At 57.7% G+C, this 56,679-nt stretch carries 55 protein-coding genes, 1 tRNA gene, 1 pseudogene and 1 riboswitch (1 of these 58 only partly in view); of the genes and pseudogenes, 38 read left to right on the top strand and 19 right to left on the bottom strand.

The window, feature by feature from the left end; all coding sequences use genetic code 11:
* The 12 genes from dnaJ to radC form a co-directional block, all read left to right on the top strand.
* On the top strand, positions 1-789 hold the 3' portion of the coding sequence (gene dnaJ, locus ACR0C6_RS17200; RefSeq protein ID WP_152459574.1) for a molecular chaperone DnaJ. It extends 360 nt beyond the left edge of the window; only the last 789 of its 1,149 coding nucleotides appear in the window; the start codon falls outside the window, past its left edge; its stop codon occupies positions 787-789.
* Positions 790-1,027: 238 nt separating this feature from the next.
* Positions 1,028-1,133: riboswitch (TPP riboswitch) on the top strand.
* A gap of 44 nt (positions 1,134-1,177) precedes the next feature.
* The gene (thiD, locus tag ACR0C6_RS17195; protein ID WP_480446526.1) at positions 1,178-1,981 is read left to right on the top strand and encodes a bifunctional hydroxymethylpyrimidine kinase/phosphomethylpyrimidine kinase; all 804 of its coding nucleotides are present in this window, start codon (positions 1,178-1,180) and stop codon (positions 1,979-1,981) included.
* Positions 1,978-2,955 carry an FAD-dependent oxidoreductase gene (locus ACR0C6_RS17190; RefSeq protein ID WP_480446527.1) on the top strand — a complete coding sequence of 326 codons (978 nt, stop codon included), beginning with the start codon at positions 1,978-1,980 and terminating at the stop codon, positions 2,953-2,955. The genes thiD and ACR0C6_RS17190 overlap by 4 nt, the downstream gene beginning before the upstream one ends.
* A complete protein-coding gene (thiS, locus tag ACR0C6_RS17185) occupies positions 2,939-3,133 on the top strand; it encodes a sulfur carrier protein ThiS (protein ID WP_152459571.1) in 195 nt (64 codons plus the stop codon). Before ACR0C6_RS17190 ends, thiS begins: the two co-directional genes overlap by 17 nt.
* A 2-nt stretch (positions 3,134-3,135) precedes the next feature.
* Positions 3,136-3,900, top strand: coding sequence for a thiazole synthase (locus tag ACR0C6_RS17180; RefSeq protein ID WP_480446528.1), 765 nt, complete (start codon positions 3,136-3,138; stop codon positions 3,898-3,900).
* On the top strand, positions 3,897-4,493 hold the full coding sequence (locus tag ACR0C6_RS17175; protein WP_480620394.1) for a thiamine phosphate synthase: 597 nt from the start codon (positions 3,897-3,899) through the stop codon (positions 4,491-4,493). Before ACR0C6_RS17180 ends, ACR0C6_RS17175 begins: the two co-directional genes overlap by 4 nt.
* Positions 4,490-5,455, top strand: a complete 966-nt coding sequence (locus ACR0C6_RS17170) for a HesA/MoeB/ThiF family protein (protein WP_480620392.1) — start codon at positions 4,490-4,492, stop codon at positions 5,453-5,455. The genes ACR0C6_RS17175 and ACR0C6_RS17170 overlap by 4 nt, the downstream gene beginning before the upstream one ends.
* Before the next feature lie 20 nt (positions 5,456-5,475).
* Positions 5,476-6,411, top strand: a complete 936-nt coding sequence (locus tag ACR0C6_RS17165; protein WP_171116773.1) for an ABC transporter substrate-binding protein — start codon at positions 5,476-5,478, stop codon at positions 6,409-6,411.
* Positions 6,408-7,082, top strand: coding sequence for a thiaminase II (tenA, locus tag ACR0C6_RS17160; protein WP_480620389.1), 675 nt, complete (start codon positions 6,408-6,410; stop codon positions 7,080-7,082). The genes ACR0C6_RS17165 and tenA overlap by 4 nt, the downstream gene beginning before the upstream one ends.
* Entirely contained in the window at positions 7,079-7,807 is a 729-nt protein-coding gene (locus tag ACR0C6_RS17155) for an ABC transporter ATP-binding protein (RefSeq protein ID WP_480620388.1), read from the top strand. The genes tenA and ACR0C6_RS17155 overlap by 4 nt, the downstream gene beginning before the upstream one ends.
* Positions 7,804-8,538: an ABC transporter permease gene (locus ACR0C6_RS17150; RefSeq protein WP_480620386.1), complete on the top strand. Its 735-nt coding sequence runs from the start codon at positions 7,804-7,806 to the stop codon at positions 8,536-8,538. The genes ACR0C6_RS17155 and ACR0C6_RS17150 overlap by 4 nt, the downstream gene beginning before the upstream one ends.
* Positions 8,539-8,573: 35 nt before the next feature.
* Entirely contained in the window at positions 8,574-9,329 is a 756-nt protein-coding gene (radC, locus tag ACR0C6_RS17145) for a RadC family protein (RefSeq protein ID WP_152459563.1), read from the top strand.
* 3 nt (positions 9,330-9,332) lie between these two features.
* Here radC and ACR0C6_RS17140 read toward each other — a convergent pair whose 3' ends face one another.
* From ACR0C6_RS17140 to secA, 3 genes are all read right to left on the bottom strand, one after another.
* Entirely contained in the window at positions 9,333-10,889 is a 1,557-nt protein-coding gene (locus tag ACR0C6_RS17140) for a phosphate ABC transporter substrate-binding/OmpA family protein (RefSeq protein ID WP_480620384.1), read from the bottom strand.
* A 24-nt stretch (positions 10,890-10,913) separates the two neighbouring features.
* Positions 10,914-11,831, bottom strand: coding sequence for a hypothetical protein (locus tag ACR0C6_RS17135; protein ID WP_480446535.1), 918 nt, complete (start codon positions 11,829-11,831; stop codon positions 10,914-10,916).
* 99 nt (positions 11,832-11,930) lie between these two features.
* Positions 11,931-14,648 carry a preprotein translocase subunit SecA gene (secA, locus tag ACR0C6_RS17130; RefSeq protein ID WP_480446536.1) on the bottom strand — a complete coding sequence of 906 codons (2,718 nt, stop codon included), beginning with the start codon at positions 14,646-14,648 and terminating at the stop codon, positions 11,931-11,933.
* A gap of 176 nt (positions 14,649-14,824) precedes the next feature.
* Here secA and ACR0C6_RS17125 point away from each other — a divergent pair, with 176 nt between their 5' ends.
* The 3 genes from ACR0C6_RS17125 to ACR0C6_RS17115 are packed head-to-tail and all read left to right on the top strand — an operon-like array spanning position 14,825 to position 17,301.
* On the top strand, positions 14,825-15,673 hold the full coding sequence (locus tag ACR0C6_RS17125) for a peptidylprolyl isomerase (RefSeq protein ID WP_480620382.1): 849 nt from the start codon (positions 14,825-14,827) through the stop codon (positions 15,671-15,673).
* 6 nt (positions 15,674-15,679) lie between these two features.
* On the top strand, positions 15,680-16,906 hold the full coding sequence (gene argJ / locus ACR0C6_RS17120) for a bifunctional glutamate N-acetyltransferase/amino-acid acetyltransferase ArgJ (RefSeq protein WP_480620380.1): 1,227 nt from the start codon (positions 15,680-15,682) through the stop codon (positions 16,904-16,906).
* Positions 16,903-17,301 carry a (deoxy)nucleoside triphosphate pyrophosphohydrolase gene (locus ACR0C6_RS17115; RefSeq protein ID WP_480620378.1) on the top strand — a complete coding sequence of 133 codons (399 nt, stop codon included), beginning with the start codon at positions 16,903-16,905 and terminating at the stop codon, positions 17,299-17,301. Before argJ ends, ACR0C6_RS17115 begins: the two co-directional genes overlap by 4 nt.
* 24 nt (positions 17,302-17,325) lie before the next feature.
* Here the strand turns inward: ACR0C6_RS17115 and ACR0C6_RS17110 are convergent, their stop codons facing one another.
* A complete protein-coding gene (locus ACR0C6_RS17110; RefSeq protein ID WP_480620376.1) occupies positions 17,326-17,754 on the bottom strand; it encodes a GFA family protein in 429 nt (142 codons plus the stop codon).
* Between the two features lie 314 nt (positions 17,755-18,068).
* On the opposite strand from ACR0C6_RS17110, the gene ACR0C6_RS17105 reads away from it, so the two are divergent.
* The 10 genes from ACR0C6_RS17105 (at position 18,069) to ACR0C6_RS17060 (ending at position 29,015) form a co-directional block, all read left to right on the top strand.
* Positions 18,069-20,012 (top strand): AMP-binding protein, encoded by a 1,944-nt coding sequence (locus ACR0C6_RS17105; RefSeq protein ID WP_480620458.1) that lies wholly within the window; start codon positions 18,069-18,071, stop codon positions 20,010-20,012.
* A 78-nt stretch (positions 20,013-20,090) separates the two neighbouring features.
* A complete protein-coding gene (locus tag ACR0C6_RS17100; RefSeq protein WP_171116793.1) occupies positions 20,091-20,909 on the top strand; it encodes an ABC transporter ATP-binding protein in 819 nt (272 codons plus the stop codon).
* Between the two features lie 29 nt (positions 20,910-20,938).
* On the top strand, positions 20,939-21,925 hold the full coding sequence (locus ACR0C6_RS17095) for a branched-chain amino acid ABC transporter permease (RefSeq protein ID WP_152459553.1): 987 nt from the start codon (positions 20,939-20,941) through the stop codon (positions 21,923-21,925).
* 3 nt (positions 21,926-21,928) lie between these two features.
* Entirely contained in the window at positions 21,929-22,186 is a 258-nt protein-coding gene (locus ACR0C6_RS17090; protein WP_171230095.1) for a hypothetical protein, read from the top strand.
* Positions 22,187-22,189: 3 nt separating this feature from the next.
* Complete coding sequence (locus tag ACR0C6_RS17085; RefSeq protein WP_171230094.1) at positions 22,190-23,266, top strand: branched-chain amino acid ABC transporter permease; 1,077 nt, start codon at positions 22,190-22,192, stop codon at positions 23,264-23,266.
* Between the two features lie 74 nt (positions 23,267-23,340).
* Positions 23,341-24,624, top strand: a complete 1,284-nt coding sequence (locus ACR0C6_RS17080) for an ABC transporter substrate-binding protein (protein ID WP_480620374.1) — start codon at positions 23,341-23,343, stop codon at positions 24,622-24,624.
* A gap of 109 nt (positions 24,625-24,733) precedes the next feature.
* On the top strand, positions 24,734-25,567 hold the full coding sequence (locus ACR0C6_RS17075) for an ABC transporter ATP-binding protein (protein WP_171171432.1): 834 nt from the start codon (positions 24,734-24,736) through the stop codon (positions 25,565-25,567).
* A 19-nt stretch (positions 25,568-25,586) separates the two neighbouring features.
* A complete protein-coding gene (locus ACR0C6_RS17070; RefSeq protein ID WP_152459548.1) occupies positions 25,587-26,804 on the top strand; it encodes a phenylacetate--CoA ligase family protein in 1,218 nt (405 codons plus the stop codon).
* 122 nt (positions 26,805-26,926) lie between these two features.
* Entirely contained in the window at positions 26,927-28,591 is a 1,665-nt protein-coding gene (locus ACR0C6_RS17065) for an ABC transporter permease (RefSeq protein ID WP_152459938.1), read from the top strand.
* 73 nt (positions 28,592-28,664) lie between these two features.
* On the top strand, positions 28,665-29,015 hold the full coding sequence (locus tag ACR0C6_RS17060) for a DUF2794 domain-containing protein (protein WP_480620372.1): 351 nt from the start codon (positions 28,665-28,667) through the stop codon (positions 29,013-29,015).
* On the opposite strand, the gene ACR0C6_RS17055 is transcribed toward ACR0C6_RS17060, so the two are convergent.
* The 3 genes from ACR0C6_RS17055 to ACR0C6_RS17045 all read right to left on the bottom strand — a co-directional run bounded on the left by ACR0C6_RS17055 (position 29,012) and on the right by ACR0C6_RS17045 (position 31,581).
* Complete coding sequence (locus ACR0C6_RS17055) at positions 29,012-29,749, bottom strand: C40 family peptidase (protein ID WP_480620371.1); 738 nt, start codon at positions 29,747-29,749, stop codon at positions 29,012-29,014. The genes ACR0C6_RS17060 and ACR0C6_RS17055 overlap by 4 nt on opposite strands.
* Positions 29,746-31,128, bottom strand: coding sequence for a leucyl aminopeptidase family protein (locus tag ACR0C6_RS17050; protein WP_480620369.1), 1,383 nt, complete (start codon positions 31,126-31,128; stop codon positions 29,746-29,748). The genes ACR0C6_RS17055 and ACR0C6_RS17050 overlap by 4 nt, the downstream gene beginning before the upstream one ends.
* 63 nt (positions 31,129-31,191) lie before the next feature.
* Positions 31,192-31,581: a hypothetical protein gene (locus ACR0C6_RS17045; RefSeq protein ID WP_171116810.1), complete on the bottom strand. Its 390-nt coding sequence runs from the start codon at positions 31,579-31,581 to the stop codon at positions 31,192-31,194.
* A 144-nt stretch (positions 31,582-31,725) separates the two neighbouring features.
* Between ACR0C6_RS17045 and ACR0C6_RS17040 the strand changes: the two genes are divergently transcribed.
* Together ACR0C6_RS17040 and ACR0C6_RS17035 are read left to right on the top strand one after the other, a co-directional pair.
* On the top strand, positions 31,726-32,376 hold the full coding sequence (locus tag ACR0C6_RS17040; RefSeq protein WP_152459543.1) for a carbonic anhydrase: 651 nt from the start codon (positions 31,726-31,728) through the stop codon (positions 32,374-32,376).
* Between the two features lie 170 nt (positions 32,377-32,546).
* Positions 32,547-33,011: an SRPBCC family protein gene (locus ACR0C6_RS17035; RefSeq protein ID WP_480620367.1), complete on the top strand. Its 465-nt coding sequence runs from the start codon at positions 32,547-32,549 to the stop codon at positions 33,009-33,011.
* Positions 33,012-33,058: 47 nt separating this feature from the next.
* On the opposite strand, the gene ACR0C6_RS17030 is transcribed toward ACR0C6_RS17035, so the two are convergent.
* The 5 genes from ACR0C6_RS17030 to ACR0C6_RS17010 form a co-directional block, all read right to left on the bottom strand.
* Positions 33,059-33,976, bottom strand: coding sequence for an endonuclease/exonuclease/phosphatase family protein (locus ACR0C6_RS17030; RefSeq protein WP_480620365.1), 918 nt, complete (start codon positions 33,974-33,976; stop codon positions 33,059-33,061).
* A gap of 266 nt (positions 33,977-34,242) precedes the next feature.
* A complete protein-coding gene (locus tag ACR0C6_RS17025) occupies positions 34,243-35,169 on the bottom strand; it encodes a DMT family transporter (RefSeq protein ID WP_480620363.1) in 927 nt (308 codons plus the stop codon).
* A gap of 150 nt (positions 35,170-35,319) precedes the next feature.
* Entirely contained in the window at positions 35,320-36,342 is a 1,023-nt protein-coding gene (locus tag ACR0C6_RS17020) for an aspartate-semialdehyde dehydrogenase (protein WP_480620361.1), read from the bottom strand.
* Between the two features lie 95 nt (positions 36,343-36,437).
* Complete coding sequence (locus ACR0C6_RS17015) at positions 36,438-37,493, bottom strand: glycosyltransferase family 4 protein (RefSeq protein WP_480620359.1); 1,056 nt, start codon at positions 37,491-37,493, stop codon at positions 36,438-36,440.
* Between the two features lie 19 nt (positions 37,494-37,512).
* A complete protein-coding gene (locus ACR0C6_RS17010; RefSeq protein WP_480620357.1) occupies positions 37,513-38,685 on the bottom strand; it encodes an MFS transporter in 1,173 nt (390 codons plus the stop codon).
* A 141-nt stretch (positions 38,686-38,826) separates the two neighbouring features.
* On the opposite strand from ACR0C6_RS17010, the gene ACR0C6_RS17005 reads away from it, so the two are divergent.
* Complete coding sequence (locus tag ACR0C6_RS17005) at positions 38,827-39,969, top strand: DUF3095 domain-containing protein (protein WP_480620355.1); 1,143 nt, start codon at positions 38,827-38,829, stop codon at positions 39,967-39,969.
* A gap of 4 nt (positions 39,970-39,973) precedes the next feature.
* Here ACR0C6_RS17005 and ACR0C6_RS17000 read toward each other — a convergent pair whose 3' ends face one another.
* Positions 39,974-40,744 (bottom strand): HpcH/HpaI aldolase family protein, encoded by a 771-nt coding sequence (locus ACR0C6_RS17000; RefSeq protein WP_480446549.1) that lies wholly within the window; start codon positions 40,742-40,744, stop codon positions 39,974-39,976.
* A 232-nt stretch (positions 40,745-40,976) separates the two neighbouring features.
* Here ACR0C6_RS17000 and hpaR point away from each other — a divergent pair, with 232 nt between their 5' ends.
* Both hpaR and ACR0C6_RS16990 read left to right on the top strand, forming a co-directional pair.
* Positions 40,977-41,411: a homoprotocatechuate degradation operon regulator HpaR gene (gene hpaR / locus ACR0C6_RS16995; RefSeq protein WP_480620353.1), complete on the top strand. Its 435-nt coding sequence runs from the start codon at positions 40,977-40,979 to the stop codon at positions 41,409-41,411.
* Between the two features lie 608 nt (positions 41,412-42,019).
* Positions 42,020-42,718: a fumarylacetoacetate hydrolase family protein gene (locus ACR0C6_RS16990; RefSeq protein ID WP_480620351.1), complete on the top strand. Its 699-nt coding sequence runs from the start codon at positions 42,020-42,022 to the stop codon at positions 42,716-42,718.
* Between the two features lie 3 nt (positions 42,719-42,721).
* On the opposite strand, the gene ACR0C6_RS16985 is transcribed toward ACR0C6_RS16990, so the two are convergent.
* A complete protein-coding gene (locus ACR0C6_RS16985; RefSeq protein WP_480620349.1) occupies positions 42,722-43,942 on the bottom strand; it encodes a winged helix-turn-helix domain-containing protein in 1,221 nt (406 codons plus the stop codon).
* Complete coding sequence (locus tag ACR0C6_RS16980; RefSeq protein ID WP_152459531.1) at positions 43,939-44,964, bottom strand: LacI family DNA-binding transcriptional regulator; 1,026 nt, start codon at positions 44,962-44,964, stop codon at positions 43,939-43,941. The genes ACR0C6_RS16985 and ACR0C6_RS16980 overlap by 4 nt, the downstream gene beginning before the upstream one ends.
* Positions 44,965-45,079: 115 nt before the next feature.
* On the opposite strand from ACR0C6_RS16980, the gene ACR0C6_RS16975 reads away from it, so the two are divergent.
* From ACR0C6_RS16975 to ACR0C6_RS16955, 5 genes are all read left to right on the top strand, one after another.
* Positions 45,080-45,156, top strand: a tRNA-Arg gene (locus tag ACR0C6_RS16975).
* A gap of 157 nt (positions 45,157-45,313) precedes the next feature.
* Positions 45,314-46,636, top strand: a complete 1,323-nt coding sequence (locus ACR0C6_RS16970) for a tyrosine-type recombinase/integrase (RefSeq protein ID WP_480620347.1) — start codon at positions 45,314-45,316, stop codon at positions 46,634-46,636.
* Between the two features lie 243 nt (positions 46,637-46,879).
* Positions 46,880-47,038, top strand: coding sequence for a hypothetical protein (locus tag ACR0C6_RS16965; protein ID WP_480446554.1), 159 nt, complete (start codon positions 46,880-46,882; stop codon positions 47,036-47,038).
* Positions 47,039-47,181: 143 nt separating this feature from the next.
* Positions 47,182-47,733, top strand: coding sequence for a recombinase family protein (locus tag ACR0C6_RS16960; protein ID WP_480446555.1), 552 nt, complete (start codon positions 47,182-47,184; stop codon positions 47,731-47,733).
* Between the two features lie 240 nt (positions 47,734-47,973).
* Complete coding sequence (locus ACR0C6_RS16955; protein WP_480446719.1) at positions 47,974-48,621, top strand: hypothetical protein; 648 nt, start codon at positions 47,974-47,976, stop codon at positions 48,619-48,621.
* On the opposite strand, the pseudogene ACR0C6_RS16950 reads toward ACR0C6_RS16955, so the two are convergent.
* Positions 48,556-49,204: pseudogene (locus ACR0C6_RS16950) on the bottom strand (IS5 family transposase); the annotation flags it as partial. The gene ACR0C6_RS16955 and the pseudogene ACR0C6_RS16950 overlap by 66 nt on opposite strands.
* A 125-nt stretch (positions 49,205-49,329) precedes the next feature.
* Positions 49,330-49,839 carry a TetR/AcrR family transcriptional regulator gene (locus ACR0C6_RS16945; RefSeq protein ID WP_171230081.1) on the bottom strand — a complete coding sequence of 170 codons (510 nt, stop codon included), beginning with the start codon at positions 49,837-49,839 and terminating at the stop codon, positions 49,330-49,332.
* Positions 49,840-50,024: 185 nt separating this feature from the next.
* Between ACR0C6_RS16945 and gntH the strand changes: the two genes are divergently transcribed.
* Both gntH and ACR0C6_RS16935 read left to right on the top strand, forming a co-directional pair.
* Positions 50,025-51,218: a guanitoxin biosynthesis MBL fold metallo-hydrolase GntH gene (gntH, locus tag ACR0C6_RS16940; RefSeq protein WP_480620345.1), complete on the top strand. Its 1,194-nt coding sequence runs from the start codon at positions 50,025-50,027 to the stop codon at positions 51,216-51,218.
* A gap of 54 nt (positions 51,219-51,272) precedes the next feature.
* Positions 51,273-53,039, top strand: coding sequence for a hypothetical protein (locus tag ACR0C6_RS16935; protein ID WP_480620343.1), 1,767 nt, complete (start codon positions 51,273-51,275; stop codon positions 53,037-53,039).
* 67 nt (positions 53,040-53,106) lie between these two features.
* Here the strand turns inward: ACR0C6_RS16935 and ACR0C6_RS16930 are convergent, their stop codons facing one another.
* The gene (locus tag ACR0C6_RS16930) at positions 53,107-53,373 is read right to left on the bottom strand and encodes a hypothetical protein (RefSeq protein WP_480620341.1); all 267 of its coding nucleotides are present in this window, start codon (positions 53,371-53,373) and stop codon (positions 53,107-53,109) included.
* A gap of 105 nt (positions 53,374-53,478) precedes the next feature.
* Here ACR0C6_RS16930 and ACR0C6_RS16925 point away from each other — a divergent pair, with 105 nt between their 5' ends.
* On the top strand, positions 53,479-54,315 hold the full coding sequence (locus ACR0C6_RS16925) for a HupE/UreJ family protein (protein WP_480620339.1): 837 nt from the start codon (positions 53,479-53,481) through the stop codon (positions 54,313-54,315).
* A 252-nt stretch (positions 54,316-54,567) separates the two neighbouring features.
* Here the strand turns inward: ACR0C6_RS16925 and ACR0C6_RS16920 are convergent, their stop codons facing one another.
* Entirely contained in the window at positions 54,568-56,241 is a 1,674-nt protein-coding gene (locus ACR0C6_RS16920) for an alkaline phosphatase family protein (RefSeq protein ID WP_480620337.1), read from the bottom strand.
* Positions 56,242-56,679: the final 438 nt, after the last annotated feature.

Here is a 56,679-nt window from a genome sequence, read left to right as displayed (position 1 = left end):
GCCGCGCGCGGCTCGGACCTGCGCTACAACCTGCGTGTGACGCTGGAAGAAGCCTACTCGGGCCTACAAAAAACCATCAATGTGCCAACGGCCGTGGCGTGTTCGTCCTGCGAAGGTACCGGGGCTGAAGGTGGCGTTGAACCCACATCCTGCCCCACCTGTTCGGGCATGGGGAAAGTGCGGGCACAACAGGGCTTCTTTACGGTGGAGCGGACTTGCCCGACCTGTTCGGGATTGGGGCAGATCATCAAGAACCCCTGTAAATCCTGTCAGGGGGCCGGCAGGGTCGAAAAGGACCGCGCTTTGTCGGTGAACATTCCTGCCGGTGTCGAAACCGGAACGCGAATTCGTCTGGCAGGCGAAGGTGAGGCCGGAATGCGCGGCGGTCCTCCGGGCGATCTGTATATTTTCGTCGAAGTGGCCGAGCACAAACTGTTCGAACGCGACAGCGTGAACCTCTACTGCCGCGTGCCGGTCAGCATGGCCAAGGCGGCGCTAGGCGGATCGATCGAGGTTCCGACCATTGATGGCGGTCGCGGCCGCGTTCAGATTCCGGCCGGAAGTCAGTCGGGTCGGCAAATGCGCCTGCGCGGCAAAGGCATGCCTGCGTTGCGCGGCGGTGGTGTGGGTGACATGTTCATTGAACTGGCCGTGGAAACCCCGGTCAACCTGACCAGCCGCCAGAAAGAACTGCTGCGCGAGTTTGATGATCTGGGTGAAGACAATCATCCGGAATCAAAAAGCTTTTTCTCGTCCGTCAAATCTTTCTGGGACGGTATGAAAGGCTGAACGACCGGGAAAGGGGGCTCTGCCCCCGCCGCCCTTCGGGCGACTCCCCCGGGATATTTGCAGCCAGATGAAGCATGGGACCCGTTCTTCATCTGGCCCAAAACATCCCGGAGCGCGAGGCAGAGCCTCGCATCCCACTGTCATACACATGCAGTTTTGGCCTTAGCAGAAAGCTGAAAGTGGCAATATATCTGGAAAATTGAGTCTTGATTCCGGCCCTCGACCCTGAGATTGTCCGCCTCAACCGTTGGGGTGCCCTTTTACAGGGCTGAGAGACGCAACCGCGTTAACCCATCGAACCTGATCCGGGCAATTCCGGCGTAGGGAACGGTCTCTTGAATACAGACGTTTTCTCTACTCCGTTGCCCATAGAAGATGGAGCAACGAGATGGCGGCAATTGCCCTGACCATAGCAGGATCCGACAGTGGCGGCGGCGCGGGCATTCAGGCTGACCTGAAGGCAATGTCGGCGCTGGGTGTTTTTGGCGCAAGTGTCATCACCGCCGTTACCGCGCAGAACACGCAAGCTGTCACCGCTGTGCATGGAATTCCGCTGGATGTGATTTCCGCCCAAATCGACGCGGTTCTGAACGATCTTGACGTCAGGGCCGTCAAAATCGGCATGCTTGGCACACCTGAGATCATTCATACGGTCGCCAGCGGGCTGGCGGCTTTCGAGGGTCCCGTGATTCTTGATCCGGTCATGATTGCAAAATCCGGCGACGCTTTGTTGGCGCAAGAAGCGGTCCGGACGCTGCGCGATGTGTTGTTGCCAACGGCGACGGTTCTTACGCCGAATCTGCCTGAGGCGGCGTGCCTGCTGAACATGCCAGCGGCAGAAACGCGTGAGCAGATGGCTGAACAGGGCCGGGCATTGTGCGCTTTGGGTGCGGGAGCAGTCGTGATGAAGGGTGGACACGGGTCAGGTGACATCTGCCACGATTTGCTGATCGATCCGTCGGGTGTCATGGCCGAGTTTCAGGCCCCGCGTCAGGATACGAAAAACACCCATGGAACAGGATGCACCCTGTCGTCATCCATCACCGCCGGTTTGGCCAAGGGGCTGACCCTGAGGGACGCGGTTGCGCAGGCGCATGACTATTTGCAAGGGGCCATCGCGCGCGCGGATGAGTTGAATGTCGGCGCTGGGCACGGGCCGGTGCATCATTTCCACCGGGTTTGGCCTTCGTGACGCTTTGGTCTGTCATAGGGGCAGGGGTTGCCGGTCTTGCCGTTGCCAGCGAACTGGTGTCGCGCGGTGCAAAAGTGCAGATATTCGACCCCGGCGGGCCACCGGGCCCGCATGGGTGTTCATGGTGGGCCGGAGGAATGCTGGCACCGTGGTGCGAATATGAAAACGCGGAAGAACCGGTGCTGCGCCTTGGGCAGTCAGCGATTGAATGGTGGGCCCAACGTACCAAAGTGACCCGTCGGGGAACGCTTGTTGTCGCAAGTGCCCGTGATGCGCCGGACCTGCGCCGATTTGCGCGTCGAACAATAGGGTTCACCAAGGTCGAACGGGCAGAAATAACGGAATTAGAGCCTGATCTGGCAGGGTTTGGTCAAGGCCTGTTCTTCGAACGCGAAGCCCATGTCGATCCGCGTCAGGCGCTGCAAGATCTGTATCGTCAACTGCAAAGCCAGGGCGTCGCGTTCCACCGGAAGCTGGCGCCCGCCCAGTTGGAGAATGCAATTGACTGCCGTGGCCTTCACGCCCGCGAATACCTGCATGATCTGCGCGGCGTGAAGGGTGAGATGCTTGTCATACGATGCCCTGACGTGGAACTGACGCGCCCGGTTCGTTTGCTGCACCCGCGGATGCCGCTTTATATCGTTCCGCGCGGAGGCGGCGTCTACATGTTGGGTGCGACCATGATCGAATCCGAGGACAGCAGCCGCATTACCGCCCGTTCGATGCTGGAATTGCTCAGCGCGGCCTATGCCGTGAACCCGGCTTTTGGCGAAGCCGAAGTGTTGGAGATAGGCGTCGATCTGCGCCCCGCCTTTCCCGACAACTTACCGCGCATCCGGCGTTTGGGCCGGACGATCTATGCCAACGGGCTTTATCGCCACGGATATCTGCTGGCACCGGCGCTGGCGCGGGGTGTTGCGGATCTGGCGCTGAACAACACACATTCGGAGATGGTCGATGAAGATCGTGCTTAACGGCGAGACGCGCGAGGTGCGCGCCGAAACCCTGTCGGAATTGTTGGATGAATGCGGTTTCTCGGGCCGTGTGGCCACCGCCGTGAACGAAGATTTCGTGCCCTCAAGCCTGCGCGTCGCTCACAAGCTGGCCGAAGGCGACCGGGTCGAGGTCGTCGCACCGATGCAGGGGGGCTGAAGATGAAGACGTTTTACGGCACTGAACTGCCCAACCCGCTGATGCTGGGCACGGCGCAATATCCAAGTCCGGCCATTCTGGAACAGGCGTTTCGCGAAAGCGGTGCAGGCGTTGCCACTGTATCCTTGCGGCGCGAAGCGGGTGCAGGCCAGACCTTTTGGAACATGATCCGCGAATTGGGAGTTCTGATCCTGCCCAATACGGCCGGTTGCCATACGGTGAAAGAGGCCGTGACGACCGCCCATATGGCACGCGAAGTGTTCGAGACCCGATGGATCAAGCTGGAACTCATCGGACATACGGACAGTCTGCAACCGGACGTTTTCCAACTGGTCGAAGCCGCCCGCATTCTGACCGAGGACGGGTTCGAGGTGTTTCCCTACACCACCGATGACCTGATCGTGGGCGAACGCCTGTTGGAAGCGGGATGCGAGGTGCTCATGCCCTGGGGCGCACCGATCGGGTCAGGACGAGGGCTGAACAACGAATACGCTCTGCGTGCGATGCGGGCCGAATTTCCTGACATTCCCCTGGTGGTGGACGCCGGTATCGGCTTGCCCAGCCACGCGGCCCGCGCGATGGAGCTGGGCTTTGACGCGGTTCTGCTCAACACCGCTGTGGCCCGTGCCGGAGATCAGGTTCTGATGGCCAAGGCGATGGCGCAGGCAACCCTTGCCGGGCAATTGGCCCATCAGGCCGACCCGATCGAGCCGCGCGATATGGCGGAACCCTCTACCCCTGTTGTTGGAAAGGCCTTCCTGTCATGACGCTGGACCGTTTCTATCCGATCTTTGATCACTCGGACTGGCTGCGGCGGATGTTGCCGCTGGGTGTCAAGCTGGTGCAGCTGCGCATCAAGGATCAGCCAGACGATGCGGTGCGCGACCAGATTGCCGTCTCACGCGAATTGTGCCGCGACCATGGGGTGGTTCTGGTGGTCAATGACTATTGGCAACACGCGATCGATCTGGGCTGCGAATGGATCCATCTGGGGCAGGAAGATCTGGACGACGCCGACCTGAAAGCCATCCGAAAAGCGGGTCTGAAACTGGGCGTTTCCACCCATGACGATGATGAGCTTGAGCGTGTGCTGGCCATGGATCCCGATTACGTGGCATTGGGCCCGGTCTACCCCACCATTCTGAAAAAGATGAAATGGCATCAGCAGGGCCTGCCCCGCGTAACGGAATGGAAGGCGCGGGTTGGTGATATTCCCTTGGTCGGTATTGGCGGCATGAGTGTCGAGCGCGCGGCCGGTGTGCTGAAGGCCGGGGCGGACATCGTCTCGGCGGTCACGGATATCACACTGAACCCCGACCCCGAAGCACGGGTACGCGCGTGGATCGAGGTCACACGATGAGCCGATATGCCCGACAGACGCTTCTGCCCGAAGTCGGGGCGCAGGGGCAGGCACGCCTGTCGGCGGCCCGTGTTCTGGTCGTCGGTGCGGGCGGTCTGGCTGCACCGGTTCTGCCGCTTTTAACAGGGGCCGGGGTGGGGCGGATTACGGTCATGGACGGTGATACGGTCGATCTGTCGAACTTGCACCGTCAAACGTTTTTCTCCGAGGCCGATTGCGGGCAATCCAAGGCGGAAACCGCCGCCGCCCGTTGCCGCGCGCTGAATGATGAAACTGATGTCATCGGTCTGAATCAGGCTCTGACCAGTGAAAATGCGCCTGGCTCGGTGTCGCAAGCCGATATCATTCTGGATTGTGCCGACAGCTACGCAGCCAGCTACATCCTGTCGGATACGTGTCTGGCGCAGGGCAAGCCTTTGATCAGCGCCTCGGTTCTGGGGCTTTCGGGTTATGTGGGCGGGTTCTGCGGCGGGGGCCCATCGCTGCGCGCTGTATTCCCCGATGCACCGGACAGTGGTGCCAGCTGCGCCACTGCGGGGGTTCTGGGCCCCGTGGTTGGCGTGATAGGGGCGATGCAGGCGCAGATGGCGCTCAGCTTGATCCTTGGACTTGATCCCTCGCCCCTTGGGCAGTTGGTTCAATATGACGCAAGAACCCTGCGCAGCACCGGGTTTCGCTTTGATGACGCACCCGAGCCCGGCAACTGCTTTCGCTTTCTGTCCGCAAGCCAGCTGAAGGACACGGATCAGATCATCGAGCTGCGCAGTTCGCAGGAAGCCCCTGTTCCCATCCATTCGAACGCGACGCGCATCTCGCCGGATAATTTGCACGAAATAGACCCTAACAAAGGGAAAAGGCTGGCTCTTTGCTGTGCCACCGGTTTGCGGGCATGGCGAGCCGCCGAACAGATTCAACCAGATTGGCCGGGCGAGATTGTCCTCGTCGCGGCCTCAACCTCGTGAAGAAAAGGGAAACGCGAGATATGAAAAAGCTGATGACAGCCATCGCCCTTCTGGCCGCCGGGCCGGCATGGGCCGAAGACAAAATGACCGTTCTGCTGGACTGGTTCATCAACCCTGACCATGGTCCCATCATCGTGGCGCAGGAAAACGGCTATTTTGCCGAACAAGGGCTTGAGGTCGAGATCGTCCCGCCCGCCGACCCGTCCGCCCCACCTCGTTTGGTGGCTGCCGGCCAAGCCGATCTGGCGGTGTCTTACCAGCCGCAACTGCACTTGCAGATTCACGAGGGCCTGCCGCTGAAGCGCGTCGGCACATTGGTTGCGACGCCGCTAAACTGTCTTTTGGTGCTGGAAGACGGGCCGATCAAGTCGCCTGCTGACCTCAAGGGTAAAAAAATCGGCTTCTCGGTCGCGGGGGTCGAAGAAGCCATCCTTGGCACCGTTCTGGGAAAATATGATGTTGCGCTGGGCGATGTCGAGCTGATCAATGTCAACTTTTCCCTCTCGCCGTCTCTGATGACCGGTCAGGTGGACGCGGTGATTGGCGCTTATCGCAACTTCGAACTGAACCAGATGGATATCGAAGGTCGTCCCGGCACCTGCTTCTATATCGAGGAAGAAGGCGTTCCGTCTTATGATGAACTGATCTATGTCGCCAATCCGGAAACGATGGACAAGGACAAGATCGCCCGGTTCCTCGCCGCGACTGAAAAAGCGACCCAATATATCGTCAACAACCCGGAAAAAAGCTGGGAAATCTTCGCGGCGACCTCGCCCGAACTTCAGGACGAGCTGAATGCCCGCGCCTGGGTCGATACACTGCCGCGCTTTGCGCTGCGCCCGGCAGGTTTTGATGCCGGTCGTTATGCCCGGTTCGAAACCTTCCTGAACGAAAGCGGGATGATCGACAGCGTCCTTCCGGTCAGTGACATCACCATCGACGTGACCGCGCAATGAGCAACTATGGCAAAGCCTTTGCGCTGATGCGCGATGCTGCGGCGGAGCCGTGGCGGGATTATACCCGCCACGCCTTCGTAGAGGGCATGAAAGACGGAACGCTGCCACGCGAGGCGTTTCTGCACTATCTGCGGCAGGATTATGTGTTTCTGATCCACTTCTCACGTGCCTGGGCGCTGGCCGTGGTGAAATCGGAAACGCATGAAGAAATGCTTGCCGCATCGCGAACCGTGAACGGTTTGATCAGCGAAGAGATGAAACTGCATATCGGTATCTGCGCGGCAGAAGGTATCTCGCAGGCAGAGTTGTTTGCCACGCCAGAGCGGCACGAGAATCTGGCCTATACCCGGTTTGTCCTGGAAGCAGGCTACAGCGGCGATCTTCTGGACCTGCTGGCGGCGCTGGTTCCTTGCGTCATGGGGTATGGTGAGATCGGTACGCGCCTGTCCGCCGAGGCAACGTCCGAGACATATCGCGGCTGGATCGACACTTATGCCGGCGAAGATTACCAAGGCGCATGTGTGGCGGTTGGCGAGTTGCTGGATCAGGCTCTAACAAGACGTATTGGGGCTGATTTTCAGGATTCGCCACGCTGGGATCGACTGTGCCAGACCTTCCGCAAGGCGACAGAGCTTGAAGTCGACTTCTGGCAGATGGGTTTGACGCCATGACACCTGCGCCCGAACTGACCATCAGCGGCACTGCCACGATCGACGGCGCGACCCTGTTTGCGCCGTTGTCCCTGACCCTTGGGGCCGGGGCGTGGACATGCCTGCTGGGCGGTTCGGGCGTGGGAAAAACCACGGTTCTGAGGTTGATTGCGGGGCTCGAGACCGGGGCTGTCTTCGCCGGGCGGATCACGGCCAGTGATGGCTTGCCTGTGGCTGAGCGTGTCGCATACATGGCGCAGGATGATCTTCTTCTGCCTTGGGCAACCGTCGCGCAGAATGTCTCGCTGGGTGCGCGTCTGCGCGGGGAAACCGTTGATCTTGATCGACGCGACCGCCTGATCAAGCGTATGCGGTTGCAGGATCACATGAACAAGAAGCCCAACGCGTTGTCCGGCGGGCAACGTCAGCGTGTCGCCCTGGCCCGGACACTGATGGAAGATCGCCCCATTGTTTTGCTGGACGAGCCCTTTTCGGCCCTTGATGCCCGCACCCGCGCTGACATGCAGGATCTGGCCGCCGAAGCATTGCAGGGCCGCACCGTCCTTCTTGTGACCCATGATCCCGCAGAGGCCGCGCGTCTGGGGCAATCCATCGTAGTGATGACCGAACACGGATTGACGCAGTGCGAACCGCCCCGGGCCCCGGCCCCGCGCCGCGTGGATGATCTGGAGACATTGGAAACCCAGGGTGCCTTGCTGCGTCTTCTCCGCGAGGGCGCGGCATGAAGTATCTTTCTGCATTGGCCGCAACTTTGTTTGCCTTGCTGATCTGGCAGGGCATCGTGACCCTGACCGGATTGCCGAAGTTCATCCTGCCCGGACCCGCCGTCGTGGCCGAGACTTGGTGGCAGAACCGCTGGGTGATCGCCGAGCATACCTGGATCACCGCGATCGAAGTGGTGATCGGTCTGGCATGCGGAACGCTGCTGGGTGTCGTTACTGCGCTGCAACTGGCGAATTCGCGGGCGGCGCGGGTGCTGGTGCAGCCGATGCTCGTGTTCACGCAGGCTCTGCCGGTATTCGCATTGGCGCCGTTGCTGACGCTTTGGCTGGGCTATGGGCTGTGGTCCAAGGTCGCCATGGCGGTGTTGATCATCTATTTCCCGATCACCTCATCCTTTTTTGACGGGCTCATGCGCACCCCGTCGGGGTATCTGGATCTGGCCCGAACGATGCAGGCCAGCAAGCGCGCCGTATTGTGGCATATCCGTATTCCGGCCGCTCTGCCGTCGCTGGCGTCGGGGATGCGGCTGGCGGCGGTCTATGCCCCGATCGGAGCGGTGATCGGCGAATGGGTCGGCTCGTCGCAGGGGCTGGGTTATCTGATGCTGCTGGCCAATGGACGTGCCAAGACCGATCTCATGTTTGCCGCGATGCTGACCCTGGGCGTATTCTCGATCCTTCTGCACATGATTGTCCGCCGGGCCACGGCACGCATGGCGGGTGAGGTGCGTTAACCAATCAGAAACCGATTCTGAGTCAGGGTGCGCTCATGACACAGGACGCCTTTGCCGAAGCCCCGATGCTGTTTGATACGGACGAAGCCCCGGCGCAGCCGCTGCCCTCTGGTCGGCTACCCTCCTACATAAAAGACCACCGCAAGCGGCTGCGCGAACGGTTCATGACCGGCGGATCGGCGGCGATGCCGGATTATGAACTGCTTGAACTGGTCCTGTTCCGGTCCATTCCCCGGCAGGATGTGAAGCCACTGGCGCGGGCGCTGATGGATACTTTTGGTGATTTCAATCGTGTCCTGACCGCGCCCGAGGAACGGCTGCGCCAGATCAAGGGCGTTGGCGATACCGTGGTTACCGACCTGAAAATTCTTGAGGCCTGCGCCCACAGGATGGCCCGCGCCCGGGTGATGCAGCGGCATGTGATCTCGGGCTGGGATGCGCTGCTGGATTATTGCCACACCACCATGGCGCATCGTGAGATCGAACAGTTTCGCGTGTTCTATCTGGATCGCAAGAACGTAATGATCGCGGATGAGGAACAGGCCAAAGGCACCGTGGATCACGTGCCGGTTTACCCGCGCGAGGTCGCCAAACGAGCGCTGGAACTGAACGCCTCGGCCCTGATTCTGGTGCACAACCACCCGTCGGGCGATCCGACGCCTTCGCAGTCGGATATCGACATGACCAACCGTATTCAGGATGCCTGTTCGGCCCTGGGCCTGACCCTGCACGACCACCTGATCATTGGAAAATCGACCGAGTTGAGCTTTCGGTCCGAAGGGTATCTGTGAGCTTCACTGCACCCAGATTTCAACCCGGCGGTTGACCTTGCGGCCCCATTCGGTGTCGTCACAGGCCATCGGCATTGCTTCGCCAAACCCTTCCGCGACCACCTCGATACTGTCTGATATCGATGTCTCGGCCGCGGCCAGAACCGCGTTTCGTACAGTCTGTGCACGTCGCAGGGCAATGCGGGCGTTGGCAGCGGCCCCGCCATCCCCGTCGCTGAAACCGGCGAACACCAGCTTGCGCGCCTTCAATGTGCCGGCGTCAAGCATATGTGCCAGTTGCTGAATATTGGAACGTGACTGCGCATCCGGGCGGGATGATCCGGGCTCGAACCGAACCGACAGGGACAGGCGCGACAGCGGGCGCAGGGTTTCGATCATGCGCTGAAGCTCGTCCAGCCCAACCTCGGGCCCTCCGGTGGCGATGGCGTTGGCAAGCCGGTCGCCCTGTACGCCAACCGGCAAGGTTTCGGGCGATTGATCCACGTAACCTGCGTCACGAATGGCCATCTGGGCTTCGGGGCTTAGGCTAAAGGCCAGAAACTGCCGTGCGATCCGCGGCAGGCGGCGTTCGGGCAGATACAGGAACATCGGCAGGTTCAGCGGATAATCTTCGGTCTTGATCGATTGACGGGAGGCGGCCAGCGGATGCCCACACCCTCCGGTCAATGGCAGGGCTCGGGCATCGCCAGCTGTCGCTTTGCTGGCGATTCCGATGGAAAACGGGTCCTTGGCGACGGCCTTGGTCAGATCGCTCGTTCGAATATGACGGATTGCGGTATCGGTCAGTTCCACACCAGCGGTCTTCAATACCTGATCCTCGACAGCCTGCGCCAGCCCCGATCCCGGATCCGGCACATGCAATGCGATCGGAGCATCCGGCCCGCCCAGGTCCACCCAGTTCTTCACTTCACCTGACAGAATGCGCGCCAAATCGGCCAGCGAAATCTGACGCATCATACTATCGGGTGCCACCACCGGGACCATGGCGTCCAATGCAACAACCCTGGATCGCCGGGCCCGTTTCAAATCACCCAGCCCCGCGGCATCGGCTGCATCCCGCTCGGCCTCGCGTACTTCGCGCAGGGCCATCACGATATCTGTCTGATCCTCGATCAGCTTGACGAAGCCGCGATCCGTGGTCCCGACGTCAAAATAGAACCGCGCCAACGGGGCGTCACGGCCTGACTGAAAAAGCTCATAGACGAAGGTGTCCGTATCGACGCGGGCAGGCGTTGCGGTCAAGCCTTCCTGCCGCGCAAACCCGATGATCAGGGCGGGCAGGACCGTTTCGGCCATGACAGACGATCCGGAAAACCGCAACTCGGCTACGAAATCCGTCAGGCTGGGGCATGCAGGTCCGTCGCAGGTGACGCCCGAGCCATCAACGGTCAACTCACCGAACTGCGTATCGACGCGGTAGAATTCGCCGTCAAAGCCCAGCAGGTTGCCTGTTACTTCGACCTTGCCGTCATGAGACGTCAGCGTGATGTCCTGCGCCACTGCACAGGTCGCACCTGCAACGGTTAACAGCGCGGTCACAGCCGCACGAAAGAAAGTCATAAGAGAGTCGAGCCTGCCTGCGGATTACTTTGCCGCAATTGTCAGGTCTGAGAGCAGATTATTCAACACCAGAAACTCACCGGCCTGTGAACAATCCGGCAGGGTCAGGGACATGTCGCGCGACCGCAGGCGGCTATCTGACAGAAGTTCCAGCGCCTGCACATTCAGCGTTTGCCCGCAGTTGGATTCGGTCACTTCGGCTTCGACCGTCAGGTCGATGCTGCCGGACCGATCCGACGCGCCCGTCGGAAAGGAATATACTTCGATATTCTTGGCACGACCCAGACCCGTCTGGCCCAGGCGCAGAACCTCTCCTGCGCCATTTGCCGAGGAATCATCCCACACGTGGCCGCTGCTGCCATAGCTTGCCCCGAATTCCAGCGCGTGAATCTGCAACTCGGTTCCACCCTGCCATTGCAGGACGACGCGGTCATATTCGGCAATGTCGGTCACGTGAGTGGTGGCGACCGTACCCGTTTCATCTTCGAACGAAATCAGGAAAATCGCGTATTCCGACAGTGCCGGGATGGTCATGTCCAAGGCACCGGAATCGTCAGTGTTCTGGCTGACCGTCAGGCCGCTGTGATGAATTTCAACGCGTTCGTTTCGGTGGCAGGGTGCCCGCAGCGACAGCTGTGCCATGGCGCCGGGGACGGCGACGGCGCGCGCGCTGATGTTGCAATCCGTCGTTTTCGGGGCTGACGGAACTGCGCGAGGTTCGGGCGCTGCCGCCCCGGAATCTGCGTCAGACGCCGGAGCCGAAGTCAGTACGATAGCATCCAACCCCGACAAAACCGAAGATTGCTGAGATGCCGAGGCAACATCAACACTATCCCCCGCGTTCGCCGGCTGCGCGGTTGGTCCGTTTTGCATCAGATAGCCTATGCCCAAAGCACAAGCGACCGTGCCGCACATGGTCACGTAGTTTCGAACTACAAACAAGACACCCTCCCCAGTTGAAGGAGCAAATCGCACATTCGCCACGAATCGCGGCCAATTTGTGGCCGCGAGACGAACACATTGTGGATTCGACGGGTGACGTTAGGTCAGTCGGCCATGGCAGTGTTTGAACTTCTTGCCCGAGCCACACGGGCACGGATCATTTCGCGACGGGTTGCCCCAGGTCGATGGGTCGCTTTCGTCGAACCCCGGAAGCGCATCACCCGAAGCCGCAGCCTCGGCCTTAACTTCGGCCTGTTTCGCGGCCTTGTCCACGGCCTCCTGCGCCTGAGCCTGCTGCCCGGCCATCTGCGCCAGCATTTCTTTCTGTTCTTCTTCGGTCAGCGGACGTACGCGTGACAATTGCTGAGTCACGGTCTCGCGCAGGGAATCCAGCATGCTTTCGAACAGCTGAAAGCTTTCGGTCTTGTATTCGTTCAGAGGATCGCGCTGGGCATAACCGCGGAACCCAACGACCGAGCGCAGATGTTCCAGGGTCAGCAGATGCTCGCGCCATTTGCTGTCGATGGTCTGAAGCAGAACCTGTTTTTCGATGTTGCGCATGTTTTCAGGGCCAAAGGCGACGGCCTTCTGGGCCATCATCTCATCCGCGGCCTTGATCAGACGTTCGCGCACCTGCTCGTCATCCACGCCTTCTTCGGCGGCCCAGTCCTGAACCGGGACGTCCATGTTCAGCTTGTCCTTTATCGCCTCGTGCAGACCCTCAGTATCCCACTGATCAGCATAGGATTTCGGCGGCATGTATTCGTCAATCAGGTCGTCAATCACCTGTTCGCGCATATCCGAGACGATCTCGGACAGGTCGTTCGCAGACATGATTTCGCGGCGCTGGCTAAAAATCACCTTCCGCTGGTCGTTCATCACGTCGTCGAACTTCAGAACGTTCTTGCGCATGTCAAAGTTGCGGCCTTCGACCTTGGACTGCGCGCGTTCCAGCGACTTGTTCACCCAAGGGTGAATGATCGCCTCGCCTTCTTTCATGCCCAGCGTGGTCAATACCTTGTCCAGCCGTTCCGAGCCGAAGATGCGCATCAGGTCATCCTCGAGGCTCAGGTAAAATACCGTTCGGCCCGGGTCGCCCTGACGGCCGGAACGACCGCGCAGCTGGTTGTCGATCCGGCGGCTTTCGTGGCGTTCCGAGGCCATGACGTAAAGGCCGCCAGCAGCCAGAACCTTTTCTTTTTCTTCGGCGTGGCGTGCTTCTTCGGCGGCCCGCAGCTCGGACGGATCCGCGTCTGGATTCTCGGCAATCGCTTTCAGCACCTTCATCTCGACATTGCCGCCAAGCTGAATGTCGGTGCCACGACCGGCCATGTTGGTGGCGATGGTTACCGCACCCAGACGACCGGCATCAGCAACGATCTGCGCCTCTTGTTCGTGCTGGCGAGCGTTCAGAACGTTGTGCTTGATACCTTCCTTCGTCAGCATCTGGCTGAGCAGTTCGGATTTTTCGATCGACGTGGTCCCCAGCAGAACCGGCTGGCCCTTTTCCTGCGCCTTTTTCGTCTCGGCGATCATCGCATTGTATTTTTCGGCGGCCGTACGATAGACCTGATCATCTTCGTCGATACGGGCAATCGGCAGGTTGGTCGGAACTTCGACCACGCCCAGACCGTAGATCTCGGCAAATTCTTCGGCCTCGGTCAACGCGGTGCCGGTCATGCCGCTCAGTTTGTCGTACAGGCGGAAATAGTTCTGGAAAGTCACGCTGGCCAATGTGACGTTTTCCGGCTGGATCTGAACCTTTTCCTTGGCTTCGATCGCCTGATGCAGACCTTCGGACAGGCGACGGCCCGGCATCATGCGGCCGGTGAATTCATCGATCAGAACGACATTGCCGTCGCGCACGATGTAATCCTTGTCGCGCTGGAACAGCTTGTGTGCACGCAGCGCCTGGTTGACGTGATGCACGACGGTGGTGCTTTCCGGGTCATACAGGGAATGGCCCTCGGGAATCAGGCCGGCCTGAAGCAGCTGCGCCTCAAGGAATTCGTTGCCTTCATCGGTAAAGGTCACATTGCGCGATTTTTCGTCCAGGGTGTAATGATCATCGCTCAGCGTCGGGATCAGGGCATCAATGGCGGTGTACAGATCCGACCGGTCCTGCGCGGGACCCGAGATGATCAGCGGCGTCCGCGCTTCATCGATCAGGATCGAGTCGACCTCGTCCACGATCGCAAAGTTGTGATGTTTCTGGTAAACCTGCTCCAGATCCGCCTTCATGTTGTCGCGCAGATAGTCGAAGCCCAGCTCATTGTTGGTGGCATACGTGATGTCACAGGAATACGCGGCCAGTTTTTCCGCGTCGGGCTGGCCGGACCAGATCACACCAGTGGTCATGCCTACGGCCGCAAACACCTTGCCCATCCATTCCGCGTCACGTTTGGCCAGATATTCGTTCACCGTGACGACATGCACGCCCTTGCCGGTCAGCGCGTTCAAATAGGCCGGGAAGGTGGCGACCAGAGTCTTGCCTTCGCCCGTCTTCATTTCCGAGATGTTGCCCTGATGCAGGAAAATGCCGCCCATCAGCTGCACGTCAAAGGCCCGCAGGCCAAGTGCGCGCTTGGCGCCTTCGCGTACGTTGGCAAAGGCCTCGGGCAGCAGGTCGTCCAGGCTTTCGCCATCCAGTGCCCGCTTGCGCAGGTCTTCGGTCTTGTCGATCAGACCTTGATCTGAAAGCTTTTCAAACTCTGGCTCCAGCGCATTGATCTTTTCGACCAGAGGGCGGGTCGCCTTGATCTTGCGGTCGTTCGGTGTTCCGAACACCTTTTTGGCGAGCGTTCCGAGTCCCAGCATGTTCACTCCAGAGGATCTGTTCTTTTCGTGGTTGCGACAGGCTTGCCCACCTTGCGCGCAACCCATAGATACGGGGGGTGAAAGGCGGCCCTGTCCAAGGCTTCAAAGCGATGTAAGCGGCAGGTTCCAGAGTGTCAACGCCGCGCCCTGTCGCGGCAAGAAAATAGGATGATTCAATGCCCAAAGGTCTCACTTTTCTGCCATCGCTGGCCCTGGCCGCCGTGATGGCCCTGCCGCTGGCCGCCGAAACCCAGCCGGATGCGTCGACCGTGGTCGCTCGGGTAAACGGGGATGAGATCACTTTGGGTCACGTGATCGCCACCGTCGCTTCTCTGCCACCGCAATATCAGCAGGCGGAAGACGACGTGCTGTTCGATTTCGTTCTGGAACAGCTGATCCAGCAGCAATTGCTGGGACAGCAACAGGATGGCCTGAACAAGCAAAACGCGCTGACACTCGACAATGAAAAGCGGTCGCTTCAGGCGGTTCAGACGGTCGCGGCCCTGACCAACGATCTCGTCACGGAGGAAGCCATTCAGGCCGCTTACGATGCGCGTTTCAACGATTTTGCGGGTGAAGACGAATTCGACGCCAGCCATATTCTGGTGGAATCGGAAGAAGAAGCCAAAGCGCTCAAGGCACAGCTTGATGATGGCGCCGACTTTGCGGAACTTGCCCGAGAGAACTCGACCGGTCCGTCCGGCCCGAATGGTGGCGCGCTGGGATGGTTCGGAAAAGGCCAGATGGTACCTGAATTCGAGGCAGCAGTGATCGCGCTGGAAAAAGGGCAGGTGTCGGATCCGGTGCAAACTCAGTTTGGCTGGCATCTGGTCAAGTTGAACGACAAGCGCAAAACCGAAGCCCCCGAACTGGACGCGGTGCGCGATGAGCTGGCCCAAACGATCCAGCAAGAGGCCATCCAGGCGCGGATCGACGAGTTGACGCAGCAGGCACAGATCGAACGCCCCGCGCTGGAAGGCGCAGGCCCCGAGATCATGCGCCAGCTGGACCTGATTCAGGAGTAAAGACCAGTGGCCACGATCACGAAGGTATCGCCGCTGGCGCCGGCGTCTTTCCCTGAACTGCCTGCGATTGACGGTGTGCGTTTTGCCACCGTCGAAGCGGGTGTGCGCTATCAGGGTCGCACGGATGTCATGCTGGCTGTTCTTGATCCGGGCACGTCGGTGGCGGGTGTCTTCACCCGCTCGGCCACCCGCGCGGCACCGGTTCTGGATTGTCAGGAGAAAATCGGCGGCCCCAGCGATGGACCTGCGGCGATCCTTGTGAACTCGGGCAACGCCAACGCCTTTACCGGGCATTATGGCCAGACATCGGTTGCCGAGGTGACGCAGGCCGTTTCCAAAGCGACCGGTGTCCCGGTCGAACGGGTCTTTACCTCGTCCACCGGTGTCATCGGTGAACCGCTGCCGCATGATCGCATCATCTCGCAGCTTGAGGCGTTGAAATCCGGCCTCAGCCGCCATGCAATCGAAGACGCCGCGCGGGCGATCATGACGACGGACACGTTCCCGAAAGGGGCGAGCGCACAGGTCGAAATCGGTGGAAAAACAGTCTCTATTGCAGGGATTGCGAAGGGTTCTGGCATGATCGCGCCAGACATGGCGACGATGCTGGTCTATATCTTCACCGACGCACGGGTTGAGCAATCGGCGTTGCAGGAAATGCTGAGCGCGCAGACAGATCGCACCTTCAACTGCATCACTGTGGACAGCGACACCTCGACCTCGGACAGTCTGCTGCTGTGTGCGACGGGGTCTTCGGGCGTTGATGCCACCGGCGATGCCGCTTTTGCACGGGCTTTGGAAACGGTGATGCTGGACCTTGCGCAACAAGTGGTGCGTGACGGGGAAGGCGCCACCAAATTCGTGGAAATCCGCGTGACTGGAGCTGCCTCGGACGCTGACGCCAAGACCCACGGTCTGGCCATCGCCAACTCCCCTCTGGTGAAAACCGCCATTGCCGGTGAGGACCCGAACTGGGGCCGTATCGTCATGGCCATCGGCAAGTCGGGCGCGGCGGCCGATCGCGACAAGCTCAGCATTTCCTTCGGTGATATTCTTGTGGCCGAGAATGGCTGGGTCAGCCCGGATTATCGCGAGGAAGACGCCGCCGCTTATATGAAAGGTCAGGACCTCTTGATTGCGGTCGATCTGGGGCTGGGCGAGGGGAAATCCACCGTCTGGACCTGTGATCTGACCCACGGCTATATCGAGATCAACGCGGATTATCGCTCGTGAGAACCGTGTTAGTCTCTGCTGTCGCCCTGATCGACATCGAGGGCCGCGTGCTGCTGGCCCAACGCCCAGAAGGCAAATCCATGGCGGGGCTCTGGGAATTCCCCGGCGGCAAGATCGAGCCGGGCGAAACCCCCGAGGCCGCCCTGATCCGCGAGTTGCACGAGGAACTGGGCATTGATACCTGGGCCTCGTGCCTTGCACCGCTGACCTTTGCCAGCCACAGCTATGATGATTTCCACCTGCTGATGCCCCTGTTTGCCTGCCGCAAATGGGACGGCATCCCGCAGTCGAAAGAGGGTCAGGCGCTGAAATGGGTTCGGGCGAATGATCTGCGGAACTACCCGATGCCGGCCGCCGATGTGCCGCTGATTCCGATTATGCGGGATTGGCTTTAGGGGTTACTTAGACCCTGAATCGGCCTATTCGTCATAAGCGCTCAAATCCTTTGGGGCGTGAAGGAGTGTGCCCTCGTACTTCTTCAGATCGTCTTCGATACGCAGCCATGGAAGTTTGCTTTGGTAGTTGACGTGGAAGGTCGGAACAAAGTCCTCTGGGTGTTCCATTGAAGCGGCATATAAATGCATCCCGCCAGGGTAATGGTCTGCTTCAAAACCAACTGGAGAACCACAATCGCGGCAGAAATGCCGAAATACACCTTTTGAGTTTTCCAGTGTTTTGGGTGCTTGGGCAGTCCATTTGAAGTTCCGAAGTGGAACACCCAGCCATGCAACTATGGGTGCGGCACAGTTTCGACGGCAATCATCGCAATGGCAATAGCACGCCCATGTCACATCCCCGACAAACTCCCATTTCGTATTTTTGCACAGGCAATTGCCTCGCGTTGTCATGTCAAGCTCCTTGTTCATTTGCCAATTTGTATTGGCACGCCCATTGGCCCAAGACTGTTTGAAAGCGGACATTTAAAGTACAAAACACGACTGGAATATGTGGCTTGAAACAGGATCAGACGATCACCCCCCCCATTGTTACAATTCGTAAGAATTGAGAAAACATCACGAAAAAGTTGACGCTGATCGTCCTCCTTGTCCTTAATCGGGGCAGCAGCGTTCCGGTCTGACCCGGCGACGCCGTTCCGGCCCGACCCGGGGCCGGATGGGGAGGAGAGAAAGAATTGGCTCAGACGCAGTCGGGCGCCGAAGGGATGCACTCCCTTCCGGCGCTGCTACATCGCAATGCGACGCAGTTCGGGGATGCCCCGGCTTACCGCGAAAAGGAATTCGGGATCTGGCAATGCTGGACCTGGGCGGAAACGGCCGCCGAGATCCGCGCGCTGGCGCTTGGATTTCTTGAACTTGGCGTTGAAAAGGGTGACCACATCGCCGTAATCGGGCGCAACCGTCCGGCACATTACTGGTCAATGGTTGCGGCGCAGATGGTCGGTGCCATTCCGGTCCCTCTCTATCAAGACGCGGTTGCCGAAGAGATGGCCTATGTGCTGGAGCATTGCGGAGCGAAATATGTCGTCTGCGGCGATCAGGAGCAGGTCGACAAGGTCATCGAGATTCAGGAAAACCTGCATCAGGTCAAACACATCCTCTATACCGACAAGCGCGGTATGCGGAAATACGACCACAGCCAGATGAATGCCCTTGACGACATCAAGGCCGAGGGCAGCGCCGGTCATGCGCGTTTCGACGCCGAACTGGACAGGCGCATCGGCGACATCACCTATGATGACACCTGCGTGATGCTTTATACTTCGGGCACCACAGGCAAGCCCAAGGGCGTGGTGCTGTCAAACCGCAACGTGATCGAAAGTGCAAAGAACTCGGCCGAATTCGACCACCTGACCCGCAACGAAGACATCCTGTCCTATCTGCCGATGGCCTGGGTGGGGGATTTCATCTTTTCCATCGGTCAGGCCTACTGGTGCGGCTTCTGCGTGAACTGCCCTGAAAGCGCCGACACGATGATGACTGACCTGCGCGAGATCGGGCCGACCTATTTCTTCGCGCCGCCGCGGGTCTTCGAGACCCAGCTGACCAATGTGATGATCCGAATGGAGGATGCCAGTAAGCTCAAGCAGCGCATGTTCCACTACTTCATGGCGCATGCCAAGAAGGTCGGCGGCCGGTTGCTGGATGGCAAGCCGGTGAGCTTGGGTGACAGGTTGAAATATGCGTTGGGCAATCTGTTGGTTTACGGGCCGCTCAAAGACACGCTGGGATATGGGCGCTTTCGGGTGGGCTATACGGCGGGTGAGGCGATCGGGCCGGAGATCTTTGATTTCTATCGCTCTTTAGGCATCAACCTGAAACAGTTGTACGGCCAGACCGAGGCGACCGTGTTCATCACCGTCCAGCCCGACGGCGAGGTGCGCGCCGACACCGTTGGCGTCCCGGCCCCCGATGTCGAGATCAGGATCGACGACAAGGGCGAAATCCACTACCGCTCGCCCGGCGTGTTCGTCGAATATTTCAAGAACCCGGACTCGACCGCATCGACCAAGGACCCCGAAGGCTGGGTGGCCACGGGCGACGCGGGGTTCATCGAGGAAAGCTCGGGTCATCTGCGAATCATCGACCGCGCCAAGGACGTGGGCAAGATGGCCGACGGGTCGATGTTTGCTCCGAAATATGTCGAGAACAAGCTGAAGTTCTATCCCGATATTCTGGAGGCGGTGCTGTTCGGCAATGGCAAGGATCGCTGCGTGGCCTTCATCAATATCGATCTGACCGCGGTCGGGAACTGGGCCGAACGCAACAACGTTGCCTACGCCTCGTACCAGGAACTGGCGGGACATCCGCGCGTGCTAGAGACGATCAAGGCCCATGTGGAAGAGGTGAACAAGTCGGTCGCCGCTGACGAGATGCTGTCGGGCTGTCAGGTGCACCGCTTTGTGGTGCTGCACAAGGAACTGGATGCCGATGATGGCGAGATGACCCGGACCCGCAAGGTGCGGCGTGGGTTTGTCGAGGACAAGTTCAGCGACATCATTGCCGCGCTTTATGACGGGTCCAAGACGGTTTCGACCACGACCGAGGTGACCTATGAGGATGGTCGCAAGGGATCGATTTCGGCGACGCTGGAAATTGTCGATGCGCCGGTTGTTCCCGTCGCCCAACACAAGGTTGCCGCAGAATGAGGGCCGCACGCGCGCCGCTCGACCTGCGGTCATCGCCCCGCCCGCCGTCCCGTTTTCGCGCAAGTCAGGGAGTGACCGATGCTGGATAATTCCGAAGGATATGTCACCGAAGACGGTCGCAAGATCGGCGGTGTGGTGATGGAAATGAAGAACATCACTCTGCGCTTTGGCGGTGTGGTGGCGATCAAGGATATCTCGTTCGATATCCGCGAGGGCGAGATCCGCGCCATCATCGGGCCGAACGGCGCCGGGAAATCCTCGATGCTGAACGTGATCTCGGGCTTCTATGTTCCGCAGGAAGGCGAGGTCTGGTTCCATGGGTCCAGGCGCCCGCCGATGCGGCCTTTTGAAGTCGCCCAGCAGGGAATCGCGCGGACGTTTCAGAACATCGCCCTGTTCGAGGGTATGAGCGTTCTGGACAACGTGATGACGGGTCGTCTGAACTTCATGAAGACCAACATCCTCCAGCAGGCGATCTGGCGCGGCAAGGCCGAAGCGGAAGAGGTGCAAAACCGCGAGGCGGTCGAGAAGATCATCGACTTTCTTGAAATCCAGCACATCCGCAAGACGCCCGTGTCACGTCTGCCATACGGGTTGAAGAAACGTGTCGAACTGGCGCGAGCGCTGGCGGCGGAGCCCAAGCTGCTGCTGCTGGATGAACCCATGGCCGGGATGAATGTCGAAGAGAAAGAGGACATGAGCCGCTTTATCCTCGACGTGAATGATGAGTTCGGCACCACGATTGCTCTGATCGAGCACGATATGGGCGTGGTGATGGATCTGAGCGACCGGGTGGTCGTGATGGATTACGGCAAGAAGATCGGCGACGGCACACCCGACGAAGTGCGCAACAACCAGGAAGTCATCGACGCCTATCTGGGGGTCAGCCATGATTAAGCTCTGGGCAGAATTGGGGAGGGGCTGGCATGCCTGAACAACTTATCTTCGCAATGGAGGTCATCCTCAACGGTCTGATGGCCGGGGTGCTTTATGCGCTGGTCGCGCTGGGCTTTGTGCTGATCTACAAGGCGTCCGGTATTTTTAACTATGCCCAAGGGGTTATGGCCCTGTTCGCGGCGATGACTCTGGTCGGGATCATGAATGGGCAGGTGCCGTTTGCCCATCTGATCAACGCGACTTTCGGCACCCATATCCATTATTTCGGGTGGAATGTGCCCGCGCTGTTCGCGATCATTCTGACGATGGGTGTGATGGTGTTGCTGGCCTGGGCCGTGCAGCGATTTGTCATGCGCCATCTGGTGGGGCAGGAACCGATCATTCTGTTTATGGCGACCATTGGTCTGGCGTATTTCCTTGAAGGCGTGGCCGACCTGATGTGGGGGTCCGAGATCAAGACGCTGGATGTGGGTCTGCCGCAGGGCATCAATCTGTGGATTGATGAGACCACCTATAACATCTTCGACTACGGCTTCTTCATCGACAATCTGGACATCGTGGCAACGATCATTGCGGCGCTGTTGGTGGCCGCTCTGGTGGCGTTCAGCCAGTACACCAAGCAGGGCCGGGCCATGCGCGCGGTGGCGGATGACCATCAGGCGGCGCTGTCGGTGGGCATATCGCTCAACTTCATCTGGGTCATGGTCTGGTCGGTGGCCGGGTTCGTCGCTCTGGTCGCGGGCATCATGTGGGGCACCAAATCGGGGGTCCAGTTTTCACTGTCGCTGATCGCACTCAAGGCGCTGCCGGTGCTGATGCTGGGCGGGTTCACCTCGATCCCCGGTGCCATCGTGGGCGGTCTGATCATCGGCGTGGGGGAAAAGCTGTTCGAATTCGCAATCGGACCGATGGTCGGTGGCGCAACCGAGAACTGGTTTGCCTATGTGCTGGCGCTGATCTTCCTTGTGTTCAGGCCGCAAGGCCTGTTCGGAGAAAAGATCATCGAGAGGGTGTAGGGCATGACCAAGCTGATCGCCATCATCAACGTGATCGCATGGGCGGGGTTCTGGGCCTTTGGCTACATCGCCCTCACATCAGACGATCTGACCGAAGGCCAACTGACGATTGCAGCGATCCTGGCCTTTGCAGGGTTGATCATGGGGGTTCTGGCCTACTTGAAGCTGGTGCGCGCCTCGGAGGCGAGCGGATATGCCAAAGGGTCCAATCAATTGGACGCCGCAGCCCGGAATCGGGCGCAGGAACAATGGGGAAAGTAAGACATGTTCTATCGTGAGGCCGGAGATTTCAAAACCTCCTACGTGGATGACAGCCAGACTTTCCCGATCAAGTTCGATCGGTATCGATACTATGTGGTGCTGGCGGTGGCCTTCGGGATCATTCCGTTCATCATCAACGACTACTGGGCCAATGCACTTCTGCTGCCCTTCCTGATCTATGCGATCGCAGCCATTGGGCTGAACATTCTTGTGGGGTATTGCGGGCAGGTTTCCTTGGGTACCGGGGGGTTCATGGCCGTTGGGGCCTATGCCTGCTACAAGCTGATGACCGCCTTTCCAGACGTGTCGATGTTCATCCACGTGATCCTGGCCGGTGGCATCACTGCCATCGTGGGCGTGCTGTTCGGCTTGCCGTCACTGCGGATCAAAGGGTTTTATCTTGCAGTGGCGACGCTGGCGGCGCAGTTCTTTCTGGTCTGGCTGTTCAACCGGGTGCCGTGGTTCTACAACTACTCGGCTTCGGGGCAGATCAACGCGCCGGAACGGGATGTGTTCGGCATCATCATCACCGGTCCGAATGCATCGGCCTGGGCCACCTATCTGTTCTGTCTGATTTTCCTGACCGTCTGCGCCATCGTTGCGCGCAACCTGACACGTGGTACGACAGGGCGGACATGGATGGCGATCCGCGACATGGACATCGCCGCCGAGATCATCGGGGTGAACCCGCTCAAGGCGAAACTGACCGCCTTTGCCGTAAGCTCGTTCTTCGTGGGCATCGCGGGCGCGCTGTTTTTCGCGGTCTATCTGGGCGCGGTCGAGGTCGGCGAGGTGTTCGGAATCCAGAAATCGTTCCTGGTTCTGTTCATGGTCATTATCGGAGGACTAGGGTCTATTTTCGGGTCCTTTGCCGGGGCCGCTTTCCTGGTTTTGCTGCCGGTGGTTCTTAAACTTGTTGGCGTCGATTTGCTGGGCTGGCCCACTGACATCGTCGCGCATCTTAACCTGGTGATCGTGGGTGCGCTGATCATCATGTTCCTGATCCTCGAACCACACGGGCTGGCGCAGCTGTGGCGCGTGGCGAAAGAGAAACTCAGACTCTGGCCGTTCCCGCACTAAGGGGCAGGCCCAAGGAAAAGACGGGTGCGAAGCCCGAAACTCAACATCGGATCAATCAAGGGAGGACACACCCGATGAACAAGAAACTGGCAACCCTGGCGCTGGGCGCCGTGATGGCCGCAGGTCCGGTCCTGGCCGACCTGGTGTTCCCATCGCTCAGCTACCGGACTGGCCCATACGCAGCGGGCGGCATTCCGTTCGCGGATGGCTATGCGGACTATTTCACCCTGCTGAACGAACGCGATGGCGGTATCGGTGGCGTTCCGGCCAAGGTTATCGAGTGCGAAACCGGCTATAACACCGAAAAAGGTGTGGAATGCTATGAATCGACCAAGGGTGAAGGCGCTCTGGTCTATCAACCTCTGTCGACCGGCATCACCTATCAGCTGATCCCGAAAGTAACGGCAGACGGCATCCCGCTGCACACGATGGGCTATGGCCGGACCTCGGCTGCCAACGGCAAGGTGTTCAGCCATGTGTTCAACTATCCGGCCAACTATTGGAACGGTGCATCCGGCGCGATCAACTATCTGCTGGATGAAAATGGCGGAGATCTGAGCGGCAAGAAGATTGCGCTGGTCTATCACAACTCTGCCTACGGCAAAGAACCGATCCGCACACTTGAAACCCTGGCCGAAAAGCATGGCTATGAACTGACCCTGCTGCCCGTTGACCATCCCGGTCAGGAGCAAAAGTCGCAGTGGTTGCAGATCCGCCGTGAAAAGCCTGACTATGTCATCATGTGGGGCTGGGGCGTCATGAACCAGGTCGCGGTTCAGGAAGCCGCCAACATCCGCTTCCCGATGGAAAATTTCATCGGCGTCTGGTGGTCGGGCGCGGAATTTGACGTTGAGCCGGCAGGTGAAAAAGCCAATGGCTATAAAGCGTTGACCTTCACCGGCCTGGGTATGGACTATCCGGTCTACGACGATCTGAAGAAATACGTTGTGGATGCCGGTAAAGCCGCCGGCGCAGGTGATCAGCTGGGAACGGTTCAGTACAACCGTGGTCTCTATGCCGCGATGTTGGCAGCCGAAGCCGTGAAGACCGCACAGGAGATGCACGGAACCGCCGATATCGACGCATCGATGATGCGTGACGGAATGGAAGCGCTGGAGATCACCAATGCCAAGATGGAAGGTCTGGGCATGGCAGGTTTTGGACCCGAATTCGCGGTAAGCTGTGAAAACCATGGCGGACCCGGTCTTGTGGGCGTCGTTCAGTGGGATGCGGCAGCAGGAACCTGGAACCCGGTTCAGGATTTCAAACCGACCGATGTCGAGGTGATCAGCGCGCTGATCGAAGAAGACTCGGGCGCATATGCGGCTGAAAACAACATCTCTCCGCGTTGTGAATGATAAACTGATCGCCCCGGACATTCCGGGGCGGTGCAGACAACCGGAGCGGCGGTTTGCCGCCGCTCCTCACGAACAGTCCCGAAGGGGACAGGCATGAGGACACGCGCTGATGCTTGATGCGGCACAAACCACTGACGTGCAGGCGGAAACCCTGCTTGAGGTCAACAATATCGAGGTGATCTACAACCACGTGATCCTCGTGCTGAAGGGCGTAAGCCTGACTGTGCCCAAGGGCGGTATCACGGCCTTGCTGGGGGGCAATGGCGCGGGCAAGACGACCACGCTCAAAGCAGTCTCTAACCTGCTGCATTCAGAACGCGGCGAGGTCACGAAAGGCACGATCAAGTATCGTGGCCAAAGCGTACACGAAAGCGACCCCGCCGTATTGGTTGAAAAAGGCGTGATTCAGGTGATGGAAGGCCGTCACTGTTTCGAACACCTGACGGTTGAAGAAAACCTGCTGACGGGCGCGTATACCCGCAAGGACGGCAGCGCAGCGATCCAGCAGGATCTGGAGCTGGTCTACAATTACTTTCCCCGCCTGAAAGAGCGCCGCCGCTCGCAGGCAGGCTATACGTCGGGTGGTGAACAGCAGATGGTCGCCATGGGCCGGGCACTGATGTCGCGCCCCGAGACAATCCTGCTGGACGAACCTTCGATGGGACTGGCGCCGCAGTTGGTCGAAGAAATTTTCGGTATCGTGAAGGATCTCAACGAGAAAGAGGGCGTTTCCTTCCTGTTGGCCGAGCAGAACACAAATGTTGCCCTTCGGTTCGCGCATTACGGATACATTTTGGAATCCGGGCGCGTTGTGATGGATGGCCCGGCCGCAGAACTGCGCGAGAATCCGGATGTCAAAGAATTCTACCTCGGCATGTCTGACGAAGGCCGCAAGAGTTTTCGCGATGTGCGGTCCTATCGTCGCCGCAAGAGGTGGCTGTGAGCGGATGGAGGATATCGCGATGACCTATTTCGACGCACTCGAAACACGCTCGGCGGACGAACGCGCTTCGGATCAGGCCGCAGCTCTGGTAGAGCAGATCAAGCGTGCTGCATCTGCACCCGGGTTTGCTGCACATTTTTCTGATTCAGACACTAACAAGGTGATTTCGGCAGATGATTTGCCGATGCTGCCGGTGCTGCGCAAGTCGGACCTGATCCGCGCGCAGGCGGAGCGCCCCCCTTTTGGTGGTTTCACCGTGAAGCCTGCGCGCCACTTTCATCACGTGTTCCAGTCCCCCGGGCCGATCTATGAACCGGGCAGCACCGATCACGACTGGTGGCGTATGGGCCGGTTCCTGCATGCCGCTGGTGTTGCAGCTGGCGATATTGTTCAGAACTGCTTTGGCTATCACCTGACGCCGGCTGGCATGATCTTTGAAAACGGTGCCCGCGCAGTTGGTGCTGCCGTTTTGCCGGCGGGAACCGGGCAGACCGAACTGCAGGTGACAGCCGCGCGTGACGTTGGCTGCACCGCCTATGCGGGCACTCCTGATTATCTAAAGGTCATCCTGGACAAGGCCGACGAGATGGGCGTTTCGCTGAATTTCTCCAAGGCCGCTGTTGGTGGTGGCGCGCTGTTCCCGTCCCTGCGTCAGGAATATGCGGATCGCGGTATTTCGTGCCTGCAATGCTATGCGACGGCGGATCTGGGTAACATCGCCTATGAAAGCGCCGCGGTGGAAGGGATGATCATCGACGAGCACGTGATCGTCGAAATCGTGACGCCCGGAACCGGAACCCCGGTAGAGCCGGGCGAGGTGGGCGAAGTTGTCGTGACCTCTCTCAACCCGGATTACCCGCTGATCCGCTTTGCGACCGGGGATCTTTCTGCCGTCATGCCGGGTGTCTCGCCCTGTGGCCGGACCAACACCCGGATCAAAGGCTGGATGGGTCGCGCCGATCAGACCACCAAGATCAAGGGAATGTTCGTACGCCCGGAACAGGTTGCGGCCCTGGTCGACAAGCATGAGGAAATTGTCAAAGCCCGCGTCATCGCAGCCCGCCAGGGTGAGATGGACACGATGACTGTCCGGATCGAAAGCCCACGCGGTGACGACCCGGCATACGCCAAGTCAGTGGCCGAAGTGTTGAAACTGAAAGGTGCGATCGAGGTCGTGGCACCCGGATCCCTTCCCAAGGACGGGGTGGTGATCGAGGATCAGCGCGTCTACGAATAGCGGTGTTTTTCATATCTGCGGCAGTTTGTGCCGCAGATTTGTTGACCGATGCACTGGTGTTTCCGAGCTTTTTGGTCGATTAAAGGCGAACCCTTCGCCTTTGCCAATCACAAGCCGGGATGATGGCCGAAATCGAGTTTTCACAGAATGGATCGCGCAATCGCGGTGTACGCGGTACCCGACTGCTGGCGGGCATCGCCTATGTCGTGGCTGCCGCATGCCTTTTGCCGATGATCGCCGTGGTCCTGGCGGCTGTAACCGGGGGAACGGACACGATCTCGCACCTGATGGAGACGGTGCTGCCAGGCTATATCGCGACGACCCTGATTCTTGTGGTCCTGGTCGCGGCCGGCACGTTCAGCATCGGCACCGGGGCGGCCTGGCTGGTAACGATGACCCGTTTTCCCGGCGTGCGGTTTCTAGAGATCGCACTGGTCCTTCCGCTGGCCTTTCCGGCGTATGTTCTGGCCTATGCCTACACTTTCATTCTGGATCACCCGGGCATCGTTCAAAGCACGCTGCGTGATGTAACGGGGTGGGGCCCGCGCGATTATTGGTTCCCGGAAATCCGCTCGACCGAGGGTGCGGCGGTCATGTTGATCCTTGTGCTATATCCTTATGTCTATCTGCTTGCGCGGGCTGCGTTCCTGCAACAAAGCGCAACCGCGTTTCTGGCGGCGCGGGCGCTGGGCAACAATCCATGGCTGGCTTTTCGGCGCGTGTCACTGCCAATGGCGCGACCCGCCATTGCAGGCGGTGTTCTGCTGGCCGTCATGGAGACCATCGCAGATTTCGGGACCGTGTCGTATTTCGGCGTACAGACCTTTGCCACCGGGATCTACACAAGCTGGTTTTCCATGGCCGATCGCGCGGCAGCGGCACAACTGGCCCTGTGCCTGCTGGTCTTTGCCCTGATCATGGCCGTGGCCGAGCGCACCCAGCGTGGCAAGGCAAAATACTATCAGGCGGGGAAACAGCATGTGGCGCAACCGGCGGCAAATCTGACGGGTCTGCGCGCCTGCGGGGCATTTCTGCTGTGTGCAATACCCGTTCTTTTCGGTTTTTTGCTGCCCGTCGTCATTCTGGTCGAGATGGGCCTGGACTCCGAACAGAACCTGCTGTCGCAGCGTTATATCGGCTTCATCCAGAACTCGTTGATTCTTGCTGGTACGGCGGCGGTCATCACCGTCTTTGCAGCGATCAGTGTCGGGTTCTTTCAACGCCTGAGGCCCGGGCGCGCTTCGTCTGCGACCGCATATATGGCGCGTCTGGGATATGCCGTTCCCGGTGGCGTCATTGCGGTTGGTTTGATCGTCCCCTTTGCGAGTTTTGACAACGCGCTGGACGTCTGGATGCGACAGACCTTCGACGTGTCCACGGGGCTGTTGGTGACAGGTTCCATCTGGCTGCTGGTCGCTGCCTACATGGTTCGCTTCCTGGCTGCCGCGCTCAGCGCCTATGAGGGGGGCCAAAGCACTGTGCATGCCAATATGGATGCCGCAGCCCGTTCACTGGGTCAGACGCCGTTGGGAACATTGCGACGGGTTCACCTGCCGATTCTGACCCCCTCGCTGCTGACGGCCCTGCTGATCGTGTTCGTGGACGTGATGAAAGAGCTTCCCGCCACGCTGATCATGCGCCCATTCAATTTCGACACATTGGCGGTGCAGGCGTATCGGCTGGCATCGGACGAGAGGCTGGAGGGCGCCGCCGTGCCTTCGCTGGTTATTCTGGCGGTAGGTCTGTTGCCTGTAATCCTGATCTGCCGTCAGGTCGGCCGACGGTAACACTTGTATCGCAATTGTAGGACAACTGCGCATCAGGCTTGATTCATACACGATTTCCGGCAAGGCTGGAGGTATGAATATGCAGCCTCCCAGCCGGTTCTCGGCAAGCGCAGCGCAGATGCCCGTGGCTTTCGACCGGCATGAGATGTCTCAAATCCTATCCGTTTATGGTCGGATGGTCGCCGCCGGAGAATGGCGTGACTACGGTATTTCCAACCTGCGCGACATGGCGGTGTTCTCGATTTTTCGGCGCACTGCGGAACATCCGATCTACCGCGTCGAAAAATACCCGCGCCTGAGGTCCCGGCAGGGAATGTATTCCGTCATAGGTATGGATGGCCGCATCCTGAAACGCGGCCACGATCTGCGGGCAGTCCTGCGGGTGCTGGAACGCAAGCTGATCCGGTCCGTAAACCCGGATTAGAGCCTTTTGTGGGCCGTGACGGGCCCGTCACCCTGATCCATGATGCGGTGGATCGCCTGATCCATTGGTTCGAATACCACCGCCATATGGCTGGCGTTCGCATGCAAAAGCATGTTTTGGCCCGAAACCCAGGCCACGTGCCCTTTCCAGAACAACAGATCACCCCGTTGCGCAGGGGTCCCTTCGATCACGGTTTTGCCCAAAGCGCGTTCCTGATCGCCGCTGTCGCCGGGGCACGGCAGGCCACAAGCCAAACGCGCCGCCTGCACCAACCCGGAACAATCGATGCCGAACCGGCTGTTGCCGCCCCACAAATAGGGTGTGCCCAGAAACAGCTGGGCCACTTCGACCGGGTCGTCAGGCTTTTCGGTTATCGGCGCCGTGTGTACTTTTGGGATATAACCCAATTCGGTTTCAACAAACCGGTCCGTCTCGGTGCTGGCTTGGATTTTGCTTCCGAAACTCAGCGACACCAGATCGCGGCTTTTGAAATCCGCTTCCTGGTAGGCATGCGTTGCAGGCGCCGTGATCCAATGCGTCGCAGGCGCATCCGCCGTCAGCTGCTCTGATCGCAACCAGCCGGTATACCCGTCTTTGTCTGCGATGACCCTGTTCCACCCGCTTTTTGTTTCCTCGATCCGAACCGTATCACCGAACAACAATTGCCGGTCGCGCGGTCCGTCTGGGCTGCGCAGCAAATCGACAACGGGTGCGGAAATTCGATGGCGTGTCACAGTCCCAATATCTCCGGCAACGCCGTCAGCACGGCACGAGGCCCCTGACCCAGACCGCCCTTGGTGCGCCCCGGCTCTTTGCTGGGCTGCCAGGAATAGATGTCGAAATGGATGTAGCGGCATGCGCCCACGAACCTGCGCAGAAACAGGGCGGCAGTGATCGACCCTGCAAACCCGCCCGACGGCGCGTTGTCCAGATCGGCGATGCCGGGTTCAATCATCGCTTCATAGGGCGTGTGGAACGGCATGCGCCAGACCGGATCAGCCGAAGCCTCTGCGGCATGCGACAGGGCAGACGCGCAGCGCAGATCATCGGTATAGAACGGTGCCAGATCGGGGCCCACAGCCACACGGGCGGCCCCGGTCAACGTCGCCATCGAGATCACCAGATCGGGCTCACCTTCTTCAGCAAGCGCCAACGCATCAGCAAGCACCAGACGCCCTTCGGCATCCGTATTGTTGATCTCGACCGTCAGCCCCTTGCGAGAGGTCAGGATGTCCCCTGGGCGGAAGGCATTTCCCGCAAGCGCGTTTTCGACCGCCGGTATCAGGACCCTCAATTGCAGGGGAAAACCCAGCTGCATGATCATCCGCGCCAGCCCCAGCACATTGGCCGCGCCACCCATGTCTTTCTTCATCAGACCCATGGATGCGCCCGGTTTCAGGTTCAGTCCGCCCGTATCGAAACACACCCCCTTGCCGACCAGAGTCAGCTTGGGGCCGCTGCTGCCCCAATTCAGCTCGATCAGCCGGGGGGCCTGTTCGGCGGCGCGCCCTACGGTGTGGATCATGGGAAAATTCTGTTCCAGCAAGGCCGCGCCGCTGATCACGCTGCACGCGGCACCGAATTCGCCGGCCAGAGCCTCGGCCGCCTGCTGCAACTGCTCAGGACCCATATCCGAGGCTGGCGTATTCACCAGATCGCGGGTCAGAACTTCGGCATTGGCCATCGCTTCGATACGGTTGGCATCGACACCTTCGGGCGCAACCAGCGCCGCAGTTCCAGCGGATTGAGACGCGTAGCGGTCGAAGGCATAGCCTGTCATCAACCAGCCCAAACACTCCATCTCCAGACGATCAGCGGGAATGCCGGACGCGATATGATAGGTTCCTTCGGGCAATGCCATGGCTGCGGCGGCCAACGGGAACCTTTTTCGCGCGCGTTTGTCTTCTGTTCCATACCCGGCCAGCACAAAATCAACCGCACCATGCGCGCCCGGCACCAGCAGGGTCTGCCCCATCGCACCTGTAAACCCGTTTGCGGCAACCCAGGCCCGGGCGGTATCCGGCTGGTCCTGCAACCAATTGTCCAGATCCGGCTGCGCAATCACATGAAACGGTATGGACGGGTCAGAGGATGGGGCGAAGGACAGGGTCATGGGCGTCTCGGCTGATAGTTTCTGCGCACAGACTAGCCGCGCATGATCTGCCCGCAACCCCTGTCAGACGGAAAGGTCCTGCTGGTCCCAGACGGCGGTCAGCGATCGTTCGCCCACGCGGATCAAACGCCCAAGCGTCGCGCCCGCCGCAACGGCGTCACCGGCATCGACGGTGTGGGCCACGTCACCCGCCACCTGGGCCAGGGCCGTCATCCCGATCTGTTCGGATATAGCGACCAGTGACCTGGCGCATTTGCGCAGGTCCGCCCATTCGCGCCGACGCCAGTAGCGTTCGCAGTTTGACAGGCGCACGGCAAGCTCTTCGACCGTGCGACACAGAACATCCAGCGCATTCTTGTCGCCAAGTTGCCGGTACAGCCCGCTTAATTGATCCGAGTCCAGACGGACGGATTCCTTGTGTTCAAGCGTGATAATCTTTTCCACCACATTCACCCTAGTTCAAACGCCCCCACGGCGCGGTGTTGATCCTGGCAGAAAATTCCTTTGCAAAACCTTGCAGGGAAACTGGATAATGGCTCGAATTTTCTTTGAATTCGGTTTAGATCATCCGTCAGCGACAAGAACGGGGACATTGAAATGGAATTTGCCAAACCTCTGCCGAGCTACCTTGTAAAACGGTATCACGGATGGAAGGCCACAACATATTCGGAAAACCAGGTTTGGTATCGCCGTCTCGCCGATGAAGGGCAACGCCCCCGCGCCATGGTCATATCCTGCTGCGACAGCCGGGTTCACGTCACGTCCATGTTCGGCGCTGACCAGGGCGATTTCTTTATTCACCGCAATATCGCCAACCTGGTGCCGCCCTATGCTCCGGACGGGGACCACCACGGCACCAGCGCCGCCATCGAATATGCCGTAACGGCGCTCAAGGTCGCTCATTTGATCGTGCTGGGGCATTCGCAATGCGGCGGCGTGCAGGGCTGCATCGACATGTGCAAGGGGCAGGCGCCGCAGCTGGATGCCAAGGACAGCTTTGTTGGCCGCTGGATGGATATTCTGAAGCCGAAATTCGAACTGGTCGCGGATATCGAGGACGGTGTCGAACAGGCCCGGCAGTTCGAACGTCAATCGGTTGTCGCTTCGCTGGAAAACCTGATGACCTTCCCCTTCGTCTCGTCAGCCGTTGATCAAGGCGCGCTGAGCTTGCACGGCTTGTGGACGGATATCGGCGCAGGCGGGCTTGAAAGCTATGATCCTTACCAAAAAAAGTTCGTCCCTGTCTGAAAGCGACAGAGCTGGAAATCCGAAACAACAATGGCGGCTCTGATTCAGGGCCGTTTTTGGTATACTCCACCCATTACACCTGAAGATCGGAGCCTGCCATGAAAGTCATCAAGCGCCTCTGCGCAGGATTGGTCGTTTGTATTCTGGTTCTGGTCGCGGTTTCCTAACTGTTGCCGGGAAAGGCGGAAGTTTCGCGTAGCATCGCGATCGACGCGCCGCCAAGCGCCATCTTTCCTTACGTGAATTCGATGCAGGAAACCGAAAAGTGGTCTCCGTGGCTGCACCGCGATCCTGAAACCAAACTGACCTATTCCGGCCCTGTCGCCGGGGTCGGGAGCACTCTGAACTGGGCGTCGGATCACCCGCAGGTCGGCACGGGATCACAGGAAATCGTCGAGAGCGTGGAAAACCAACGGGTCAGAACGGCGCTTGATTTTGGTCCGATGGGTACTGCCGCAGCGTCCTTCATCCTTGAGCCTGACGGGGCGGGAACCAGAGTGACCTGGGGGTTTGACTCGGATCTGGGTCTCAACCCTATCTCCCGCTGGATGGGGGTGATGATGGATACATGGGTGGGCGAGGACTATGAACGTGGTCTGACCAATCTGAAGGAACTGGTTGAAACCCAAGGCTAGGCCGCTTGTTTGTATGGAAGCATACGGCGGTGTGCTTGACCGAAGTCCTAGCCCAGTCGAAACCGGGCAAGCTTTCCCAGGTGATCGGATCCCATGAAGGGGCGCAGTTCTACCGTTCCGGTTGTGCCTTTGGGGAACAAAAGGTTGTCTATCGGCAATGGGATTTTCCAACTGCCGAGGTTGTGGGTGTTCAGGACGGTTCCAAAGCTCTGGTTGTTTGCGGCCGCTCCGATCCGTCTGACGCTTTCGCCCCAGGGCACCATATTGAAATCCCCGGCAATCAGAACCGGTCCTTCAAGTTGGCTGATGCGGTCGGCAATCACCTGGCTTTGCCTGGACTGGTCGTAAGGAAATGGCCAGTTCAGATGAACTGAAACAACCCAGACCAAATCACCGCCAGGCGCTTTGACCTGTAACCCCACAAGCCCGTAACCTTGCAGACAGAACTCGGAATTCTCGACAATCGGCAAGGTCGTCAGGATGGCGACGTTTTGTTCAGAACGGAATTCACAGATCGCCTGTTCGGGGTAATGCTCGAACAGATTGCTCATGTACTTGCGATTGTGGCTGGAGACTTCCTGCAAGGTCACGATCTGCGCGCCTGATTCAAGGATATCATCGGACAGCGAATACCGGGGCCAGGCTTTGCTCATCAGGTTCTTCTGGTACAGCGTCAGGCAGGAATCATCGCAATCGTCCGAGGGCGCGGCAACGCTGGCCGCGATGGACCCGATGGCCACCCCGGAAAAGAGCAATGTGGCCAATGCAAGATATCTGGCGCGCATGAAAAGAAGAATTACCGCGCAGGGGAGAAGCAAAACACCAGCCTGAGGCCGGAGCAGAGCGATTGAATCTCCTACGGCAAAAACCTGCCCCGTAAAGCCAATGACGACCAGTATCATCAGAACGCATGTGCATCCGATGGTCAGGGTTCTGGCAATCCTGCGTCTGGTCGAAATATGCATGCCCTGCCTCTTTTACCCTGCACCGGGCGGTATTTTTTCCGGACTTCCGGCATCCGCCACGAACAAGGTTCAGTTTTAGGTGGCAAGCGTGTCTGGTTTTGTCAACAGGTTGGCGATTTTCACCGCGCGCAAGACTGTACCCTAACCGAGGTTCATAGCGCAGCCATGATGGATGCGGGTGATGGACCGGAAAGTGCCGATTTGGTGTAAGAGGTGATCCGAGCCGGTTCTGCTGAGCGCATTGACGGGCCAACTCGGGCGCGGACTCACCTGTGACGTTGACTGCTGATCACGGTGGTTACGGTTCGTGTTGCGCGACTTTGTGCAAGTGCAATGGCGCTCAAAACCAAGACGCAGGCCACTGCTTGCGCACCTGTGATTGTTTCACCGAAGGCAAAAACGCCCACGGCAAACATTGTCGGCAGTTCAATGCTGCCGATAACGGCAGTGCGCGATGCCCCGATGACAGGGGAACAGACGGTGTAAATCAGCTGGGGAACCAGTGCCGTCATAAGACCGATCCCGACGATCAGAAACCAGTCACTTCCGCCTGCTGGCAGGACTTCGCCAATTTCCGACGAGATAATCAAAGGGGTTAGCCCGACGACCGACCCCAACGAAACCGACGCTATCCTGGACAAGGGAGCAATTCGCGAAAGGCGGTGTACAAGCACGCATATGCCGAAGCCAAATCCGAAAGGTGCAGCCAAAGAGACAAGCAGCGTTGGAATTTGGTCAATCGGTACGGATGCCGGAGACCCTGCAATGCCTGCCGCAAGAACAATCAAACCGGCCGCAACAAGGCTGCGCCGCGTCGGCGGATCGGCGAATATCGCCCAGGCGATGATGATCGTAAACACCGGGTAGGTCATGTAAAGAACACCCACCGTTGATGCCGGCACTGTTTCAAGTGCGGTAACATATCCGACCCACCCAAGCCCCATGACTGCCCCCGCAGCCATACCCCAGACTATTTCCCGCCGGTTTGAACGATGCTTCAAAAGGGCTGGCAGCAATAGGATCGCCGTCAAAATGTACCGATAAAACGCAACTGCGTAGGGTGCGAGTCCCTGGTCAGTGAGACCTCGGCTGAAATAGGGTACAAAGCCAAAACAGATGGATGCAAAGAACACTCCCGCCCCGGCAAGGGCGTAGGGTACTGGATCGTGCTTGGTTGATGTTAGTCGGCCCATCTTTGACACCTACCATGCAGTATTTCCGTTGGCATCAGCAACCTGAACGAACCGTCACGTCGTCTGTAAACCGGCTATTGGGAAACGAAAGAAACCCGCCGAACGATCAGCGGGTTTCCTGGTTTTCAAGTTTTGACGAAAATCGGGATGTCAGCCCTTTTTCAGAACCTCGCGGCCCAGAAGTTCCGCGATCTGCACCGCGTTCAGGGCGGCGCCCTTGCGCAGGTTGTCGCTGACGCACCACAGGTTCAGACCGTTCTCAATGGTCGAATCCTGGCGGATACGGCTGATGAACGTGGCGAAATCGCCCGCGCATTCGACGGGCGAGACGTAGCCGCCGGCTTCGCGCTTGTCGATCACCATGATGCCAGGTGCTTCGCGCAGGATGTCGCGGGCTTCGTCTTCGTCGAGGAATTCCTCAAACTCGATATTCACGGCCTCGGAATGGCCAACAAAGACCGGAACCCGAACGCAGGTTGCGGTGACCTTGATCGACGGGTCGACGATCTTTTTGGTCTCAACAACCATCTTCCACTCTTCCTTGGTCGAGCCGTCTTCCATGAAGACGTCGATCTGCGGGATGACGTTGAAGGCGATCTGCTTCTGGAATTTCTTCGGCGGCACGTCCGTGGTGGGGTTGTAAACCGCCTTGGTCTGATCCCAAAGTTCATCCATGCCTTCTTTGCCCGCGCCCGACACCGACTGATAGGTCGACACCACGACGCGCTTGATCCTGGCGCGATCATGCAGCGGCTTGAGCGCCACCACCATCTGCGCGGTCGAACAGTTCGGGTTGGCGATGATGTTCTTGTTCTTGTAGTCGTGGATCGCCTCGGGGTTACATTCCGGCACGATCAGAGGGATCTCGGGGTCATAGCGATACAGCGACGAGTTGTCGATTACCACACAGCCAGCCGCAGCCGCCTTGGGGGCATAGGTCTTGGTTGCGTCCGAGCCGATGGCGAACAGGGCCATGTCCCAACCGGTGAAATCGAAGGTGTCGATGTCCTGGGTGGTCAGTGTCTTGTCGCCAAAGCTTACTTCCGTACCCAGCGAACGACGGCTTGCCAGCACGGCAAGTTCATCGACCGGGAACTGGCGTTCCGCCAGAATGTTCAGCATTTCGCGGCCCACGTTACCCGTGGCGCCGGCGACAACGACGCGATAGCCCATTTCATGTCTCCAAAGTTAAGGACGCGCGTTCATAGCCGCGTTGCAGCAAAGAAAAAAGGGCTATCACGGGTGATTTGGCCGAATTGACGTCGATTTTAACCCGAATGCGCGTTTTCACCAGTGTTCAGCAAAGACCGATAGACCCGCACGATGGCCTCGGCCTCACCTTCGATTCGAAAATGCTGCTCGACACGCTGTCTTGCGGCCTGACCGGATTGCACCAGCTTGTCCGGATCGCTCAACATCTGTTCCAGTGCTTCAGCCAGCGCCCCGGCGTTGTCCTTTTCGATCAAGCGGCCGGTTTTCCCGTCCTCGATCTGGGCGCTGAAGGCTCCAACCCCGTGGCAGGCGATTGCAGGCACGCCGGAGGCCATCGCCTCAAGCGGTGTAAGGCCGAACCCTTCGTGACGTGCCGGGGCCACGAACAGGTCAAGGGCGCGGTAGGTTTCAACGATCTCCTCCCAAGGGCGCTCGCCCAGGAAGTGCACCCGTTCCGACAGCCCGGCAGCTTTGAGTTTGGCTTCCTGTTCCTGTTGGAAGGTTTCAAATTCTTTGGTGGCGCGCCCGGTTAACACGATGCTAGCGTCGGGATGGTTCGGCAGAACCTCGATCGCCGCATCCACCAGCAGATCGACACCTTTTTGAGGTCGAATACGCCCGAAACACCCGATCAAGGTCCCTTCCGGCAGCCCCAGCTTCTGTCGCAGGGCGGTTTTGTTTTCTGCCGGGTGAAACAGTTCGGTGTTCACACCGTGCATGATGACGGTTGCGGGATGGTCCAGAAACGACGCCGCTTGCGGCGTTGTGGCGATCAGCGCATCCATCTTGGAAATCAGCCATTTGGTGAACCCCGAATGATTTCGTTGCGCAGCCGAGGTGAACAGAAGTTTCAGATTGCGTCGCAGCACATGTTTCAGAACCAAACCCATCAGCATTTCGGTGTTGCGCCGCGCATGCCACACCCGGAGCGTTCTGTTCGAAAGGAACGGAATTTTGATCAACCGGATATGAGGCAGATCACCAGGCAAGCCGGGTCCCGTGGCGACGATCCTGATCATATTCTTCTGGATCGGCAAAAGGCGGATGACGGTTGTGGTGACGCCGGAGAGGCTGTGTTTCAGGTTCGGCGCTATAACCTCGATATCCTGCACGGCTTGCTCCGCAATTACTTCAATCCACACTATCCCGGCTGAATAGATATATCACGCAACCGAAGGCAAGGGTTACGGCAAAAAACGCGAAAATCGCGGTGTAGGGCGCGGTCGTGCCGGCCTGGGCCGTGGCGGCATGAATGCGCCCGGTGACAAATTGGGCGATGCCGACCCCTCCGATTCCGAAAAGATTCAACAGGGTCACGCCTCGGCCCACCAGATGGGCGGGAACGAAGGCCCGACCATGGGCCATGATGACCGGAAAGCTGGCCCCGGTGAACCCAATGATGGCCAAAAGCAGAACGGACAGCCATGTGGCATGGTCGATCCAAACGCTAAGCAGGGTCAGTGCCACGACACCCAGCGCGTTGCCCGTGAAGATAACCCATTTCCGAGTGCCGAAGACACGATCCAGCGGTCCGTAGACAAAGGTACCGACAATCATCGCAGACCCCATGACCAGTGTCGCGGTGCCAATCTGGGTGGTGCTGAGCCCGAAGACATCGTTCAGATACGGCCCGGCCCATAGCCCGCGCAGCGCGGCAGAGGGCGCATAGGCCACCAGCATCAAAGGCATGATCAGCCACAGTGCAGGCTCTTTCAGCAGGTCCAGAAGTGACCCCTTGTGTTCCGTATCAACCTTTGCTGGGTCACGCAGGCTCAGCCAAATGCCCATAGCGATCGCAGCAGATATCACGGCCAGCCCAACCATGGTGGCGCGCCATCCCATCCATTCGACCGCAAGCGCAGTCGGATAAGAGGCGACGAGATTGCCCACCGAGCCAACACCCAGCATGACGGCGGCCAGCGTCGCGAATTTCGCAGGCGGGTATTCGCGGGCAAAGATGAAATAGGAAGCCATCAGAACCGGAGAGCACCCAACCCCGATCAGGCCCATGGCAACACTGACATGCAACGGTGAGGTCGCGACCGCAAAAATTGCGGATCCTCCTGCACCGCCAACCAGAAGAAGCGCGGCTGCGGTCAGCCTGGGCCCAACCTTGTCCAGCGCCCAGCCGACCGGGATTTGCATTGCAGCGAACACCAGAAACCAAAGGCCGGATGCAAAGGCCAGATCTTCGGGTGTAGCACCGATATCGCGTTCAAGATCCAGGCTGAGCACAGCCAGAAATGCACGGAAAAACTGGCTGAGCACATAGCCCAGGCACAAAACCACCAAACCCGCCTGCATATCCCGCCTCTTTTCCGCTCATCCGAAAGGAATGCTTGGCACGCAATGATGCAACGCACAAGCATGTGTACTATGTTTCAAAACGAGGACTCGGGCCGCATTCCGGCTATCATTGCCAGAAGTTTGATTTCGAGGGGGAAAATGAAAGACCTCCATTCCGCATTTTACGAAAACCTGCCCCTGTTGAGGGATTTCACCCGTCTGGCGGACCCGGCGCAGTTTTCGCCGGTGCCCGACGACTGGTTTCTGGGGGTTGCCGACATCGTCGATTCAACCGGCGAGATCGCACGCGGACGATACAAAACCGTCAACACCGTGGGGGCTGCCGTTATCTCGGCGATGATAAACGCGATGGACGGCAAGTTGTTTCCCTATGTCTTTGGCGGCGACGGGGCGGCGTTTGCGATCCCCCCCAGCGAAGTTGAAGCAGCGCGGGATACTCTGTCAGCCATGCGGCGCTGGGCGGAAGAAGAGTTTTCCATGCCGTTGCGTGCGGCGCTGGTGTCGGTGGCGGATATCCGAAAAGCCGGCAGGGACTTGCGCGTCGCTCGTTTTGCGCCCTCTTCCGGGGTGGATTATGCCATGTTCTCTGGCGGAGGCTTGGCCTGGGCCGAGGCAGAGATGAAAGCGGGTCATCATATGATCGCGCCTGCCGAACCGGGTGCGCAACCGGACCTGACAGGCCTGTCATGCAGATGGTCCAACAGCCCGGCGCGGCACGGTCAGATCGTGTCACTGGTTGTTGAACCCACTGCGTCGGCAACTGAACGCGACTTTGCCGACCTTGCGCAATCGGTTCTGTCCGCGTCAGAAGAGCTGGAGCGCGCAGGTCATCCGGTGCCGAAGAATGGTCCGCCCATGAGTTGGCCGCCCCCCGGCCTCGACATTGACGCGCATGTTTCGCGCAATGGGCGGAATTTGTTTCTGCACAAGCTCGTTCTTCTGTTTCAGAACCTGCTGATCGCGATATTGTTCAAAACAAGCAAGAAGCTGGGGCAGTTTGAACCCGAACACTACAGGACGATGGTCAGCAGCAATGCCGATTTCCGCAAGTTCGATGACGGCCTGAAGATGACGTTGGATTGTGACCCGGCCACTTTGCGACAGATCGAACACTTGCTGAAAGAAGCACGCGGGCGCGGCAAAATCCGATACGGTCTCCACGTGCAGGACGAGGCGATGATGACCTGTTTCGTCCCGTCGGCCACACGGGACGATCATGTGCATTTCGTTGACGGTGCCTCGGGCGGATACGCCCAGGCCGCAGCGGCCATGGTCCGTTGAGCGGTTAGTTGGCTTTCCATCGTGCGGCGAGATCACGTGCCGTTTGCGTCAGCAGCATCACATCAATGCCAACCGCCAAGAACTGTGCGCCCATATCCAGATATGCCTGACGGGCCTCGTCATTTGTGGCCAGAATGCCCGGCGCTTTGCCTGCGGCCTTGATCCGGGCCAGTGCATCCCGGATAATCGCTCGCACCTCGGGTGCCGCGCTGTTGCCCTGATGGCCCATATCGGTCGACAGATCAGCAGGGCCTATGAATACGCCATCCACGCCTTCAACATCCAGAATGTCGTCCAGAGCAGCAATTCCGGCGCGGGTTTCCACCTGCAACAACAGGCAAATCTCCTGATCTGCGGTCTGAATATAATCTCCGACCGATCCGTACATCGTCGCCCGCGATGCCATCGCGCCCACGCCGCGGACACCGGCAGGGGGATAACGGCAGGCCCGAACCAGCTCTTGCGCCTGCTCGGCGCTTTCCACGATCGGAACCAGAATGGTCTGAGCACCCGCATCCAGAACCATCTTGATCAGCCAGGTCTCACCCACGGGAACCCGCACAACCGCATGAGAGTCGCTTGCCGCAAGCGCCAGAAGCTGGTCCCGGATCGACCGGATATCGTTTGCGGCATGCTCTCCATCGATTACCAGCCAATCAAAACCGGCGGTTCCCATCATCTCGGCCGCTGTAGGCTCCGCAAAGCTCATCCAGCACCCGATCTGCATTTTTCCCTTTTTCAGAGCCTGTTTGAACGCGTTCTGCTGCGCAGCCATACTGTTTCCTTTGTTGCAAAACCTTCAGCGCCACGTGGTCGCGAAAGCGGCCGTTTCCACATCTTCTTACGTGGTGCGAAATTGTCCAGTTTTAATGCAATTTGGCGTCATCGGATCGACGGCGGCAAAGGCGCGTCACGCAAGGGCGGCGGCGTCCCGGCGGTTCTTGTGCTTCAAACCGAAAGCCGAGGGTTCCCTTGCGTAAATCACGGATTTCGGCGATAATTTTGGCATGAACGACGACCTCCCTCTGACGTCGCGATCTTTGCCCATTGCGCTTTTGCGGGCGCGGGAAAAGGTTATGGGACCCATCCGAGCAATGCTGGCCGACGCCGGTGTCACCGAACAGCAGTGGCGCGTGTTGCGCGTATTGAACGAAGAAGGCCCGCAGGAACCGACGCATATTGCCGAACGCGCCTGTCTGTTGTTGCCAAGCCTGACACGGATACTGCAAAAACTGGAGCATCGCGGCCTGATCTCCCGACGATGCCACCCGGCTGACCGGCGTCGCCAGATTGTCGAGATCGGCGAGCGTGGCGTTCAGATCATTCACGCCAATCAGCCCGCCAGCATGGCGCAGGCGGAACGCATTCGTTCCCGCCTGGGGCCGGAAAAACACGAATTGTTGCTGGATCTTCTGAACGAGTTGAACGACCTGGATACCTGATGCCGGTCGCCGAACATGGGTGTCATCTGCAAGGACCCCGCCGGAGATTTTAGGGGCGATCTCCGACGGGGTGGCCAGACTTGGATTTGGGTTTGGCCTGGCCTGAGGCCGGTTGCGTCACGCCTTGCCTGACGGTCCGGCCTGCGCATCGGAGTATATGGCGAGCCGGAAATGTGGCTCTGATTAGGGCCTTTTGGCCTTTGGGGGAAAGGCCGTGCACCTATGCTCTCCGAAACAGTCTTGGGCAATTGCCGAAGGAAAACCTGGCCCGCAAGGGATGACTTGGCGTCATTCTGGCCGAGTGTTTCCGCATGCGCGGTGATTTGCTGCCATCGCACCCCTCAAGCTGGATGCGCACCGCAATTCCTATTTAAGACCTAGCCCGACTTGTGCCAGAGCCAAGTTAATTTCCGATCTGCCCAAGTTCCGGTGCATCAATAAAGACGGATGTGAAACAGCATTGGAACGGCACTGGGCGTTCAGGTCAGAATTGAGCAGGTTCGCGCTGAAACAACTCTTGGATATTGGCGAAATCCAGCGTGCATTCCCGGCTTGCTGGCGGCTCTGGCAGGCGTAAGATGGCAGCGATGAAAAATTCAGGAACCACGATGTCAAACAGCCTGTTTTCCCTTCCCGATCCCATAACCATTCCTGTCGTTGGCGAGACGGCCGGGTACCCTGTCGGGCGCATTTTCTGCGTCGGGCGAAACTATGCCGCGCATGCAGCAGAGATGGGGAATGAGGTGGATCGCGATGCGCCCTTCTATTTCACCAAATCCGCGCCAAACGCAATCCTGTCCGGCGCGACGGTTCCGTACCCGGCGGGGACGAAGAATTACCATCACGAAATGGAGCTGGCGCTGGCAATCGGAAAACCGGTGTTTCGTGCCTCGAGTGCGCAGGCTTGGGATGCGGTTTATGCCTATGGCTGTGCGCTCGACATGACACGCCGCGATCTGCAACTCCGCGAGCGGGACAAACAGCGGCCTTGGGATCTGGGTAAGGACGTCGAAAACGGAGTAGTCTTCGCGCCGCTGACTCCCGCCGCGGACTGGTCGCCGGACGATGGCAAACACATCCGGTTGAGCGTGAACGGCGAATTGCGTCAGGACGCTACCCTGGAAGAGCTCATCTGGAAGATCGATGAAATCGTCAGCCATCTGTCCGGTTTCTACCATCTGCGCCCCGGCGATCTGATCCTGACAGGTACACCGGCCGGCGTAGGCCCGGTTGTGGCCGGCGACATCATAATAGGAGAGATTGACGGGCTGGAGCCGATCAAACTGACCCTGACGGACGCGGAATAGGCCCTATTTAGGGTCTTTCAGCCAGCCCCTTGCAAATTCCACTTGGGTTACGCCTGCCAGCCGGCGCACCCGGTCCAGCTCGGCGTTCAGGCGTCGGCTGCGGGCGTTAGACCAGCGCACCCCGCGTTCGGGCCAGAGCGCTTTGACATGCAGCAGGTCGCGATCCCGATGCGCCTTCATGTCGATCCGGCCGATCAATCGATCGCCTTCAAGCAAGGGGAAGACGTAATACCCATATATGCGCCTGGCTTCGGGAACGAAAACTTCGATGCGATAGTGAAAGCCAAACAGCCGCTCGGCCCGGTTTCTGTCCCGAAGCATGGGATCAAACGGGCTGAGCACGCGAATCCGACCGGGCGGTTGCGGCAAGTCGGTTGCCCGATCCATCAAATCAGGGCGGGCAAAGGTTTTGCGCAGGCGTCCATCGGCGCAAGTGACCTCGATCTCTTCGATATTTCCTTGAGCCAACGCCGTGGCACACCAGTCTTTGGCTTCGGCGGCGGTGACCGTGCCCCAGAACGCGGCCAGCTCTCCGGACGTGGCAAACCCCAACCGGTCCAGCGCTGCGTTGCACAGCCAATCCACGGTTGCCGTCGCATTACAGGCCATGGTCCCGGGGCACAGGTGGGTTTCGATCACACGTTCGGTCAGATCATAACGTTTCTGAAACCCGTCGCGGCCCACGACGGTCAAGGCCCCGGAACGCCACAGAAACTCCAATGCGGTTTTTGACGGATGCCAGTCCCACCAACCGCCCGAGCCTTTCTTTTCATCCTTGCCAACGTCTGACGAACACACGGGCCCGTGGTCGCGGATGTGTTGCAAGACAGTCTCGAACTGTTGCTCGAACCCATCCCGCCGCCAGTTCTTCCAGCGCGCCTTCAAGAGATCCGCATCACGCTGAAAGCGCAGGTGCCAGTGCGGATAGAACGACATCGGGATCACGGACGCATCATGTGTCCAGTGTTCGAACAGCGCTTTTTCCCTTTCATAGAGCCTTTTCAGGTTGGCGCTTCGATACGCAGGCCGTCGGGAAAACAGGATCATGTCATGAGCGCGGGCAACCGTGTTGATGCTGTCAAGCTGCACGAATCCCAACCGCTGGACAAGGTCCAGAAGCCCGGCGCCCTTGGCCGCGCCCGCGGGTTGTTCGGCCAAAGCATGGCGATCCAGAAAAATGGCGCGGGCCGTCCAGTTGTCGAGCCGCTTCAGGGGCGCATTCATCGTCGTTTCAGGGTATCGCCATAGCTGATCTTGGGGGTCAGCGTGACCCGTGTCTCGATTTCGGAATCCGGGTCCTTCAGGCGTTCAGCGATGATCTGTGCGGCCTGACGTCCTATGTCCAGACGACAGGCATCCATCGTCGCCAATTTGCGCGGAAGACCCTGCAAAAGTTCCACGTTGTTGAACCCGGCCAGACCGATCTGCCCCGGGATATCCACGCCTTGCTCCAGCAGGTACAACAGACCACCGGCGCCAATCATATCGTTGGAATAATACAGGAAATCCAGATCAGGCGACCGATCAAGCATGGCCTGTGTCATCTCGCGCCCCTTGGCCAGGGCAGAGCCACCGGAATAGAACTCGCGATCTTCAATCTCGATCCCGTGTTTGCCTAGCACTTCGGTAAACCCTTCAAAGCGTTTTCGGGCACGGTGATCCAATGGCATCTTGGTGCCCATGAAGCCGATATGTTGATACCCGGCCTTCAGAATCGCCTGCGCCATCTCGCGCCCGGCGCGGCGATGCGAGATGCCCACCATCGCGTCGACAGGTTTGCCGTCGGTATCCATGATCTCGACCACCGGAATGCCCGCCGAATCCAGCATGGCGCGGGCCGCGTCAGTGTGTTCCAGCCCGGCAATGATCACGCCCGAGGGTCGCCACGAGAGCATCTCGTACAGCACTTTTTCCTCTTTCTCGGGCAGATAATCCGTCACGCCAACCACGGGTTGCAGTTCGGTATCTTCCAGCACCTGATTGATGCCGGTCATCACCTCGGGAAACACCATGTTCGAAAGCGAGGGGATGATTACCGCGACCAGGTTGACCCGGCTGGATGCCAGCGCGCCCGCGATCTTGTTGGGGACATATCCCAGCTCTTTTGCGGCGGCCAGAACGCGGGTGCGGGTGGCGTCGGACACATCCCCCCGGTTACGCAGAACCCGGCTCACCGTCATCTCTGAGACACCGGAAGCCTCGGACACATCACGAAGGGTAAGCGGGCGTTTGGTTTCACTGTTCACGGGAGGCACCTGCGTAGTTGTTTTGTCCGATGCTAGCGCGAACAGGTCGGTGTGTACAACAATTGTGCAAAGGCGATGACAACACGGAAATTCCCGGTTACAGAAGGCAGGGCGCGGCCCCGTGGCTCAACTGGATAGAGCAGCCCCCTCCTAAGGGGCAGGTTGCAGGTTCGAATCCTGCCGGGGTCGCCATACTTTCTAATGCCTTATTTTGTTGACATTTTTTGACAGCTAGTGTTACAGATGTGGTGGAGTTACACCACAAATTTACACTACAAAAGAGCGGGCTATTAGTAGTGATAGAAACCTTGAGCAACCACGCGGTCCCGGTACAGCTTGGCGGTTTAGGATGTCTACGCCCAAAATTTTAAAGGGCACCACTGATCCAGAGGCGGGCAAACCTTTTGGTCGAAACATCATAAGAAGCCTTGGAGGTGTTAAGCACAAAGCCACGGCACGTAAGCTACGCGACGTGGAACTTAGCAAGGTTCGAGAGTTGGAATTACAAGCGCTGGGCAGAAAGCGCTATAGCATTGCTGCGGCAGACCGATGGGCTGAAGCCATGGCAGACCCCGACCCTGAAGCCGCGATGCTGGTGCGTGATGTGTTCTATGAAGAGGTTGAGAATGCGCCCAGCGCGGTGCGAGATGCGTTCGGTAAAAGGGGCATGGCTACATCCAGACCACTGGCTGAGATGGTTGCGGCGTATATTGAGGCCAGAGCGCCGGGGAACGCTTCAGGTTATAAACCGCTGCGAAGTTCGACCATCAATGATTTTCGGACTTCGGTTCGCTATCTGGTCGACTTTCTGGGCGGTGATATGTCCAGCCTTTTTGTGGACGATATGGCAGACGTTGAGGCGGTGGCCTTCAGGGAATACCTAGGTGGCATAGTGTCGGAGCGGACAGGGGAGCCGCTAGCAGGAGCGACCATCCAGAAACTCATGACGCAGCTGCGCACGTTTTGGGCGTGGGTTGTAGAAACCAAGGCCACAAGCAATCCCTCAGTGGAACCCTTCACACTACCTAAGGGGGTCACTAGGGAAGCCGCCACGCCGAAGAAAGAAAGGCTGATGTACCGACCAGAGCAGACCAGTGCTTTGTTCGTCGCGCGTTCACAGGAAACACCGTTGGGAGTATTGATGCGTCTGGGCCTGACACTCGGAACACGCATTTCCGAATTGGTTAGGGTTACAGTTGAGGATGTAGATACTGACGGCGCTGGGCTGAAGATCATTGTTGGCAAAAACGAAAACGCGAAACGGTGGACCCCCGTACCCACTGAGCTTCAAGCGACGGTATTGAAGTTGCGAAAAGAAGTAGAGAGTAGAGATGGACCCAAGGGCAGGCTTCTAGGGGCCTTCAGTCTGGACCCCAAATCAGGCAAAAGCAAGCAGGCTAGTCAGTCATATAGCCGCCTTAGGGATGTTGTTTTGGGGAGACCTGAAAGCAACGTGATGTTGGACTTTCATTCATTCAGACATACATGGAGGGCCATCGCTCATAGGGCAGGCGTTGACGACAAGGACGCTGTGCAGCTCGGCGGCTTGTCCAAAGACGAGCGCAGGGCAAGTGAGATTTACAACCATGGGTTAGGCCGGGATGAGTTGCGGCAGGTGCAGCGTAAGATCGTCGATAGGATGCGGGCTGACGGGTACCTTAAGGGGCTGTGAGCGAAATACGAAACGCGATACGCATTTGATGTGGTCCAAATAATTTGGCAAAAAAATCTGAGTACCAGAGATTAAAGAAAATGCCGCGCAGGCCCCCCGGTGGGGCCACCTCAGGGTCACCTCCTTCCACCTGAGGGAAAGTCCCTTTAGTGTATATTTTTCAATAGGTTGAATTGCTACCGACGTGGAGCCAAGTTGAGCGCACATCGCTCCTGATGCATATCATTTATGAGGTAACGACCCATGATCATCTTTGATTTTCGCTTTGGTCCTTTTGACTTGCTCATCGAACGTGAGGTCCGCTCAGTTCCCTTTCAGGTGACACGAGAGGGACCGGGCGAAGTGTTCCTTGACCTTGGATTCTATGCCCTGACCTTCACGAACCACCGTAAGGCAGCCTGAACATCCGTGTCTCATTTGACCAGAGGGTAACAAGACAAGTTCCAACCCCTCAGATACTGTCTCATTTAAGTGGGGTTGACACTTAAAGCACAACTTCTTACTTAACTCTATGAGGTAAATGATACACTCTCGGAGACAGACACATGCTCATAGGCTACGCACGGACGTCCACAGCAGACCAGATCGCAGGCTTTGAGGCTCAGCAGCGCGAGTTGAAAGACCATGGATGTGAGAAGGTGTTTGCTGAGCAGGTGAGCAGCGTTAAGCAGCGAGACCAGCTTGAGTCAGCCATAGACTTTGCCCGTGAAGGGGACACTCTGGTCGTCACTAAGCTGGACCGTCTGGCGCGTTCGGTCCCTGACCTCATCGACATCCGCAAGCGGCTTTCTGACAAGGGCGTTGGTCTGCATATCATGAACATGCCCATGATGAACGACAGTGCCACCGCGCAGATGCTTGAGACCATCCTTGGAGCTGTTGCTCAGTTTGAACGAGAGGTGATGCTTGAGAGGCAACGTGAAGGGATTGCTAAGGCCAAGGCCGATGGCAAGTTCAAAGGACGCCCTGCCATGGATAAGGACAAAGCAGCAGCTATTCGTGAAGCGTTCCAAAGAGGCGATAAGCCAACCCAGATAGCGAAAGACTTCGAGGTCAGCAGAGCGACCGTCTACAGGCTGGTGAAAGATGCGGCTTGAAAGGCTGCATGCAATTCACCCCCACACAAGAAAAGAACATACCATGAACATTCACCCACACTATAGCCGTAAACAAATTTCGGAATTGCCTCGCTTCATGGAAGTGCGAGGTGATGTCAGCATGGCGTTATCACCGACCGTCGAGGAAGGCTGATAGCAGACCATCTGTGGTGGGGCGTCCTGTGTGCTGGATGTCTCACCCTAGCATATCCCCTGATGTGCCCCTTGGGTTGCCCTTGTTTGGAACCTAACGAACACCTCAGGTGTGTTACTGATGCGGCGGGTTTCGCAGTCTCAACGAACCCACAAGCAGCACCTCAAGGACAACCTTCAGAGGCCCTGAGAGGGGCACAAGAAGGCGCAACTGAAGGTGAGGCAAAAGGTGCATCAGAGAGTGCATTCGTTGCTGATGAAGCAACTGAGCAGGCCTTTGATGCTATCGCTACAGCAGCGCCGGGGACGCAAACACAAATCGTCGATGGGTTGATCAACCTTGGCGAAGTGCCTGACTACATTTTGCAGCGGGCGGCGTCGGAGATGAGCGTTGAGCCTGAGGATGTACAAGCACACGTCGAGACCATGGCGCTAGGCGTTCAAGAGGCCGCACTCGACCGCATTGGTGAGCGCATTGGCACCTTGGATGTCGATGCCTTTGAGGCGTTCGTGGGCAGCGCTGAGGGTTCGGAACTGGCACAGCAGGCAGCACGTGAGTTGATGACCACAAACGACACTACGTCGCTTGACGAACTGGCCGACAGATTCGCAGAGCGTATGGACGTATTCGCTCAGGAAGACGTGCTGTACGCTTGCTACGAGGCAGGGATATCGGATGGGCTTCTTTCGCTGTCTTCGACCAGGTGTGCAGGCCTTTATCCCTTTGTCTTGTAACGCTTCTCTGAACCAATCGGCATCATATCCACGATCTCCAGGCAGCCAATCCACGTCCGGCAGACCGTTTAGCAGGGCCTTTGCACCGGTATCATCACTGACCTGACCGGCGGTCATAAAGAAGTTCAACGGGCGCCCCTGGCTGTCACAGATGGCATTTAGCTTCGTGTTCATGCCGCCTTTGGTGCGTCCCCTCTCGGCAGCATCCCGTAGATGCGCCTGCCAGGCAGTGTATCAGTCGTCATCGCCCCCTTTTTTTGACCCCGAGGCTGGATGCCATGCGGTGCGCCTTCAGATAGGTCGCATCAATCACCACGGTCTTTTCTTCGCCGTGATCGGCGGACAGGCCCATCATCATTTCCGCGAAGATGCCCTTATCACTCCACCGCTTCCAACAGTTGTACAAGGTCTTGTGTGGCTCGTATTCCTTGGGTGCATCACGCCATCTTAACCCGTTACGATTAATGAATATAATCCCACTCAAAACACGCTTGTCATCGACGCGAGGTTTCCCGTGGGACTGCGGGAAGAAAGGCTCAAGACGCGCCATCTGCGTGTCCGTTAGGCAGAAGTGATCAGACATGTTAATCGCTCGTTTTCGAACCGTGAATCACGCCGCATAACTTAATCCAATGGGTCATGAGGCTGGTAAAAATAGTGTTCCGTTTCCAGCAAGCATCCTAATCTGGCTATTATCCTGACTTTTTTCTACTTTCCGACAAGAATTGCGTGTTCCCGTTCGATGACCTTTTCCCAATCGCCTTGCGCCTTCAGACCAGTCGAAGAGTCTCCCATTAGCGACGTGACCATGAGTCTTCCACGCGCTTTCGCTTCCTCATTCGAGAAACCGGCCTGTTCAAACATCCAGGCGGCAAATTGGAAGCGTTTGCCGATGGTTCTTTGATACGATTCTTTCACCTTCTCATCGGTATTCGCCCAGACTGAGACAGCGTGATCTGGCAATGCGGCGTCCTCTTCAATGACCTTTTTCATAAGAAGAAGAATTCGGTCTTCCGGGGGGCCGCCAAATGTCTTTGCCTGTGCGATCACTTTGTCAGTCAGTTCCTGCTCCCAATATCTGAGAACCTCATCCAAAAGCTCACGGACGTTTTTGAAATGCCAATAAAAGCTACCGCTTGTCAGGTTCAGTCGCTTTGCCATTGGTACGACTTTTATCGCGGAAACGCCGCCCTCGTTCAGGACTTTGTAAGCCAGCAATATCCAGTCTTCTTTGGTCGCGGCGTTTTTGGGTGAGGCTCGGGTGATAGTTTCTGACATTCAGATTACAGCATTCTTTGTTTGACATAGAGCAGTCTATGGACTTACCGTAGAGAAGTCTATGGTTGACTGGGAGTTCACGACATCGTGCTCTCCCAAACGCCATGCAGAAAAGGGGGGGATCAATGAATAGCATTATGAATTCCACGACTGGCGCACTATTGGCATTGGGTTTGTCGTTGGCTGGCACCGCTTCAGCGCAAAACGCGCTGCCGACTGGTCGAACTGCTTCTGCAATTGAATATGGTGTTTATCCCGCGTCATACTTTCCCAACACTGAAATCCTGGGCGCGGATGAAATGCGTATCACGGCATTGGGGACGGGGATGCCCAACCAAACCAAAGCTGCCGTTTCGATTTCATTTTATGTTGAACTAGGAAATGGAGACGTTTTCCTGTTTGACGTGGGCACGGGTGCAACTGGAAACTTGTTTTCATTGAGACCGGATTTTGCGAAGGTCGATAAGGTCTTTTTCAGTCATTTGCATGTCGACCACGTTGGAGACTTCATGGGTCTTCATGTTGGGGGTTGGCTTTCGGGCAGATATACTCCGCTCCGCGTCTTCGGCCCGTCCGGATCAGAGGATGAACTGGGCACCAAAGCCTATGTAGAAGGCATGTCAAAAGCCTATGCTTGGGATCTGGCCACACGTACAGGGGCGCTGCCGGATGATGGTGCCAAGCTTGAAGTTACCGAATTCGATTACATGCAGGAAAACGAGATCGTTTATCAGGAGAACGACGTAACTATCCGGTCCTGGCCTGCCATCCACAGCTTAGATGGCTCGGTGAGTTATTCTCTGGAATGGAATGGGCTGAAATACGTCTTTGGCGGAGATACGTACCCGAACAAATGGTATGTAGAATATGCCAAAGGTGCGGACATCGCTTCTCACGAGGCGTTTCTACCACCGGATGCGCTGGCCCCGTACTTTGGCTGGGACATGAAACAGGCGACCTATGTGGCCACGCGCGTTCATACCGAACCTGCGGCCTTTGGCAAAGTGATGTCTGCGGTCGAACCGCGTATGGCGCTGGGGTATCACTCTGTTCTTTCACCCGAGAATTATCAGGCGATTTTGGAAGGTGTCCGCTCGACTTACGATGGACCGCTCACACTCGCGCGAGATCTTCAGGTGATCAACGTCACCAAGGACCAGATCGTTGTTCGGGAAGCGAGTGTTGATGACTATGCACTGCCACCAGCTGTGAGCGACGAGTATGTCAATGCCCCGCGTTCAAAAGAAAAAGAGCCGTCCGACAAAGTCAAAGCGGGCAAATGGGATGGTTACACGCCACCGCCAATGCCGGAAAATTAAAGTTCAGGGGTGAACAAAATTCCAATTTGGCAGTATCTGTGCCGACTATGTCTGATGCTGAGCCTGATGGCCTCAGGTGCGCGCGCCGTTTCGGCGGATGTCGTTCTGACTAACGGATCAGAAGTCGCCCCCAACATCGCTGTCCTTCATATCAAAGACGATGGGGTCTACGTCGACCTTGAGATCTATGTCGAAGATATTCCGTTGTTTACTGATATGTTGCCAATCGGTTGGTCATCGGATTTCGTCGAGGGTGAGCCGGAGGCTAAACAAGAGACCAAACAAGGTTTTGCCCAAGCCGAAAGTCGGGCGTTATCGATTGTTGGAAGGGACAATCAGCCCCTAAACGCTGAAATCAGAAATTTAGAATACCGAACACGCATCGACCGGGCCTCGCCACTTGCAGGTCAGCGGAATCCATTCTCGGGTCAAGTTGTTCCCAGCCCGCCAAAAGATCCGCGTGTTCTGTTCGTCAAAGTGTTCTTTGCGTTTCAAAACACAGTTCCCAACGAGCTGACTATAGTGCCTCCATCGCGGGATGGTGAACCACTGGCGACTATCGGGATGCAGGTTTTTGACCGAGAGGTTCCGGTCACCGATTTTAGCTTCTTGTCAAAGCCGGCAGAGTTAAAGATTCACTGGCCTGATCCGTGGGATAGCCGTTTTTCTGCTGACAGCCTAAATCGAAAAGCGCAGGACGGGACATCCACCTTTCTCTACATCGAACCTCGTGAAGTTCGGCATGAGACGCTGATCCGCTTGCGTGAACTGGCGCCTTGGATTGGTGAAACTACCGAAGTCGGTCAAACACTTTCGCCACAGCGTAGCGCCATGATCGTAAACCAAGCGGCGTCCTTCCTGGCTTCACGGAACCCGGTGACAATTGACGGCAAATTAGTGCAACCATCAAACGCTACTGCAAAGCTCCTGGAGCTGACATCGCAGGGTTTTCAAGTTGTAGAACCGGGAAAGGAAGTGTCCGTGAACAATGCGTTTATCGGAGCTATCCTGTCCTTCTCATCGGTAGAACTTCCCGATCAGGTGACAGTCACATGGGATATGTTTGACGAGGAAATTTCCCGCGTCGCAACGATTTCAAACGATATCGCTGGGCCATTCTTTGGAGCTGTGACACCTGCGGCCCCTCAGTTTCACTGGCAGAACCACTTGCTCCAATACCAAGGAGCAACTGTTACTCAGATTCCATTTGAGCAGCAGAAACGGCAGAACCCGGCTTTGGCGTTGATCGCCGGGATTATCAGCGCCGTCTCACTCGGTTTTCTCCTGCTAACCAGAGGCAAAAATGCAAAGCGCGCCAGTTGCGCAACCATGATTGCCGCAACATCGGCAACCGTCGTATTCTCGGGTTATTTGCTGGATTTACCTTGGAAAAAGCTTGAGCCCCCAGAGCAGCAGGTTGCCGAAGAAATACTGCGCTCAATGGTCGAAAACTTGAGCACGGTGACTCTGGAAATTTCTCCGGCCGCAAGAAAGTCAGAGCTGGCACATATTGTGACGGAAGCGTCTCTTGGTGACATCGCAACAGAGGTTGAACGTGGTCTCGCGATCCGAACGCCAGGAGGCAGTCTTGCTGCGGTTACTGATATCAGCGAACTGGAATTAGAGCGCATTAACCCAACCCTCAAACCGGGTGGATTTAGCACTCTGGCCAAATGGACAGTGAAAGCACAAGGAGGTCATTGGGGGCACGCCCACATGCGCGCCGTTACGTTTCGGGTGCTGGCCGAGGTCGTGCCAGAGTCAGGGCAATGGAAGCTGGATGGATTAACCGTAATCGAGGCTCGCGATCCAAATGTATAAGTGTTTAAGATCAAAGGTTTTTGCTTCTGGCGCTCTGTTTGTCGGTGTGCTTTTGTCACTGACGCTGTCAGCCTCGGCGCATTTTTTGCTTAACCTCAACGTTCGAATTTCGCATGTCGAGCATTCCGAGGGCGGTCTGCGTGTCTATATGCGCATCCCCATGCCTTATCTGGTGGCAGATAAGGTCGGTGATCAAAATGGTGATGCCTTGCCGGAAGCTGCACCATTCACGACCAATGCCTTGAGCGACGGTCAGTTGGTGCACTTTGTCGACTTGCAGGCTGTCATGAGCGATCCCAATGGGCTGGGGCAATTCGCCGAAGGTGGGTTGCATCTGTCGGTCGACAATCAGCGCTTAAGAGGAACAGTTGAGTCCGTTCGCTTGCATCGCGTTGGAAATGAGCCCGGATTTGCAACTTTGGCCGAAGCTCGACAGGCCGTGGACACCGAAACGGCCTTAACGCCACCGCTTTTTGTTGGTGACACAATTGTCGATCTCGTCCTGCACTATGACACTGACGGCCCAGTCCAATCTTACAGCATCACCAACGTGCTGGACCCAGGCTTGCCGGATCAGGACCAAACGGCCAACCTCATTCTCGATTACGCGTCAGACACACCTCAGATATTCCGATCTCGGGGTCTGATGACTGAACCATTGGTGGTTCAGAAGAAGGGGTATGGAGGATTCCTCAGTTTCGTCTGGGAAGGCATACGACATATCCTCGAAGGGTTGGATCATGTTTTGTTTGTTGTGTGTTTGGTCATCGGAGCGCAGACACTCAGGGCACTATTGCTGCGTGCAACCGGTTTTACCGTTGGGCATAGCGTGACGCTGTCTCTGGGGTTCTTCGGCTTTGTGCCATCGGGCGCGTGGTTTGTTCCTGCCGTCGAAACCGGGATCGCGATTTCTATTATTTTTGCAGCCGCAGCAGCGTTTATGAGTTTCAAGGACAACGCGCGTTCTGAGGTCACGATGGTGCTTCTGACGACACTGATTGGCCTCCTGCATGGTCTTGGATTCAGTTTTGTGTTGCACAAGATATTGCAGGTTGCATCCCCAAACATCTGGCAAAGCCTGCTTGCCTTCAATCTTGGCGTCGAGCTTGGCCAAGTCGCCATTATTCTTGCGCTCTGGCCTGCCTTGATAATGTGTCGGCGCGTGAACTCCAGTTTGTGGATGTCCCTACGAGTGGGCTTAGCCGGTGGATGCGCGGCTATCGCCTGCTTTTGGACCTTTCAGCGAGTTGCCGAGGTTTATTCCACGTTGGCTTAGGGTCATTGCGAAGGCGCGGTCCGTGATGGTCGCCTAAGACATGCGGACTTCGGCTGTTCCGAAGAATAAGGCAGATTAGGCTCAATGCAGTCGTTTGCTGCGCAGAGCATCAATGGCCGCTCTCCGGACAAATCTAACGTTTATTGAGGTCGTTCTCCAAATTTCTTCAAACTCGGGAGGTTAAGCCAAAAGTCGCAGCTAACCATAGCAACACGCTTAACGGTCCGGCATCCGACAAAAAGACAAGACCGCTTATGGACTCGTAACGCCAATCTCGCTCAATGCTTGACCCGCAGCACTGCTCGGTTGGCTGATACCTAGAATAGTGGTCAGAGTGACGGCCACGTCTACCGTGGAAACAGGACGGTTTACACGAGTTGGCTTGATACCTGGACCAGCAAAAATGATTGGAACATGTGTGTCATAGCGCCACGGCGATCCGTGCATCACGGCAATTGGACCATCCTCAAAGAGAAATGAATAGGGTGTCTGTACAACATAAATATCGCCAGAGCGTGTTGGATGATAGTTCCGCCGTATCTGCTCTTGAAGAGTATGCCCTCGCTGTTCAGCAAGTGGTTCGGTCGGCATTGCCAGCTCAATGCCAGATGCAGCCATCAGGATATTGACGATGCGTCGTTCGATTGCACGCCGGTCAACACCTGACGCTTCTATCGCGCCATTGTCCAGATAAACGTAAGGGCGGAAAAAAAACTGTATTGCGGCTTCGACTCCAAACTCATCGGCGATCACCGAATTCACGTCCATCATCAATGCTTCGGTTGAGTTTCGGAATGTAGAAAGACCAGCTTCGGCCATCTCCTCTGGCGCCTCCGGCATGCCATGATCGGCGGAAAGCACGTAAAGCACATTCGCGCGTCCTACCTCTCGATCCATGAACTCAATGAAATCGGCCAGTGTCTCATCCAAACAGCGTACCATTTCTTCATTCTCCAGACTGGATGGTCCAAAGAAATGGTTGGTTGCGTCAACGCCAGAAAAACTGACGCTGAGGTAGTCTGGCCATTCGTCATCACCAAGCCCTTCCTCTTTGACTATAGTTTTTGCAAAGTCAGCCGTGATCCGGTCGCCATGCGGCGACAACAAGACCTGTGTGTAGTATAGACCGTCGTCCGGCTTCCCATAGAAATGCGGGAAAGTGCGACCGAACGTGCCAAGGTTCGTTACGAAGGAGCGTTCAATTCTTTCCATTATGTAAGGTGCGTCTGAACACTCCGGCCACCACTCACTTTCGATCTTCGCATCTGCGGGGCGCTTAGAGTTCCAATCGAGAACCCAATCAGGATACGCGTCGTAGTAAAATTCACTTGTTTCAAACGCTCCTGTGGCCGTCGACAACCAAAAAGCCTTTCCAGAGTGTCCCGCCATTGCAACCGCTGAACGGTCTTTACCAGATACGGAAAAAACTTTTGATCGCCCAACATTGGCTTTTACCAGTTCATCTCCGAAAGTCGTCGCCAACAAGTTAACGGGAGAACGTCCCGACGTCGCAGCGGCGGCTTGCGTCGGGTCGACTTGATCAACGTTTCCACCGAAGCCAGGGACTGGCAACATCGGGTAGTCCGGATCTTCAATATTGTAACCCAATCGCTCTTCAGCCCTGTTGAACCAGGCATTACCAATCATTCCATGTTCGGAAGGATGGGCGCCAGTAGCGAGGGTCGCGTGACCAACGATGGTTTCGGTGTTGGCGTGACGATGATGAGCATCGGTGTACCAGACGCCGTTTTCAATCAGTCTATTGAAGCCTGATCCCCCGAAGGCGGCCTGATAGCGAGAGATCAAGTCTCCGCGTAGTCCATCAACTGTAATTTGTACAACAAGCCTGATGTCTTCCGTCGCACTGGCTGCCGTCGTGGAAATTGATAGAAGGAGAGTTGAGACTAACGCCAGTGATCGCTGCATTTATGACCTCCTAGGACAAACTAGTGCTCTGAATACCAGAATCTGCATCCACCGGCCACTGAGGGGCAATTAAGATGCCCTTTCAAACATCCGCTATGGGCTCGAAGCGATCATTCGCTATAGAGCGTGCGGATGTCCGTTTTAACCGCGTAAAACATATCCCGGCACAAGAACATAGTAAGAACAATTCTTTCTTAGCAGAAGTATTTCCCTTACGATTTCGATGAAATCTGGTGCCGCTGAAGGGCATCCAAAATAAAAATCGTGGAGCACCACGGAACACTCATCTTGCTCTAACCATGTCTGAAATATGCATTTATTTGTTTCACGCTATACCATTCTGTACGACCATACCCCATATCTAGGGGTGGATAGAAAGGTGGATGTAGAATGGCACGGCCAAAACACAAACTTTCCAGCGCTGAACTCAAGGCTAAA

The organism is Ruegeria sp. AL12 (assembly GCF_056540885.1).
This window is presented reverse-complemented; position numbering and strand designations above follow the sequence as displayed.

What these genes read in the sequence shown, in the direction of transcription:
- ACR0C6_RS17150 (WP_480620386.1), top strand. Translation starts at nt 7,804, where the DNA reads ATGAAGTATCTTTCTGCATTGGCCGCAACTTTGTTTGCCTTGCTGATC.
- ACR0C6_RS16985 (WP_480620349.1), bottom strand. Translation starts at nt 43,942, where the DNA reads ATGAATGCGCCCCTGAAGCGGCTCGACAACTGGACGGCCCGCGCCATT.
- ACR0C6_RS17095 (WP_152459553.1), top strand. Translation starts at nt 20,939, where the DNA reads ATGCCTGAACAACTTATCTTCGCAATGGAGGTCATCCTCAACGGTCTG.
- ACR0C6_RS17000 (WP_480446549.1), bottom strand. Translation starts at nt 40,744, where the DNA reads ATGGCTGCGCAGCAGAACGCGTTCAAACAGGCTCTGAAAAAGGGAAAA.
- ACR0C6_RS16930 (WP_480620341.1), bottom strand. Translation starts at nt 53,373, where the DNA reads ATGCAACCCACCTTCGGCGAATTGCCCCAGCCCATTGGGATCGCTCAT.
- ACR0C6_RS17085 (WP_171230094.1), top strand. Translation starts at nt 22,190, where the DNA reads ATGTTCTATCGTGAGGCCGGAGATTTCAAAACCTCCTACGTGGATGAC.
- thiS (WP_152459571.1), top strand. Translation starts at nt 2,939, where the DNA reads ATGAAGATCGTGCTTAACGGCGAGACGCGCGAGGTGCGCGCCGAAACC.
- ACR0C6_RS17065 (WP_152459938.1), top strand. Translation starts at nt 26,927, where the DNA reads ATGGCCGAAATCGAGTTTTCACAGAATGGATCGCGCAATCGCGGTGTA.
- ACR0C6_RS17100 (WP_171116793.1), top strand. Translation starts at nt 20,091, where the DNA reads ATGCTGGATAATTCCGAAGGATATGTCACCGAAGACGGTCGCAAGATC.
- ACR0C6_RS17070 (WP_152459548.1), top strand. Translation starts at nt 25,587, where the DNA reads ATGACCTATTTCGACGCACTCGAAACACGCTCGGCGGACGAACGCGCT.
- ACR0C6_RS16935 (WP_480620343.1), top strand. Translation starts at nt 51,273, where the DNA reads ATGCTGAGCCTGATGGCCTCAGGTGCGCGCGCCGTTTCGGCGGATGTC.
- ACR0C6_RS17170 (WP_480620392.1), top strand. Translation starts at nt 4,490, where the DNA reads ATGAGCCGATATGCCCGACAGACGCTTCTGCCCGAAGTCGGGGCGCAG.
- ACR0C6_RS16990 (WP_480620351.1), top strand. Translation starts at nt 42,020, where the DNA reads ATGTCAAACAGCCTGTTTTCCCTTCCCGATCCCATAACCATTCCTGTC.
- hpaR (WP_480620353.1), top strand. Translation starts at nt 40,977, where the DNA reads ATGAACGACGACCTCCCTCTGACGTCGCGATCTTTGCCCATTGCGCTT.
- ACR0C6_RS16920 (WP_480620337.1), bottom strand. Translation starts at nt 56,241, where the DNA reads ATGCAGCGATCACTGGCGTTAGTCTCAACTCTCCTTCTATCAATTTCC.
- ACR0C6_RS17010 (WP_480620357.1), bottom strand. Translation starts at nt 38,685, where the DNA reads ATGCAGGCGGGTTTGGTGGTTTTGTGCCTGGGCTATGTGCTCAGCCAG.
- ACR0C6_RS17050 (WP_480620369.1), bottom strand. Translation starts at nt 31,128, where the DNA reads ATGACCCTGTCCTTCGCCCCATCCTCTGACCCGTCCATACCGTTTCAT.
- ACR0C6_RS16965 (WP_480446554.1), top strand. Translation starts at nt 46,880, where the DNA reads ATGATCATCTTTGATTTTCGCTTTGGTCCTTTTGACTTGCTCATCGAA.
- ACR0C6_RS17180 (WP_480446528.1), top strand. Translation starts at nt 3,136, where the DNA reads ATGAAGACGTTTTACGGCACTGAACTGCCCAACCCGCTGATGCTGGGC.
- ACR0C6_RS17025 (WP_480620363.1), bottom strand. Translation starts at nt 35,169, where the DNA reads ATGGGCCGACTAACATCAACCAAGCACGATCCAGTACCCTACGCCCTT.
- ACR0C6_RS17020 (WP_480620361.1), bottom strand. Translation starts at nt 36,342, where the DNA reads ATGGGCTATCGCGTCGTTGTCGCCGGCGCCACGGGTAACGTGGGCCGC.
- ACR0C6_RS17060 (WP_480620372.1), top strand. Translation starts at nt 28,665, where the DNA reads ATGAATATGCAGCCTCCCAGCCGGTTCTCGGCAAGCGCAGCGCAGATG.
- gntH (WP_480620345.1), top strand. Translation starts at nt 50,025, where the DNA reads ATGAATAGCATTATGAATTCCACGACTGGCGCACTATTGGCATTGGGT.
- ACR0C6_RS16970 (WP_480620347.1), top strand. Translation starts at nt 45,314, where the DNA reads ATGTCTACGCCCAAAATTTTAAAGGGCACCACTGATCCAGAGGCGGGC.
- thiD (WP_480446526.1), top strand. Translation starts at nt 1,178, where the DNA reads ATGGCGGCAATTGCCCTGACCATAGCAGGATCCGACAGTGGCGGCGGC.
- ACR0C6_RS16960 (WP_480446555.1), top strand. Translation starts at nt 47,182, where the DNA reads ATGCTCATAGGCTACGCACGGACGTCCACAGCAGACCAGATCGCAGGC.
- ACR0C6_RS17030 (WP_480620365.1), bottom strand. Translation starts at nt 33,976, where the DNA reads ATGCATATTTCGACCAGACGCAGGATTGCCAGAACCCTGACCATCGGA.
- ACR0C6_RS17125 (WP_480620382.1), top strand. Translation starts at nt 14,825, where the DNA reads ATGCCCAAAGGTCTCACTTTTCTGCCATCGCTGGCCCTGGCCGCCGTG.
- ACR0C6_RS17080 (WP_480620374.1), top strand. Translation starts at nt 23,341, where the DNA reads ATGAACAAGAAACTGGCAACCCTGGCGCTGGGCGCCGTGATGGCCGCA.
- ACR0C6_RS17090 (WP_171230095.1), top strand. Translation starts at nt 21,929, where the DNA reads ATGACCAAGCTGATCGCCATCATCAACGTGATCGCATGGGCGGGGTTC.
- secA (WP_480446536.1), bottom strand. Translation starts at nt 14,648, where the DNA reads ATGCTGGGACTCGGAACGCTCGCCAAAAAGGTGTTCGGAACACCGAAC.
- ACR0C6_RS17005 (WP_480620355.1), top strand. Translation starts at nt 38,827, where the DNA reads ATGAAAGACCTCCATTCCGCATTTTACGAAAACCTGCCCCTGTTGAGG.
- ACR0C6_RS17105 (WP_480620458.1), top strand. Translation starts at nt 18,069, where the DNA reads ATGCACTCCCTTCCGGCGCTGCTACATCGCAATGCGACGCAGTTCGGG.
- ACR0C6_RS17165 (WP_171116773.1), top strand. Translation starts at nt 5,476, where the DNA reads ATGAAAAAGCTGATGACAGCCATCGCCCTTCTGGCCGCCGGGCCGGCA.
- tenA (WP_480620389.1), top strand. Translation starts at nt 6,408, where the DNA reads ATGAGCAACTATGGCAAAGCCTTTGCGCTGATGCGCGATGCTGCGGCG.
- ACR0C6_RS17075 (WP_171171432.1), top strand. Translation starts at nt 24,734, where the DNA reads ATGCTTGATGCGGCACAAACCACTGACGTGCAGGCGGAAACCCTGCTT.
- ACR0C6_RS17175 (WP_480620394.1), top strand. Translation starts at nt 3,897, where the DNA reads ATGACGCTGGACCGTTTCTATCCGATCTTTGATCACTCGGACTGGCTG.
- ACR0C6_RS17155 (WP_480620388.1), top strand. Translation starts at nt 7,079, where the DNA reads ATGACACCTGCGCCCGAACTGACCATCAGCGGCACTGCCACGATCGAC.
- ACR0C6_RS17140 (WP_480620384.1), bottom strand. Translation starts at nt 10,889, where the DNA reads ATGACTTTCTTTCGTGCGGCTGTGACCGCGCTGTTAACCGTTGCAGGT.
- radC (WP_152459563.1), top strand. Translation starts at nt 8,574, where the DNA reads ATGACACAGGACGCCTTTGCCGAAGCCCCGATGCTGTTTGATACGGAC.
- ACR0C6_RS17040 (WP_152459543.1), top strand. Translation starts at nt 31,726, where the DNA reads ATGGAATTTGCCAAACCTCTGCCGAGCTACCTTGTAAAACGGTATCAC.
- ACR0C6_RS17110 (WP_480620376.1), bottom strand. Translation starts at nt 17,754, where the DNA reads ATGACAACGCGAGGCAATTGCCTGTGCAAAAATACGAAATGGGAGTTT.